Genomic DNA, 55,821 nt, shown 5'->3' with positions numbered 1-55,821 from the left:
CGGTGCCGGGCGTTGGGCGGCAGGGCGTCGAGGCCCTGGGTGGAGACCCGGTTGAGTACGGCGTAGTGGTGCTCCACCATGCGCCGCGCCGTGATGTCGGCCGCGCCGACGACGCGGGCGGCCCCCAGACGCAGACCGCCGGCAGTCAGCCTGTCCAGTACCCGGCCCAACAGGCCGGCACCGGACACGGCGGCCTCGGCGAGCAGTTCCGGTTTCAGCATCAGCAGGAACTGGCTGCCGTCGTCCGGGTCCGGCGGGGTGTAGGGGCGGACCCAGCCGCTCTCCGCGGCGGCGGGGCCGTCGGCGGTGACGGCGGCGGTCGCGGCGAGGAGGTCGGTGGCGAGCGAAGGATGTGCTGTCACCACATCGTCACCCCGGTGACGATGATCTCGCGGGTCAGCTCGGCGGTGCCGGCCAGCGCGTCGTCCACCGTCTTGCGGACGAGGTCCTCCTCGGCCGGGTCCTGCGAGAGTCCGTGGACCCGGACCACCACCTCGTCGGGCCGGTCGAGCGGGGCCTCCTTGGACGTGAAGATGTGGGTCTCGACCGGCTTGCCGAGCAGGTCGTGCAGCCGGAGGGCGAGCTTCCTGGCCAGCACCCCGTACAGCTTGCCGGTGTGGTCGAGCGGGTTCTTGCCGGCCGGCGCCTCGATGCTCATGGACCGCATCGGTGTGATCAGCCCCGTGACGCGGTTTCCCCGGCCCACCGCGCCGACGTCGCCGGTGTCCGCGACGGAACCCAGGGCGGTGAGGTAGGGCAGCCCGTTGCGGTCCGTGGGGTTGACCGTGAGCGTCGGTGTGCTGCCCACGCTCCGCGTGAGCAGCGCGAGGATCTCGGCCTGGCATGCCTTCTTGCGCTCCAGGTAGTGGGCGAAGGAGGTGATGCGGCCCGCGAGGAAGGGCATGTTCACCACGAAGTTGAACGACTCGCCGCTGCGGCTGCCGAACACCTTGACGTCCCAGCCGGTGTCCGCGTTGCGGTCCTTGAAGTCGGTCCCGTTGATGAACTGCTCCACGTCCAGTACGGCCTGTTCGAGGCGGCTGAAGGGCGCGTAGGCGTGCAGGAGGTTGGTGTCGTTGGACACCAGGCCGGGGTCGCCGATGGTGATCAGGTCGTCGGCGGAGCGCGGGCGGTAACGGGAGTTGCGGCGCCCCGCGCCCTGGTGGTCCACGATCCGGCAGTCGATGACGAGGTGGCGGTCGGCGTCGAAGCCGGTGCTCACCCGGTCGAGGACCTCGGCGGCGGCCTGCCGCAGGATCTCTTCCAGGGGGATGGGCCGGTCGCCGCACCGGTAGGCGCCCTTGCCGGCGAACAGCACGGTGTACGGGTTGGTCAGCTCGCCCCGGCCGTAGTCGAGGTGGGCCTCCCCGCCGAAGATCATCACCTTGTCGAACCAGTGGTGTGCCACCCGGCCGAAGTGGTCGAGGCAGTACTGGGAGTACAGCTGGGAGGCGCGCTCCGCGATGGCGTCGCACATCGTGTCGGGGTGCCCGACGCCCTTGCGCTCCACGAGCTCGTAGGGAAGCTCCTCGATCTGCTGAGCGTGGTCGGCGTAGACCGAGACGCTGTGCGGAGTAGTGGCTGCGGACATGGCTGCTCCTCATTCGGGTGGGCCGGACGGCCCTGTGCGGGGACGGGAACGGATCGGTGCGGGGCGCGGCGGTGGACCGGCTCGACCGTGTGCGGGTGGGGCGCGGAAGGCATGGGGGCCCGTCGCGCAGGAGGCGGGCCGCCTCAGTTCCAGAGGCTTGCCAGGCGCTCGGCTCCCGCGGTCAGGCCGGTGAAGGACTGGGTCAGCTCGAACCCTGGTACCTCGGCGGCAAGGAGCCGCCACACCTCGTCCGTCTCGGCGGGCGAGGGGCGCGGGAAGTGGGGCAGCAGGAAGTCGGCCTGCTTCACCACGCGGACGGGGTGTTCCCGCCGCAGGCGCCGCGCCGTCTGCTCGGGGGTCAGTTCCCGCAGTGCCGTGTCCGCGGCGTCAGGGACGAAGCGGGGGAAGACCAGTGCGGTGAGCGGTGCCGACGGGCGGACCCCGGGGGCGCCCAGCAGGCTCGCGAGTTCGGCGGGCAGCAGCATGACGGGGGCGGTTCTCCCGGCCGGTCCTCCCGGGCCGGGTGGGCGGGCCGGGTGGGCGGAGCCCCTGGGCGGCGCGGCCCCCAGGGCGGTGAAGGTGTCGGACCGTACCGAGACCGACCGGGGCCAGCCGTGCCCGGTCCAGCCGTTCGGGGACCGGGTGACGCTGAGGTCGTCGTTGCCGACGAAGGCGGCGCCGGCGCGCATGGCCGCCATGACGGTGGAGGTCTTCCCCGTGCGCTTGGGCCCGATCACGGCGATGCCGCGGTCGGTCCGGCCGGCGCCCCGCGCGGTCGCCGCCATCCCGGCGTGCAGGAACAACTCCTGGGCCCGTGTGGCCCGTTGCAGACGGAGCAGGATTCTCGCGTACCGGGCGGCGAGGTGGGTGGCGAACCCGATGCCGCAGGCGGGGTCGAGGAGCAGACGGCGGCGCGTGTGGTCCACGGTGAGCGTGGCCGTGGGCTCCGTCGGGGCGGTGATCGTCACGTGTTCGAGTTCGGCCGGGTCCGCCCCCGCCCCTGCCTCGGCCGGGTACCGGATCGACCAGGTGCCGTCCGGCTGGTGGTGCTCGGCCGGCTCCGAGACGGCGACGAAGGGGGCCAGCCGGTCCGCCGCGTCACCCACGAGGCGCGCGGGTCCCGTCAGGTGTACTCGTGCGCCCGGGACGGACAGGTGGACCGCCGTGTGCGCGTCGGCCCGGACCGGACCGGGCACGGCCGTCATGACGTGCCGGCGCCGGATCACCGGGTCCAGCAGGCGGCGCGCGCGCCGGGCTCCGTCGAGGGACCAGTCGACGTACCAGTCGAGGTGCCGGGGGACGGTGTGCGCCATGCGCCGCAGCCGGTCGGGAGTGGGCACGAAGTACAGCTCGAGGAGCGGGGTGAGCACGGCCGCCTCACGGTCTGCCAACGGCTGCCCGCCGGCGATGCCCGCGATCACGGTGGCGGCCCGGTCCGGATCGATGTCCAGGCTGCCACGGGCGATGCGGCCGAGGAAGAGCGCCGCCTTCGCCAGGTCGTACGCACGGGGCCGGAGCTGGACGGCGTCCCAGTCCAGGAGAGCGCGCAGTGTGCCCTCCCGGTCGAAGACCAGGTTGGAGCCGGCCACCTCGCCGTGGGTGAGGACGGCGGGCAGGGTGTCGTATCCGGCGCCGTCCAGCTCGGCGACGGCCCGCTGGTGGACGGCGCGCCAGGCGGCCACGGCGCTCGACCGCCGCTGCGCCGTGAGCACGGGCGCGAGCGCACGGTCGAGCTGGTGCCAGCCCTCCTCGCCTGCGGTGCGCCAGAACGCGGTCTCGTCGCCGGGGCTCGCCGGGGCGTGCCCGAACCCTGTCACCGGCAGCCGGTGCAGGGTGTTCAGCGCCCGTGCGGTCTGCGCGAGGTGACCGGGCGAGTCGGGGGCGAAGGGCTGTCCCTGCCGGTACGGGCGGAGCTGCCACTGCCGGCCGCCCCGGTGCGCCACCGGGGCGCCGTCGCGGGTCGGCACGGACAGCGGGACGGGGAGCCCGGCTTCGGCGGCCAGCTCACCGGCCACCCTCTGGAAGTCGAGCCAGGCGGTGGTGGCGGGCTGGCCGAGCGCCTTGAGGATGACCTCACCGCTGTCGGTACGGAACCGCCAGAGGTCGTTGATGCTTTCGCGGTACAACCGCTCGGCGCGGGAGGCCTCCAGGCCCCAGCCGGCACGCAGGACTGCCGGGCCGGGGTCGTCGGCGGCACAGGGCTGCCAGCCGGCCTTGGCCACCGGGCCGGAGGGGTCGGGCAGCGGCACCGCCGTGGCGGGCACCGCGTCGGAACCTGCCGGGGCCTTGGCGGTCATGCCGGGTCCTTCGCCGTGACGAGGTCGGCGACGGCCCTCACGGAGGAGAAGTTCTCGAACGACAGCTCGTCGTCCTCGAAGGTGATGGCGAAGGCGTCCTCCAGGTTGAGGGTGAGTTCCACGCTGAGGAGCGAGTCGAGTCCGTGGTCGACGAGCGGTTCGTCGTCACCGAACGTCGCCGCGGTCCCCAGGAGCCGCTCCAGTTCGGTGCGGATGATGTCCCGCACGATCTTCCGGTCCATGTCAGGCCGTCCTTACGAGAGAGTGGTCGTCCACCGAAGCGGTGAAGTGCGCAGGTGCGTGGGCGTCGCCGGGCTCGGCCCGCACGGCGGTGACGAAGGCACGGAAGCCAGCGAGTGCCTGTGGCTCGGACATGCCCTCGCGGGGACTCTTGAAGAGGAAGGCGCAGACCGGATCGATCACGCCGGCGAGTCCGCGGTCGGCGGCGGCCTTCGCCACCCGTACGGCGTTGGCGACCACGGCCGCCGCGTTCGGGCTGTCCTCGACCTCAAGCCGCACCTCCATGGCGACGGGCGCGCCGATGATGTTCTCGGCCTCGATGCGCAGGAAACACACCTTGCGGTCACCGAGGTGTTTCACGTAGCCGTTGGGGCCCGCGGCCACGTCGGTCGCGTCGATCCCCGCGTTGGTCAGGGCGCGGCGCTTGGAGACCTGCTTGCTGGCCGACCGCGCGGGGTCCGACAGGTTGAGGAAGTCGGTGTTGCCGCCGACGTTGAGCTGGTAGGTGTCCTTGACCGTGAGTCCGCGGCCGATGAGCAGATCGAGCAGCGCGGTGTGCAGCGTGGTCGCTCCGAGGTGGCTGCGCAGGTCGTCGCCGAGCAGCGGGACGCCGCTGTCCTCGAAGAGGGCGGCGAGGCCGTCGTCGCCCGCGACCGCCTCCGGCGTGGCGTTGACGAACGCCGTGCCGGCCGCGGCGCAGGCCCGCGCATAGGCCCGCACGGCGTCGGTGGCCCCGGTGGGCAGGAAGCACACGAGTACGTCGGCGGCTGTCCTGCGCAGTTCGGCGGTCACGTCCTCGACCGTCGTCGTCTGCGCGGCCGGTGCGACGTCGACGACACCGGCGAGCCGTCCGGCTATGCCGTCCAGCGCCGGTCCGGGACGGACCAGCACGCCGGTGTCGGGCACCTGGACGTGCTGGACGGCCACGGTGGGGCGCTGACGCAGGGCGTCCGCGAGCTCCCGTCCGATCTTGTTCGCGTCCGCCTCGAAAGCCGCGACGAAGGTCAGGTCGGACAGGTGGTATCCCCCGATCCGGTCGTACATCACCCCCGGCTGTTCCTCGTCACCGGTGAGGGCGGAGGCGGCCACCGCCTGGACGAAGCTCGACGCGCACGAGCCGGCTCCGGCGAGCGCGACCCTGATGGTGCGTGTGGTCATCAGACACCTCATGTTCCGTGCGAAAGCAGAGTTCTTGGGGTTCTTCGCTGGTGTTCGGGCCCTTGCCGGCCGTTCACCGGCCGGCCGTCGTGTCCGTCCTCGTGCCGGGTGGTCACAGCGGGACCGCACGGCGTTCCCGGCGCTCGAAGACGTGCCAGTCGCGGTAGCCGAGGGCGCGCAGGCGCCCGCGGACCTCGTGGAACTGGTCCCCGACGCGTTCGGGGTCGTGTGCGTCGGAGCCGAAGGTCAGCGGTATGTCGTGCTCCCGCAGCCGGCCGAGCAGACGGTCGCTCGGATACCAGCCGCCGCACCGCTTGGTGTTTCCCGAGGTGTTGACCTCCACCACGACACCGGATTCGGCGATGGCCTCGACCATGCGGTCCTCGGCCGGTGTCCGGATCTCGTCCAGGCGGGGACAGTTGCCCCGCAGGGCGTCGATGTGGCCGAGGATGTCGAACATGCCCGACCGGGCCGAGGCCGCGACGAGGTCGCAGTACCGCTCCTTCTCCGCGAGCAGATGGTCCTCGGTGGCGCCGGTCCACCGGTCCCGGTGGAAGATGTCCGTGTCGCCCACCACATGCACGGAGCCGATGATGTAGTCGAGTTCGAGGTCCGCGTAGGTGCGCGCGTAGAGCTCCGCGTGTTCCGGGAAGAAGTCCGACTCCACCCCGGTGAGCAGCCGGATGCGGCCGCGGTACTCCTCGCGCAGCCGGGCCGCTTCGGCAAGGTAGGACCCGAACTCCGGCCTGGCCATCGCCACCCACGGCTTGTGGTGGTCGTCCTCTTCGGCGAAGAAGGGCGAGTGGTCGGAGAATCCGAGGGTGTCCAGGCCGGCGGCGAGCGCCGCCTCGACGTAGTCCCTCAGTTCGCCGCGGGCGTGACCGCAGCGGCGGTGGTGGGTGTGCAGATCGAAAATCAAAGCATTCGCCTCACATCGCCGTGTAGCCGGCGTCGACCATCAGGTTCTCGCCGGTGATGTAACTGGCCTCTTCCGAAAGGAGGAAGGCCACGGCGGACGCGATCTCCTCGGGGTCCGCGGTGCGGCCCAGCATGTGCCGGCCACCGATCTCCGGATCCGCGTCCGCCTGGGCCCGGTCCATTCCGAGTTGCTCGCGGTGGAAGCGTTCGTTGTTCTTGTTCCAGACCGTGCCGGGGTTGACCGCGTTCACGCGGATTCGGTCGGGCGCCAGGTCCATCGCCATACAGCGGGTCATGTTGGCCACCGCCGCCTTGGTCGCGTTGTACGTGAGGTACCCGGGCTGCGCGATGTGCCCGGATATCGAGGCGATGTTGACGACCGACCCCGCGCCGCGCTTCCGCATGTACGGGGCGGCGTGCTTCACGCACAGCGCCTGGCCCATGATGTTGACGTCCATGATTCGGCGCCATTCCTCGACGGTGGCCTCCAGGCCGCGCATGATGAACACCGCGGCGCAGTTCACCAGTTGGTCGACGCCACCGAAATGCTCGGCCGCTAGTACCGTCATGCTCCGGACGGATTCCTCGTCGGACACGTCGGTGTGCACGAAAAGGGCGGCGGGCCGGCCCGCGGTCTCGTCGATTTCCTGAGCGGCCGACTTTCCGCATTCCGTATGGGAGTCGGCGATCACCACGTTTCCGCCTTCTTGGACGACCCTGTCGGCCACGGCGCGCCCGATTCCCTGCGCACCGCCGGTGACGATGACGGTCTTTCCCGCGAGCCCTCGCATTCTTCACTCCCAAGTACGGTGCCTGAGCGGCGTGATGGACGGCCCCGGTCCCGGGGCACACGCGGCGGGGCGACTGCCGGACAACACCGCGCTTCTTATGGCGAACAGCCTGTCACAGGGGGTACGGGGCCCAGAAGTGACGAAATCTCGTGACGGCTCGCAGCGCGTTCCGCTCCACATCGCCGACTAGAATCGACGGCACCGCAGATTGCACGCAAGGCGTCCGTTGCGACGTCCTGGCCCCGTCATTCCATCTCGGGGCGGACTGCCCTTCGGCAGAAGGCACGCGGACCGTCACAGCCTTTTCAGCCCACAATGCGAGGGACTTCCATGGAAAAATCCCGGCTGATTCCCGCCCGGCCCGCCGCGGCGTCCGAGCCCGGTGGCCGGCCGACCGGGACGAGCCAGACGGCCCGTGACCACCTGGTGTACCGGGACATCTGGGCCCAGGAGGGGATCCGGCCGCCCTCCGACACGGCGCGCGCGATGATCGACGCGCTGGCCGCCTCGGCGAACGGCCGGCGGCCACACCTGGCGGACCTCGGATGCGGTGCGGGGCGGCACGCCCTGCACGCCGCGCGCCAGGGCCTGCGGGTGACCGCGATCGACCACAGCGCCCATGCCGTCGCCGAGTTGCGGGGCGCGGTGGACGAGGAGCGGCTCGACGGCTGCGACATCATCCAGGGCGACGCGTTCGGCTGGCTGCGCGGGCTTGCGCCCGCGACGCTCGACGCCGTCGTCTGCTTCGACTCGGTCCACCACAGCAGCGCCGATCCCGAGCGCGTCGAGGAGACGGTCGCACTGCTCGCCGACCGGACCCGGGCGGGCGGCTCGGTGCTGGTCACGCTCCTGTGCGACATCACGTACTCCACGGGGGAACGTCCGCCGGGCCGGTTGCTCATCGGGGAGCAGGACGGCGCCGCCCTGCTGGACCGCGCGCTCGGCGGTCACCACCTGCTCACCGACCGGCGCAAGCCGGTGCGCGTGGCCCGGACCACGAGCATCTCGCCGTCGACGGGACGGCCGGTGCCCGCCAGTTACGCGGCGACGCGCGTCCTGCGCCAGTACCGGATCGGCTGAGCCTTCGCCATGGCCGTCGCAGCAGCCGGATCTCTGCCCGCCGTCCGTTACGCGGCGTTCGATCTCGACGGGACGCTGCTCGACCCGCGTGGCCGGTTACGGCCGGGCCTGGCCGACCGTCTCGCCGAACTCGCCGCGAGCGGCCTGGCGCCGCTGGTGGTCAGCGGCCGGGCCGTCCGTTCCTTCCGCGAGCTCGCGCTGGCCGGCCTGCCGTCGTCCGTACTGGCGGACGAGGTGCTGCTGGGAGACGGCGCCGTGGTGTTGCGGCGGTCGACCGGTCGCGTCACGGCGTTGCGGTGGCTGCCGGCCGACGTCCTGCGCACCCTGGCAGACGGCGGCGCACGGGACTTCGTGGCCGAGGCGGGCGGAGAGCTCGTCGCCTCGTCACGGCGTGCGGCCCTGCTGTACGCGCGCATGTACGCGTTGAGCCGCTCCGTCGTCACGGTGGACTCCCACCCCTCCCCCGCTCGCGGCCAGTTGACGGCCGTCACGGCGTTCGACGCGTCCGAGGATCTCGCCCGGCGGTGCGGGGCGCGGCACGACACCGATCGCGTCGGCCCGCTCGGCGCGTTGCAGATCCGTCCGCGGGGGACGTGCAAGGCGTCCGGGCTCGCGGCCCATCTCGCGCGCCGGGCGGAGCGGCCGGTCCTGGACGCGGTGACCGCCTTCGGTGACGCGTTCAACGACGCCTGTCTGCTGGCCGCTTGTCGTCTGGGGGTGGCAGTACAGGGGGCGGACGAGGTCTGCGCCCGCTGCGCCCACGTCAGCCTCGACCGGCCCCTCGCCGACTTCTTGTCGGGTTTCGGACCGGAACGGGCGGCCCGCCTGTCGCGGGCCGCCGTCCCCCCTGGTACGGCCCGTCGAGGGCGCGGCGGAGCCACGCCCTGCTCGGGGGCCCACCGCAGGCCGGGGCCGAAGAGCGCGCTCCCGCCGTCTCAGGACGGACGACCTGACCGTCGCTGAGGACGATGTCCCTCGTTTCCGGGACATGGCCCGCGGGACGAGGCCGTCAGGGACGGGATCGTCAGGTACGAGACCGTCAGGTTCGTGAAGGAAAGGAACTCGAGAATGCACGAGACAACGGCGCAGGAAGCACACGCGGAGCCCGCGGAGGCGGACCTCGTCCTGCGGCCCACGGTGCGGGTGCTCCTGCTCGACGAGGCCGACCGTCTGCTCCTCTTCTCCAGCCGGGACGAGAGCGACGGGCACACGTTCTGGTACCCGGTCGGGGGCGGCGTGGAGCAGGGCGAGAGCTATGAGGAGGCCGGTGCGCGAGAGGTCGCGGAGGAGACCGGGCTGACCGGGCTCGTCCTCGGGACGGAGGTGTGGCGGCGCCGCAAGACCGGAGCGATGGGGGGCGTCGCCTACCTCTTCCACGAGCGCTACTACCTGGCCCGCGTCCCCGCCTTCGACATCAGCACCGCCGGCTTCACGGAGAACGAGCGCTCCTCCATCGTCGGTCACCGCTGGTGGTCTCTGGCGGAACTCGCCGCGACGGCCGACCGGCTGGTCCCCGACGACCTCCACCCGAGACTCGTCGACCTGCTCACCGACGGCGCGCCCGCCGAGCCGATCGACCTGGCCCCCTGACCGATCCGACCCCGAACCGTACAGAAAGGAATGGTGTGATCACTCCACAGGACATCCGGCGCTCGATGATCAAGATGGTCGCGCGGGCCGAAAGCGCGCACATCGGCGGGAACCTCTCGGCGGTGGAGATCGTGCACACGCTCTACTCGAAGGTGCTCGACGTCGACCCCGCCCGGCCCGACTGGGCGGACCGGGACCGGTTCGTGTGCAAGGGCACCGCGTCGGCGGTGCTCTACACCGTCCTCGCCGACCGCGGGTTCTTCCCCGCCGAGCGGCTGTCCGCCTACAAGGCCGACGGCGGCCTGTTCCCGGTCACGGAACGCTCGGAACTGCTGCCGGGCGTCGAGGCCTCCACCACGTCCATGGGGCGCAGCCTGTCCCTGGGGATCGGCATGGCGCTGGCGGCGCAGTCGAGGGAGCGGCCGTACCAGGTGTACGTCCTGGCCGGTGACGGCGAGTGCCAGGAGGGCCAGGTGTGGGAGGCGGCGACGCTGGCCCCCGCGCTGGGGCTGGACAACCTCACGCTCATCGTCGACCACAACGGCTTCCAGGCGTTCTCGTCGTCCGACGCGCTGATGCCCCGCTCCGGCACGGGCAAGCGGTTCGCGGCCTTCGGCTGGGACGTCCACGACGTGGACGGACACGACGGCGACGCGCTCGCCGAGGTGCTGCTGCGGCCCAGGCAGGGCCCTCGCTGCGTGGTCGCTCACACGGTCAAGGGGAAAGGACTGACGTTCATGGAGAACGACGTGACCTGGCACGGTCGCAGGATCACCAGACCCGAACTCGCGCAAGCCCTGCGGGAGTTGCGATGAGCGCCCCGGCGGTGCCCGCGGCCCGCACCACGACGGTGGAGGAGGAGGGGGTCAGCGCACTCTTCGGGCGTTTCCTCACCGACCGGGCCGCGGTCGATAAGGACCTCTACTACATCACCGCGGACAGCATGTCCGAGTCGGACCCCTTCCCCCGGCGGTTTCCGGACCGTTTCGTCAACGTGGGGATGGCCGAGCAGAACGCCGTGTCCATCGGCTCCGGGCTCGCCCAGTCCGGCAAGAACGTCTACCTGTCCAACATCAGCACCTTTCTGCTGTACAGGCCGTTCGACCAGATCCGGCTGGACGCGGCCCACGCGAACGCGCGGATGCGGCTGATCGGCACCAGCGCCGGCTTCAGCCGGGCGATGTACGGCAACGCCCACATCTCCGTCGAGGACGTCGCCGTCCTGCGCGCCCTGCCGAACATGACCGTGGTCGCGCCGGGTGACCGCACCGAACTCCTCGACCTGCTGGCCGAGGTCGACCGGTTGCCGGGGCCCGCCTACATCCGCCTGCCGACGGAGAGCACGGTGCTGCCGGTCCTGCATCCGCAGGGCACCCGCATCCGGCTGGGCCGCTCCGCGGTGCTGCGTGAGGGCGACCTCGGCACCCTCATCGCCACCGGCCACGTGCTGGAACAGGCGGTCGCCTGGGTCGACGAGTGGCGCCGCAAGGGCTTCGCCGTGCGGCTGGTCAGCATGCCCTCCATCAAGCCGCTGGACACGGCCCGGGTGGCCGAACTCGTCGCGGAGGGACGCCCCGTCGCCACGTTCGAGGAGCACTCGGTCATCGGCGGCCTGGGCAGCGCCGTCGCCGAGACGGTCGCGGAGGCGGGCGGGGGTGTGCCCTTCCGCCGCATCGGGCTGCCCGACCGCTACCCCGGCAGGCCCGGGAGCGCGGAGTACCTCAAGAAGATCCTGGACGTCCCCGGTTCCGAGCAGGTGCTGGCCTGGTTCCTGTCCGCGCCGGGCGCACGGCGGCCGAGCCCCGTGCCGGCCGCCGCTCTGGTCGACAATCTGTACTACGACGGGGCGGTGTACGACCAGCGCTACGCCGACTACGCCGATGACGTGCCGTTCTGGCGCGATCTGGCCCGCAGGCACGGCCCCGACGTCCTCGAACTGGCCGCCGGTACCGGCCGGATCAGTGTCCCGCTGGCAAAGGACGGACACGACGTCACGGGCATCGACGTCGCCCCCGCCATGCTGCGCGAGGCCGAGCACAAGCGGCCCCCCGGGCTGCGCCTGAAGCTGCGCGAGGCCGACATGCGCGACTTCGACCTGGGCCGGCGTTTCGGGCTGGTCCTGCTGCCGTGCAGCTCGGTCAGTCACCTGCTGAACGACGGCGATCTCGCCGCGTGTCTGGCGCGGGTGCGCGAACACCTCACCGACGACGGCGTCTTCGCCCTCGACCTGGTGAACCCCGCGGTCGCCCTGACGACCGAGGCGGACGGCCGATGGCGCCCCGCCTACCAGTACCACGACCCGCGCGACGGCCGGACCGTCGCGGTGCGCCGGGCCCGGCACTACGACCCGGTCAGCCAGGTCCTGGTGGACGAGATGGAGTACCGCCAGGACGGCGTCGAGAACGTCGAGCGAGTGACCAGGCACAGCCGGATGCTCACCCTGGAGCAGGCCGAACGGGTGCTGACCGAGGGCGGGTTCACGGTGAGGCGACGCTACGGCGGATTCGCCGGTGAGCCGTGCACCGCCACCTCGCGGCACCTGGTTCTCGTGTGCACGATGGACAAGGAGCAGAGCCGATGACCCGTACACAGGCGGACGCCTTCCGACGGGACGGATTCGTCCGCGTCCCCGGCCTGTTCTCCCCCGCCGAGGTGGCGCCGGCCCTGTCCGCCCTGGAGGAGCTGCGGGCCACCGTCCTGGCCGGGCCCGAGAAGCACGCCGTGCGCTACAGCTCGCGCCCGCCCGGCCCGATCGACGTGTGGGGCGTCAGCAACATCATGACGCCCGAGCTGTACGACGAGAGGCTCGCGGAGGTTCTCGCCCATCCGGGCCTGCTGGGCTTCGTACAGGAGGTGCTCGGACCGCGCCTGCGGTTCTGGACGGCGCACGCGCTGTGGTCGCCCCAGACGGTGGACTACGAGCTGTGCTGGCACAAGGACAACGAGGAGCACGAGCACTACGAGGCGTCGGGCCGGCCCACCCATGTCCAGTTCAACGTCTGCCTCACCGCGGACGACGCCTTCCGGGTGGTGCCCGGCTCGCACCGCAGGCCGCTCACGGACGCCGAACGGGCGGAGATCGGCCGCCTGGGCAGCGGAGAGCTGCCGGGCGAGGTGCGAGTGCCGTGCGAAGCGGGCGACGTCCTCTTCTTCAACCACCACGCGGTACACCGGGGTTCCTGCGAGAACGGCGGCCCGCGCCGGACGCTCCACATGAACCTCCAGGCAGCGGACGAGCCCGTGGGCGGCCAGACCTCGTGGAAGTTCATGCGCGAGCCCGGCTATCTCGAAACGGTCCATCCCACGCTGCGTGAAATGATGCGCCGCACCATCGAATGGGACGACGCGCACCCCATCTCCCGGGCCGAGGCAATGCGTCGCCTGCGGTCCAAGCGGGACATTCTCGCGCGCGACGCGAAAGTCACTCGATGAGTCACGCATTCCGGGCCGCGTGTCACGAACTCGCGTGACTGCAAGGCCCGGACGCCGCGCTGATATTTTCTTCATGCGCCCCGGAATTACCGATCGGGGATTCCTTCACAACAAAGGAGTAGGCATATGGAGAACGTTTCCTTCGAGACCGTCGAAATCGATGCTCTCACGGACGAGGAGCTCGACGAGATCGTCGGCGGCACGGCGCCCGTCATCGCCGCCGGGTGCATCTGAGCTCGCTGAGCAGACCCGTTGAGTGAGCACGGTGGCCGGGGAGGGCGCGGCGCGCCCGCCCCGGCCGCCGTCGCCCGGGACACGTACGGAAAGGCAGCCCAGTGACCCAGCAGCGAACCGGCGGCGTGTCGGAGCTCTCCTACGCGCAGGAACACGAGTACGGGCGGCTGCGGGAGACGCAGCAGCCCACGAAGGTCGTTCAGCTCGCCGAGCAGATCGAGGGCCCACTGGACGTGCCGGCCCTGCATCGCGCCCTGTCGGCGCTGGTGACCATGCATGAGGCGCTGCGGCTGCGCGTGGGCACGACGCCCGACGGCCGGCCCGTGCAGTGGCTCGCCGACCCGCCCCCGCCCGATGCTCTGCTCGACGCCCGCCGGATCAAGGCCCGCTCACCGGAGCAGTTCGCGACGTACCTGGCCGGAGCCCGCGCCCGGGCGCTCGCGGAGCCCTTCGACCTGAGGAGCCGGCCTCCCTTCCGCTTCCGTCTCTTCCGCTACTCCGAGCAGCTGCACGCGCTCACCGTCGATCTGCCGACGCTCACCGCCGATCTCGCCAGCCGCTCCCTCGTCCGCGCCCGGCTGTGGGAGGCGTACGGCGCCGCGCTGGCGGACCAGGAGTACGCGAGCGACGGTGAGGGGGACGGGCTGCTCGCCGCGATCAGCCGGGCCCGCGAGAAACACGACCGGCGTTCCGCCACGGTCGAGCACCGCTACTGGTCCCGCAAATTCGAGGCCATGGCCGCGCTGTCGGACGAGCCGGAGAACGCCGCGAGCGGAGCCGACGCCCCCTCCGAGGCCCCGGCACCTGCGGCGATCACGCGTTTCTCCTTCGTTCCGGGCCCGGCCGTCGCATCCCTGCGGCGGAACTGCCGGGAGGCCAAAGTGACGCTCTTCCAGTTCGCGCTCGCCCATTTCGCCCGCATCTATTTCCTGCACACGACGCGGCCCGGTCTCGCGATGACACTTCCGCTGGACTCGCGGAGCACCGGTGAACGGACCGTCGTGGGCAAATTCTCCCGGGGCCTGCCGATTCTCGTCGAACACTCCGCCGATTTCACGACGCTGCTGCGCCGGATCGGCTCCGAACTGATGCAGACGATGCGTCATCAGCACATCGCGTACGCCGACCTGTGCCGGGCGCGCAAGGCGCCGGGCCGGGCGGACGGCGACGAACTGCGCGGCGCCATCGTCCGCTACACCCTGCACTCGGAGCGTTTCGTGGAGGCCGGTCCCGGCGGCCTGCGTGTCACGCACAACGCGTTCGCCCCGCAGGTCAACTACACCTGCGACGGCATCAGTTTCATCGTCAACGAATACAACCAGAGTGTGACGTTCGTCCTCTGTTTCGACCCCCGTGCGTTCTCGGTGGCGCAGGCGGACCGCTTCACGGCGGACCTGAACGCGGCGCTCGGCGCCGTCGCCCGCTCCGCGTCACCGTGGGCCGTCTTCCCGGGAGACCCCTCGTGACCATGTCCCCCTCCTCCCCTTCCCGCTCGTCGTCGCCCCCGAGCGGCGACGACGCCCCCGCGGCGCACGCCGAGGCACCGGCCCCGCCGTCCCGTCCCGGCCCGCTGCGCTACCGCCGGCAGGCGGTCAAGGCACGCGGCGGCTCCCGGGAGTTGGGCCCGGCCCTGGAGACCGGCCGGCTGCTGAGCCGTCCGCTCCTGTTGCGCCGGCTGACCGGCAGGTGGCTGCCCTCGCGCGACCGGCGGCGCGTGCCGGTGCGGCTCCAGGCGCAGACCAGCGACTGCGGTGCCGCCAGCCTCTCCATGGTGCTGGCCCTGCACGGCGTCGACGTGCCGGTACGGGAGCTGCGGGAGGCCACGGCCACCGGCCGGGACGGTGTCTCCGCCCGCCGGCTCCTGGACGCCGCCCGCGGGTACGGGTTCGAGGGGCGGGGCGTGCGGGTGCCGTTGCAGCGGCTGCACGATCTGCCCACCGGCGCCGTCCTGTTCTGGAACTTCGACCACTTCGTGGTCCTGGAGCGGGTCAGCGGACGGTGGGTCTACCTCGTCGACCCGCAGCACGGCCGCAGACGGCTGCCGCTCGACCAGGTCGGGGACTCGTTCACCGGGGTGGCGCTGGTCCTCACCCCGCCGCTGCGGGACCCCTCCGCGGGGCGGGGGCCGAAGCGCCCGGCGGGAACCGCCCGGCCCTGGCGCTATCTGCGGCTGTTCCTTCCCACGACACGACGCTGGACGCCCTTCGTCGTCTGCTCGCTGCTGCTGCTCGGCTTCAACCTCGCGACCCCGCTGGCCACGAACTACGTGGTGGAGAGCGTGGCGCCCGGGCACGCCTTCGGCCACCTGGAGTTCCTCGCCGTCGGGCTCGTCTGCCTCGTCGGCCTCGACTTCGTCCTTCAGTTCGTCCGCTCCGCCGCGTTCCTCGCCATCCAGACGCTGGTCGACGAGACGGTGACCCTCGGCATCGTGCACCGGCTGTTCGCGCTGCCGTACGGATTCTTCGCCAGTCGCAGTCCGGGCGATCTGCAACAGCGGGTACGGACCAGCTCGACCGTGCGGCAGACGCTCTCCGCCACCGCCTTCGCCAGTGTCTTCGACGGGCTGCTGATCCTCGTCTACATGGCCCTGCTGCTGATCGCCGATCCGCTGCTCGCCGCCTTCGTCATCGTGCTGGCGCTGCTCCAGGTCACGCTCGTGGCCCTGTTCTGGCGGCGCCAGGGGTACGCGGGCGCTGACGCTCTGGAGGCGCAGGCGCGGGCGGACGGTGAACTGACCGAACTGCTGGAGGGCATGGGCACCCTGAAGTCGGCCGGTCTGGAAGCGGTGGCCGGGCGACGGTTCAGCCAGACCCTCGCCGAGGAGCTGAACACCCGGCTGCGCAGCCGGCGCCTGGCGGCTCTGGCGTCGAGCCTGAGCATCGCCTTGCAGGTCGGTGCCCCGCTGCTCATCCTGGTCGCCGGCTCGGTCCGCATCTCGCAGGGCGGGATCTCCGAGGGCAGGGTGCTGGGCTTCAGCGTGCTGGCCATGGGGCTGCTGGTGCCGCTCGCCAACCTGGCCCAGGTCTGCCTGCAGACGTCGGCGCTCGGCGCGTCCCTCTCCCGGCTGAGCGACATCCTGGAGTCCCCGGCGGAGCGGCCGCCCGGCACGGCCGGGCCCCGCGTGGCGGGCGAACTCACCGTCGAGAACGTCTCCTTCGCCTACCAGGGCGGTCCCCCGGTGCTCGCCGACGTCTCGTTCGACGTGCCGCGCGGCAGCTTCACCACGCTCATCGGGGCGTCGGGCTCGGGCAAGTCGACCTGCGGGCTGCTGCTGGCCGGTCTGTACGGCCCGACCGCCGGGCGGGTGCTCGCCGGAGGTCAGGACCTCGCCTCGGTGGACACCGCCGGCTACCGCCGCGCCATCGCCTTCGTCGCGCAGGACGCACGGCTGTTCGGTGCCAGCATCCGCGACAACATCGCCTGGGGCGGTACCGACGTGTCGGACGCGGACGTGCAGGAAGCGGCCCGGGTGGCGGGCATCCACGAGGACGTGGCGGCCATGCCCATGGGGTACCAGACTCTGCTCGCCCCGGGAGGCGGCGGGCTCTCCGGCGGCCAGCGGCAGCGGGTGGTGCTGGCGCGTGCGCTGGTGCGCAGACCACGGCTGCTCATCCTCGACGAGGCGACCAGCGCGCTCGATCCGGTGGTGGAGCGGGAGGTGTTCCGGCGGCTGACCGCGCTGGACTGCACCCTGGTGGTGATCGCCCACCGGCTGACCGCGGTGGAGGACGCCGACCAGGTGGTGGTGCTGGAGAGGGGCCGGGTCGTGCAGCACGGCCGGCACCGCGACCTCATGGCCGCCGACGGCCCGTACCGGGAGCTGGCCTCGTGAGGGCCGCGGACGGGAGGTCCACGGCGTCGCACACCGGCGCCCGGCGCGCGTGCACGGGCACCGCGGCGGCGAGCATCGGCGAGGCGCCCGTCCCTGACGTGGTGGCGCTGCTCGACGGCGCTGCCGGGCGCTTCGGGGAGCGGCCTGGTGTCACCGACGACGCGGGCAGCTGGACCTGGCGCGGGCTCCAGGCCGCGAGCCGTCGCGTCGCCGGTGCCCTGCTGGCCCGGGGGGTCGCTCCGGGCGACCGGGTGCTGGTCGTGCTGGCGCCCGGCCGTCAGTTCACGGCGGTGCTCTTCGGCGCGCTGCGCGTCGGCGCCGTCGTCGTACCGGCGGGCGGTTCCGCCTCGCCGTTCGAACTGGGTTGGGTGCTGACCGACGCCGAGCCCCGGGTGCTCGTGTCGGACCGCGCAGAACTCACCGCCCTGGCCGAGCGCGCGGGAGCGAGAGCGGTCACCCCGGCGCAGCTGCTGGACGGACCGGTGGCCGAGCCGGTGGCCGTCCCGGCCGACGGCACGGCCCTGCTGCTGTACACCTCCGGCTCCACCGGGCGCCCGAAGGGCATCGTCTGCCCGCACCGGGCGGTCGCCTTCGCCGCCCGGGCGGTCTCCGGGCGGCTGGCCTACCGCCCGGACGACGTGGTGTTCAACCGGCTCCCGCTCTCCTTCGACTACGGGCTCTACCAGATCTTCCTCTGTGCCCTGGCGGGAGCCGAACTGGTGCTGCCGGACGGCTCCGCCTCGCCTCGCGAACTGGTGGCGCTGCGCGCGGCCGGCGCCACCGTCGTGCCGGTCGTCCCCACGTACGCGGCCATGCTGGCGCGGCTCGCGGCCCGCGACCGGCGTCCGCTGCCGGTCCGGCTGTTCACCAACACCGGTGCCGCGCTGATCGGTCAGGACGTCCACCGGCTGCGCGGCGCCTTCCCCGGAGCGGCGGTGGTCTGCATGTACGGCATGAGCGAGTGCAAGCGGATCACCGTCGCCGACCCCGACGAGGACCTGGCTCACCCGGCGACCGTGGGCCGGGCCCTGCCCGGCACCCGCGTGTGGGTGGTGGCCCCCTCCGGGAGGCCCCTGCCGCCCGGTGAGAGCGGGGAGATCGTGGCGGCGGGCCCTCACGTGATGGCCGGCTACTGGAGGGCCGAGGAGCAGAGCGCCGTGCGATTCCGTCCGGCGCCGGACGGCGCGGGTCCGGCGGTGTTCACCGGCGATCACGGCCGGCTCGACGCCGACGGACGGCTGTACTTCACGGGGCGCGCCGACGACCTGTTCAAGCGGCGCGGCTGGCGCATGGGCACTCAAGAACTGGAGCTGGCGATGCTCGACATACCCGGTGTGCGGGCCGCGGCGGCGGTCCCGCCCGCCGCGGACGGCACCCTGACCGTGTGGGCGGTCACCGACCTCGCGCCGGAGCTGGTGTTGCGGGGTCTCTGCGAGCGCCTCGGCGCCGCCCGCACCCCCGACCGGTGCGTCGTCGTCGCCGACCTGCCGCGCACCGCGCACGGCAAGGTCGACCGGGCCGCACTGCCCGCGCCGGAAGGGGCCGCGCGATGAGCTTTGACACGGCCGCCCTGACCGGCGGCGTGCCGTGCCTGGACCACGCCGGGCTGCACGCCCTGGCGCAGCGGTTCGGCACCCCCGCGTACGTCTACGACCTGGCCGCCGTGCGCGAGGCCGCCGACGCTCTGCGCGCCGATCTGCCCGCCGGGGCCGCGCTGCTGTACTCGGTGAAGGCCAATCCGCACCCGCTGGTCGTCCGGGAGCTCGCCGGGTGCGGTCTGCGCACCGAGATCAGCTCGCTGGGCGAGCTGGCGGCGGTGCGCAGCGCCGGCGCCCGGTGCGCGGACGCCCTGTACACGGGACCGGGCAAGACCCCCGGTGAGCTGCGCGGCGCGCTCGACGCGGGCGTCCGGCACTTCTCCGTCGAGTCGCTCGCCGACCGCGACCGGCTTGCCCGGGCCTGCCGGGACACCGGCACGCGGGCGGAGTACCTGGTCCGGCTAAACGGGCCGCGCGGCAGCAGTGGCGGTTCGCTGCGGATGACCGGACGCCCGACGACCTTCGGCACCGACTGGCAGGCGCGGGAGGAGCTGGCGGCGCTGTTCACGCCGGCCGGTCCCACCCGGCCGGTCGGCACCCACACCTTCTCGGCCACCAACGTGGAGGACCCGCGCGCGCTGGCCGTCGAGCTCCGGCAGGCGCTGGCCACCTCGGTCGAGGTCGCCCGGAGCGCCGGTTTCGTGCCGGAACTCCTCGACCTCGGCGGGGGCTTCCCCGCTCCGATGGCGCGGCCGGGCCCTCTTCCGCGCTTTCCCGCACTGGCGGGAACTCTCGCGGCCGCTGTCGACGCGCACTTCCCCGGTAGCGTCCTGGAGGGGCGACCGGGGGTCGCCTTCGAGACGGGCCGTCATGTGACCGCCGCCGCGGGTACGTTGCTCACCACGGTCGTCGACGTCAAGCGCTCCGGTGACCGGACCTTCGTGGTTCTCGACGCGGGCGTCAACGTCCTGGGCGGGATGTCCGGCCTGGGCCGTCTCATGGCTCCCCGGACGGTCCCGGTTCCCGTCGTGCCCGCCGAGGAGGCCGGACCGCCGACCGCGCCCGCCCCCTCACGTGCGGAGCGGGTGAGCCTCGTCGGGCCGCTCTGCACCCCTCTGGACGTGCTCAATCCGGCCGCCGACCTGGCCGATCCGCGGCCAGGCCAGGTGCTGGCCGTGCCCAACACCGGCGCCTACGGACTGACCGCGAGCCTGCTGGGCTTCCTCAGCCGTCCGACACCCGTCGAGATCACGGTGGACGGATGCGCGGTGGTGGCGGCCCGACAACTGACGCTGCAGACAACGGGAGTTGACGTCAATGCCTGAGACCGGTCTGCGCGGGGCACAGCGTCCCGCGGCACCTCGCGAGCGCCGCCCGCACCCCTCCCCACGGTCTCGCAGCGACGAGCCCGACACGCTCACCCGGCTCGTCGCGGTCCTTGCCCAGCGTGCGGACGCGGCCGACCGCGAGGCCGCGTTCCCCGAGGAGAGCGTGGACGCGTTGCGACGCGCGGGGTATCTCGGCTTTCTGGTCCCCACCGAGCACGGGGGGATGGGCGGCGACCTGGCGGGGCTGGTGGAGACCGCCCAGGCCCTCGCGGGGGGCTGCCTGTCGACCGCCATGATCTGGGTGATGCACTGCCAGCAGGTCGATGTCCTCGTCCGGCACGCCGGCTCCGGACTGCGGGACCGGCTTCTGCCCGCCGTCGCCCGCGGGGAGCTGTACCTGGCCTCCGTCACCACCGGGCCGGTGACCGGCGGGCACTTGCTGACCGCCGCCGAACCACTGCGCCGCACCGTCGACGACGCGTCGGAGGAGAGCGGTCTGTGGCTGGAGCGGACCGCCCCCGTCGTCACCGGGGGCGGCCGGGCCGACGGCTTCCTCGTCACCATGCGCGCGGCGCAGGACGCGGGCCCGCACTCCGTCTCCCTCGTCTACGCCGACCGGTCGGCCCTGACCGTCGAGTCCACCGGCGGGTGGAACACCCTGGGCATGCGCGGTACCGACAGCGGACCGCTGCGGCTGCGCGGCGAAGTCCCGGCCGATCAGGTCGTCGGCGCTCCGGGCGGGTTCCGCCGGGTGGCGACCGACAGCATGATCCCGCTCGCCCATCTCGGCTGGAGCGCGTGCTGGCTCGGCGCGGCGCGTGGTGCGCTGCGCGGACTGCTGGGGTGGCTGCGCGGCAGCTCCGCGCACGACACGACGTCCCCGCTGGTCCGCGAGCGCATCGCCCGCGTACGACTCGAACTGGAGCTGGTCAGCGCCTATCTGGAACGGATGCGGGAACGGGTCGACGAGGTGCGTGCCGCCGGTGGCAGCCTCGACACCCCCGCCCTGCAGATTCAGCTCAACACCCTGAAACTCGCCGCCTCCGAGCTGTCGTTCAGCGCGGTGGACCGCATGGTCCAGCTGGCCGGACTCTCGGCCGGCTACGGCGCCGAGAGTCCGCTGCGCCTGGAGCGTGCCTTCCGGGACCTGCGGTCGGCCGCCCTCAACTACGCCAACGACCGCCTGCTGACGGCCAACGGCTCCCTCGCGCTGCTCGACCGGAAGGTGGGTCTGCTGTGAACGTGCCGTACCCGGCGCCGGAGCGCCGCCCGTGGCCACCCGTCCCCGCCGAGGTCACCACTCCGCCTGTCACGGTGTCGTGGTTCGACCTGCGGCTGGAGGTGGTCACCGCCCTCGACGGCGTCCGCGCCGAGATCGAAGCGCAGCACGAGGTACTGGACGCGGCCCCCGGTTCTCGTACAAACCATCGCGTGACGCTGGTCATCGACCCCGGCCTCGTCGCGCGCGTCCGCTCGGCCGGCGCCGGACGACCGTCCACGTCGGTGGAGTCGTTCGCCGGGTGGTGGTACGAGACCTGGCCGGGCGAGGGAGCGGGCCGGGTGCTTGCCTCCGGCGAGGGGCAGGAGTGGGATCACGTCCTGCTCACCGAGGACTTCGTCTCCTGGACGGTGGTCGGCACGGCAGTGGCCGGAGCCGCCGTCGCCGTGGGACGGCTGCTGCGTGAGCTGATCCGCGAGGATCTGGTACGGCGGGGGGCGCTGATGTTCCACGCCGGGGCCGCGGTGCTGCCCGACGGCCGGGCCGTGATGCTGCCCGGCGACGCCGGGGCCGGGAAGACCTCGTCGGCCGTCCGGGTGGCCGAGGCGGGCGGCCGTGTCGTCGCCACCGACCGGCTGCTCCTGCTGCCGCCGGGCGGCGCGCGCGGTCCGGACGGCTGGTGGATGGTCGGCCTGCCGTCCACCACCCGCCTCGGCGCCGGGGCGGTGGCGGCGTCGGGGCTCGCCGGCCGGCTGATGGGCGGGGCGGCCATGGGCCGTTCCAGGCCGGACTGGCTGGCGGAGCTGGCTCGCTCCGGGGCGCTCAGCGAGAGCTCCCGGAGCGCCGGAAAGCTGTCGCTCAGCAACAAAGAGGTGCGCACGCTGGTGGGCGGCGGCTGCCTGAGCGCCGCTCCCCTCGACGGGATCGTCGAACTGCAGGCGCGGGACGTCGTCAGCCCGGTGCCGACCCGTCCTGCCGCACCGCTCGGTGCGGTCGAGCCCCATCTGCTCGTGCCCGACCCCGCGTACCGCACGCACTGGCTCGCCGCCCGGCCCTTCCGGGAGGATCCGTCGGCCGCGCGCCGGGCACTGGCGCGGCTCGTCGCGGACGTGCCCGTGCGGCGGCTGGGGTGGAGCCCCGCACGGCACTGTGACGGCGCGACGGCCTCGCTGCTCGGCGCGGCCCTGGAGAGCGCCTGCCGGGACGAGGCCCGTGCCTGCGGTGATCCCGCGCCGCCGTCCGCCGTCGCCGTCGCGGCCGACGGTTTTCGTCAGAGCGTCCGTCAGGGGCCCGCGGAGCATGCGCCGGCCACCCCGTCCTCGTGGAGGAACGAGTGAGCACCTCATCGACACACGCGCCGGTCCCCGCGGCCGGCGGTCCACGGCGATCGTCCGCGCTGGAAGGCGACGAGCGGACCGTCCTTTTGGCGGTGGCCGAGCGGCAGGGGCTCGCCCAGGTGCCGGACGACGTCGGCGAGCTGCTGCGCAGGCCGGACTTCGATCACGGGCGGCTGATCGAGCACGCTCTGCGGCACAAGCTCGGCGCGGCGCTCTCCGACTATGTGCACCGGCACGGGCTGCGCCGCTCGCTCCCCGTCCAGCTGCGGGTGCCGCTGTTGTCGTTCCATCAGATCGCCCGCCACCGGGCGGCCGTGCTGACGGCGGAGGCCGCCCGGGTGTCGCGGTCGGTCACCGCGGCCGGGATCGCCGCTGCCTGGACGAAGGGGGTCGTCGCCCAGGACCGGCTCTACGACGGACGCGCGGTGCGTCAGTTCAACGACATCGACCTGATGATCCGGCCCGGGGACCGGGACCGGCTGAGTGCGGCGCTGGTCGATGCCGGGTACGTGGCGGAGCAGGTCTGGGACTCGGTCTCGGGGCGCCTGCTGCCCCGGTCCCGGGCCGAGTTGCGCATCTACCAGTTGTCACCGGACCACTTGCCGCACTTCCACCGGCTCGGCCCGGACCCGGTGGTGCCGGTCGTCGTCCTGGACGTCGCCAACAGTCTGACCTGGCACGGCGCGACGTGGCAGGTGCCGATGGACGAGGTCCTGGCCGGACGGCGGAGCTTGCCCGCGGGCGGGGTGTCGCTGCCCGCGCTGTCCGGCGCGCATTCCTTCCTGTTCGTGTGCCTGCACCTGTTCCGTGAGGGGTGGGTCGACCGGTTCGCCCGGCTGAAGGGCGCCAATCTGTCCCAGGTGGCGGAGGTGCTGCGGGAGTGGCGCCGGCTCGGTGCCGGTGAGCGCGCGGCGGTCCGCGACGCGATCGCCACCCACGGCCTCGCCCGGCCGGTGGCCTGGGCCTGCGGGCACACCGACCGGGTCTTCGGGACCTCGCTCACCGAGGACGTGGGGGTGGGGAAGGAGGCCACCGCGGAGTGGCTGGGCGAGGGCCGGGGCGGCTTGCCGGGCTGACGTGTGGTGGCGCACCCGGTGACCCGCCTCGCGAGGGCGGTCACCGGCAGGCGCGCGCCGTGGGCGAGGGCGACTCGGTCCGCGCCCGGCGATTCTTGCGGAGCCGGCTCAGGACTTGTGCGCGGCCGGCGTGTTCGGCGAGCGGCAGCAGGTCCTCGATCCGCACGCTTCGCACGCCGTCGGGGGTGGGCAGGAGGACCCGGATGCCGGGGTGGTAGTCGAAGAGCACCTGGCGGTCCCTGCCGCACGGGCCGACGGGTCCCCGGCCCGCGTCGCCCACCGCGACGATCGTGGACAGCTCCCTGGCGCCGGAGGCCCGGGCGTGGCCGAGCGCGACGAGTTCCGCGCAGGGGCCGCCGGTGAAGTGGTAGACGTTGATCCCGCCGTACACCTTCCCGTCGGCGGCCCTGACGGCTGCGGCCATGGTGTGGGCGCTGACGTCGCCGTCGGAGTGCGCGTCGACGATCTTCTGGGCGAATTCGACGAGTTCGAGGTCGTCGGGGGTCAGTTCTCGGCTGGGAACAGTCATGCGGCGATGCTAGAGAGGGCCGCTTCCGGGCCACCATCACGAGTTCTCTTGACACGCGTGGCGGCACGGCTGTCGCGGTAGTGGGTGGCGTCGGCGGTGGTCCGTGTCAGAGGGCGGTGAACGTGAACTCGAACATGTCGTTCAGACCCGACCTGAGGTATTCAGCGGATTTCGCGTAGTAATTCAGGTGCCAGTCCAGTCGCCGTTCACCGACCAGGGAAAGCAGCGCGGTCCGGTTGGCGTTCAGGTTCCGGACGAACAGGTCGAGCGTGCGTGCGTAGTCGGCGGCCAGCGAGCCGGACGTGCGCACATCGAATCCCGATTCCCGGGCGCGTTCCTCGATCTCGGCCCTCGACGGCACGCGGAACATCCGGCGGTCGGCCGTCACCGTCAGCATGACCATGACGCCTCCCACCGGCAGCAGGGTGCGGCAGTGCGGAAGGAAGCCCCGCTTGTCCTCGAAGTTCTCGAAGGCGTTGACGCAGACGATGCGATCGACGGGTTCGGCGAACTCCTCCCAGCTGCTGAGCCGGAAATCCACGCGCGGGCCGCCGCTCTCCGCGTCCCGGCGGCGCGCGTAGGCCAGTTGCCCCTCGTCCAAGGTGATGCCGATGCAGTGCGCTCCGTACCGCTGCGCCGCGGCTCTGGCGGTCGCGCCCCAGCCGCAGCCGACGTCGAGGACCCGCATGGCCGGCTCGATCCGGCAGCGGGACAAGATCGCGTCGGTCTTGGCGCGCTGGGCCTGTTCCAAGGACAGGGTGTCATTCCTGAAATAGCCGGAGCTGTGGTTCAGTTCGGGATCGAGGTGGAGCTGGGCATAGCTGGTGTCCATGGCTGCGGTCCTTTCCCCTTCCGGCGCCCCCGCTCTCTCCGCGGTGACCCGCCGCCGGATCTTTTGCGCCGCTCTCATCCTGGCACCGGCTCCACCGTTTCATTGCTCCGGTCGGCAAGAGCGGCCGTCACGAGTATTCGGTACTTATGGCGCGTGCCGGACTCCGGAAAAATGCGTCTCGCAGACATCGCCCGTACCGCCGGAACCCACCCTTGACTAAGGAATCAGCGTGATGGAACTTTCGCTGGACACGATCAAGTCAGCGGCCACGGCGAAGGGGCACCGGCACGGGACGGACCGTCTGGTGCCGCCGCGGGAGACCTTCGAGAGGGTCCGCCCCCATTTCGCCGAGATCGGTCTGACCCGGGTCGCCAACGTGACGGGGCTCGACGTGCTCGGCATACCCGTGGTGCTGTCGGTCCGCCCCAACTCGCGTTCCCTCGCCGTCCACCAGGGCAAGGGCCTCACCCTCGACGCGGCGCGGGCGTCCTGTGTGATGGAGAGCCTGGAGCGGTGGCATGCGGAGAACGTGACCCTGCCCCTGCGTCTGGGCACCCCTCGAGAGATGGCGCGGCTGGGGCGGGTGCTGGACCTGGAGCGGCACGAACTCTTCCAGAGCGAGGACGTCCGGGACCGCAGGCGGCTGTGGCTGGAGGGACGCGACTTGACGGGCGGCGGCGCCGTCTGGGTCCCCCACGACCTCGTCACCATGGACTTCCGCTGTGACGGCTTCGACCTGCTCGGACATGCCACCGTACCGCCGTGGGGGAACTCCAACGGGCTGGCCTCCGGCAACCACCCCATGGAGGCCCTGGCCCACGCCCTGTGCGAACTGGTCGAGCGCGACACGTTCATCAGGGACTCCGTGCGGCCCGCCGCCCCGCGGAACACGGTGGACCTCGCCACGGTGGACGATCCCGCCTGCCGACAGGTCCTCGACGTCTTCCTGTCCGCGGGCCTTCGGGTCGCGGTCCGGGACCTGACACCCGACCTGGGCATCCCCACGTTCGAGTGCGGGATCGGTGAGGACCCCGGGACCTCGCTCAGTCCGCTGCCGATCAACACCGGCTGGGGTACGCACCTGCGCCGCGAGATCGCCCTTCTGCGTGCCCTCACGGAGGCCGCTCAGACCCGGCTCACCTTCATCTCCGGCGCCCGCGACGACCTGCCCCGCAACGTGTACGACTCGCAGCGCGACAGGCTGCGGCTCACGGCCAGGTGGAAGGAGATGTGCGGGACCGGCGGCACGCGCGCCTTCCACGAGACGCCGAGCCACCTGCACGACACGTTCGAGCAGGACGTGCTCACGATCGTGGACGCGCTGCACGAGAGGGGGCAGTCGCAGATCGTCGTGGTCGACCTGACCAGGACGCACATCGGGATCCCGGTGATGAAGGTGCTCGTCCCGGGCCTGCTGGCCCCCATGGAGTGAGCGGCGGCAAGCACGGTGACCGACCAAGGAGCCAGACAATGACAGCGTACGTCTTCGTGGGTCCGACCCTGGCCGAGGAGGACCGCCCGCGGGACTGGGACGTGGTGTACCTGCCGCCGGTCGAGCAGGGCCACATCACCGCACTGGTGCAGGAGGCGCCGACGGCGATCGGCGTCATCGACGGGAGGTTCCACGACGTGCCCGCGGTCTGGCACAAGGAGATCCTGGAGGCGCTGCACGTCGGTGTCCCCGTCTACGGAAGCGCCAGCATGGGAGCGCTGCGCGCCGTCGAACTCGCCCCGTTCGGCATGCGCGGCATCGGCCGGGTCTTCGAGCAGTACCTGGGCGGTGTCCTCGAGGACGACGACGAGGTCACCGTCGCGCACGCCGGCCGGGAGGACGACCACGTACAACTCTCCGACGCGATGGTGAACATTCGGGCCACGCTCCGCGAGGCGCGTGCCCGGGACGTCATCGGCGACGCCACCGAGCAGCGCCTCCTGGACCTCGCCAAGGCGACGTACTACTCGCGGCGCAACCTGCGCCTGACCCTCGCGGAAGGCCGCGCCGCCGGGCTGCCGGCGCACGAGATCGACGCGCTCTCGGCGTTCGTCGCGGAGCACTCGGTCGACCAGAAGAAGTGCGACGCCCTCGCCATGCTCGCCGTCATGCGTGACGAGCACGGCACGTTCCCCGGGGCCGAGGCACGCTTCCCCCTCCAGCGCAACGCGTTCGTCGAGCGCTCGCACAGCAACGGTCTGATCCACGACGGGGCCGGCGACTTCCTGCGGGTCGACGCGATCCTCAACGAGGTCAGGCTGCGCCCCGCCCGCTATCTCCGCCTGCGCCGCGGCGCGCTCGGCACCGTCGTGTCCCGCCTGGGCACACCGCCCGGCGACGCGCGGACCAGGACGTCGGCAGCGCTGGCCCGGTTCCGCACGATCCACCACCTGACTGCAGATGCCTCATGGCGGAGCTGGCTGGCCGAACGCGAGTACACGCAGGACGGCTTCACCTCCCTGGTCGAGGACGAGGTCCTCGCACGCGGCCACCGCCCCTACGGGGGCGCCCTGAACCTGCCGTTGCTCCGCGCGCTGCGCTCGGACGCCGACTACGCGCGCGTCGTGCGCCGCGCCCGCGCGAAGAAGCACTTCCTTGCGGCCCACGGACTCGCGGACCCGTCCGGCCCCGGCCAGGCGGCGGACAAGGAAGTCCTGCGCTGGTACTTCGCCTCGACCGGCACGCCGTTCCCCGGTGACATCCACCGGTACGCCACCAGTCTCGACTTCCTGGACGGCTACGAGTTCCTGAAGGCGGTCAGGGACGAGTTCCACTACGTGAGCGGGGATCCGACGACGCCGTCCGCGGTCCCCGAGATGGCCTGCGAGACGCGGGAGACCGACGAGGACGACCTCAAGAGCCACATCTCGGCCGCTGTCTGGCAGGCCGAGTGGCCGACCCGCTGAAACCGTCCGACCCTCGGGACCGTCAGGCACCCGGGCAGTCAGGCACCCGGGAAGTCAGACACCCGGACGCCCGGACACCTGGCGGTCGCGTCGGCGGAAGTCCGGCCGAGGAGAACCCTTTTGTTCAACCTTCGCCCATTTTGCGGGCCGTTCGTTTTGCTGCCGGGCAGGTTGGTGAGCACCTGATCCCATGGCGAGCGGGGCCCGCACCGGAGAACCTTGAGTCAGCGGGGGCCGCGGACCGAAAGCCCGCCCGCCGCGATTCCGCACCACCTCACGACAGGAGTCCCAGTGAACGTCAGACGCCCCGTCACCGCAGTGATCACAGCCGCACTGCTCGCCCTCGGCGCCGTGTCCGTCGCGGACGGCACGGCCCTGCACGCGGTCACCGTCGCGGCGACCACCGACGACAGCGGCTGGGGCAGTGTCGAGCCCCCCGTGGCTTCGGGCGAACTGCGTACGGCCGTCGCGCCGGCCGACAGTGGCTGGGGCAGCGTCGAACCCCCGAAGGCGTCCAGCTGAGGGGACACCGCCACCGCGGGCGGCTGACTCTTTCCGCTCCGGCCCCGTTGCGCGACCGCGAGTGCGCGCCCACCGCCCGCGGATGACCGCGATGCCAATCGAGAAGAACCACGCCCGGCGAGGCCGACCGTCGGCCTCGCCGGGCGGCCGGACCGGTGGCAGCGCATCCGCGCGGTGTCACGGAAACTCGTGACTACGCGGACGGACGCGCGAACGTCACAATGCCTGTCACACCGCCGTCGGCCGGTGCCGGGACCGGTGGAAACCCTACGCAGTGCGATGGAAGCGGCAGCCGACTCGACGGAGCCCGCGTTTTCCCGGCCTGGGACGGGCCGACGCGAGATCGGAGAGTTGTGCCGGAGCCCCGACGGCTGGATCAGCCGCTCGATTCGTTCGTGCGGGAGATCGCGCTGTGCGTCGCGACGAACGGGGACAAGGGCCCGGCGCTGTTCTGGCCCGAGGATCTGCGCACGTTGCCCGCACTGCAACGACTCGCGCGGTCCGGTCGGCCGGCCGGTGACGGGTTCCGCGCGCCCGGACCGCGGCTCTCCCCCGCGACCGGGCCGCCGCGACAACCCGGGGCCGTCGGCCCGCAGGCCGAACTGCTGGCAGCCGCGCTCGGCGAGCTGCTGGGCCTTCGGGTCCGTCCGTCCTACCGGTTCCTTTCCTGCGGGGCGGTCGCCGCCCGGCGGGCGTCGTGCGCGGCCGAGTACATGGTGACGGTGCTCGACGGCGCGTGCCGGTGCCGGGTCACGCGCGACGCCGATGCCGCGGGAGGGCCTCCGAAGGATGCCGTGGACCTGCGCCTACGTGCGGGCGGGACACTCTTCGTGCCCCGCGGCCACGCCTACGACCTCCTCGATGTGCACACCCCGACGGTCCTGATGGAGCTGGTCCTGAACCGACCCGATTGAGGGGCAGGGTTCTTGACGTGGCATCGGTTCACGTGTCGGAGTTCTGGAGTTCCTCACCCTCGGCGGCCGGGTCCTCGTCGCTGAGCAACCCCCGTGTGGCGACGGCGAATCCGGCCTGGAAGCGGCTTTCCGCACCGAGCGTCTGCATGATGTCCGCGATGTGCTTGCGGGTCGTCCGCAGTGACATGCCGAGGCGGCGGGCGATCGTCTCGTCCTTCCTTCCGGTGGCCAGCAGCCGGAGGATGGTGCGGTCCAGGTCCTTGGCCACGGCCTCCAGTCCGTCGGCGGCCGCGTCGGAGAAAGGCTGCGCCTCCGTCCACGCCTGCTCGAAGAGTTCACACAGGAAGTGCACGACGGACGGCTCACGGATGGCGACGGCCCCCCACGTTCCCCGGTGGTCGGGGAGGAACGCCAGGGTGCGGTCGAAGACGATCATCCGTCCGCAGAGCTGGTGAGCGGTGCGGTACTCGGCGCCGAGGGCGCTGGCCAGCGCCACGTAGGCCTGGCTCGGGCTGTTGAAGCGCGCGGTGTGGTGGTACAGGGTGCGGATCCGTACGCCGCGCGCGAGCACCTCGCTGTCTCTGGCCAGCGCGTCCTTGAGCACTTCGGGGGCGCGTGTGCCGCCGGGCTGGACGGTGATCATCTCCTCGCGGCACATCTCGGCGGCCCGGTCCAGGGCGGCCCGTACCTCGCTCAGAGCGGGGATGGTCTCCAGGGTGGCGGGGGTGCCGCGCAGCCCTTCCTCGTAGTGCGCGGAGAGCTGGACGAACTGGTCGCGCAGGGCCCGTAAGGATATCTCCTGCTCGCGGATGGCCCGCTCCACCGGCGCCGAGGCCACCGCGGCCGCCAGGTGCGGGTCGACCGCTCTGAGCACTCCGTGGCCCACCGTGTCCCGCTGGAGCAGGCCCAGTTGGAGGAGGGAGTCGACGGCGCCGGTCACCTGCCCCTCGCTCAGGGCCAGTTCCGCTGCCAGCCCCGCCGGGTCGAACTGCCGGTGGAGCGCGATCTGCCGGTAGACGGCCTCCTCCTCGGCCCCGAGTTTGTGGTCGACACCCACCGTGGGATCTTCAGCCCGCTGCCGCACAGTCATCCCCTGTCCATGCCGGACGACGTGGGAACACAGGAAACTCGCTTGGCCCCGTCCGATGCGGGCGATCGACTCTTCACAGACCTGAGGGTCCTCTCTTCTGTGGATACGCACCGGGTTGGAGAGTGGGCGCGACGAGGGCGCCCACCGTGCCGGGACCGCGAGGATCTCTCGCGTCTCCCCGTCAACCAGCCGTTGCGACGCTGCGACGGACGCTCCCCCGAACCCGCCCGGCCGCCGTTCACGCGCCGCCGATTCATGCTGATGGTGCCCCCAAAAAAATGCCCGGTGCGTAGCTGGGCGGGAAATACCATAGCGCCCGAATCGCAACGGAGGCACGGCGGACATGCGGGGCGCCGGCAAACGGACACACGCGGGCGCACGCAGGCGGACCTCGGGCGCGGGGCGGTCGGCCCGGGCGGCAATGACCAGCCGTGGAGCCGGGGCCGTGGGCTCGTTCCCGCCGTAGAGACCGCCGGTAGCGGTGCCCTGTCCATCTGTCCCCGGAAGCCCTACTATCCGGTGGCTCCGCGTCGTCTCAGCGTCCCCCACCTCACGCCGGAGGTTCAGATGCGCCGTCCCCTCACCGTTCTGCTGGCCCTGTTCGGCGCGTTGAGCGGTCTGCTCTGCGCGGCACCCTCGGCCTCACCGGCCGCCGCGCACCGGCCCGTCATCCTCGTCCACGGTTACAACGCCGACCCCGGGGTCTGGGGCTCACTGGCGGACGACCTCAAGGCATCGGGTTACGGCGACGGGGAGGTCTTCCGCTGGTCCTATGACACGCACGCCTCCGTCAACGAGACGCTGGCCGGCCAGTTCGCCGCGTACGTGGACGGTGTCCGGGCCCGTTCGGGCGCGGACCAGGTCGACGTCGTCGCGCACTCCTTCGGCAGTCTGCCGGCCCGCTGGTACCTCGCCTTCGGCGGTGGAAGCCGGCACGTCGCTCACATGGTCTCGCTCGGCGGCCCCAACCACGGCACGTATACGGCGTGGGCCTGCGCCGCCTGGGACCAGGCGTGCCGGGACATGTCCCCCGGCAGCTATGTCCAGAAGCACCTGGCAGCGGCGGACGAGACCCCAGGTGCCACCCGGTACGCGACCTTCTGGTCGAACTGTGACGAGGTGATCAACCCCGACAGCAGCGTGCTGCTCGCCGGGGCCGCCAACACCGCGGCCGGCTGCCTCGACCACAACGCCCTGCTCGGCGACGACGGCGTCTCCTCGGGCGTACGCGCGTTCCTCGCGACGCCCTGACGGCATGACCGCATGACGGCATGACGGCATGACGGCATGACGGCATGACGGCATGACGCCGCTACCGGGCTCTCGCCGGGGCGTGTGGTGGCGTTCCAGCTCTGGGACCTGGTGGTCAAGGTGCGGCGCCATGCCTCGGCGCGATCCGGAGCGCCGGCGTCCCCCGTGGTCAGCGCGCGCGGCGCCGGCCCGTGAAGCGGGTCCGTCCCGGCAGGAGCAGCAGCAGAAGGCTGTAGTACTGCAGCGCCGGTACGGCGAGCGCGAGGGCGAACGCGACGACTATGGCGATGACATTGCCGAAACCGTCGGTGTACAGGTGCGCGATCCTCCGGCGGGTCTCTTCGCCATCGCCCTCGATCATCCCCGGCTTGCTCTTCAGGAGCTGCAACATGGCGAGCCTGCACACCATGCCGACCAGGAGCACCGCGTAGTAGAACGCCGCCACGAACCGGTCGCTGCCGAAGGCGCCGATCATCTCCGTCGGGAGTGGGAGCACGACGACCGACAGCAGCCAGCCCATGTTCCACGCCGTCAGGGAGCGGGTGGCCGTACTGACCGTCGAGAAGGTCCGGTGGTGCTCCTGCCAGATGTTCGCGATGACCGCGAAGCTGAGCAGGAAGCTCCAGATCTGGTCGAGATGACCGGTGATCACCTCACTGGCGCCCTCGTGGGCGGACGCGACCTCGGGGACGAGGTCCACCAGCGGCAGGATCAGCAGCGTGATGGAGATCGCGGTCACCGCGTCGGTGAACAGCACCAGCCGCTCCCCCGAGACACCTCCTTCGATCCTGTCCGGCCCGTCCGGCCCGTCCGGCCTGTCCGGCGCGGGAACCGACGGCTCTCCCGGGCCGCCTCGCCCCGTTCCGGTCGCGTCGATGACGCCCTTGCCACCCATGTGTGTGCACCTTTCCTCGTCATACCCGCCGCCGCGCCTGCCTGCGCCGGCCCCGCGCGCGGGGCCGTCCCGTCGTGGCGCGGGTCAACAGGGCGTTCGGACCGTCGATGGGTTCTTCCGTCGCCGTGACGTACCGCACAGCCACGAACTCGTTGCGGATCGATGTGGCGATCGCGTCAGGGGCGAGCAGTGTCAGCGGCGGTTCCTCGAACCACGAGTCGTGGCACACCGACCGGCCCGACGGGCCGACGCACCGGCCGATCGTCATGTCCGTCGCCCCGCGCCGCCTCCCCCGGAGGCGGATCAGCGTCCGATCATGATGGCCGGCTCCGGACGCCGGTCCCTTGTACCGGTCGGCCTCGTGCGTGGTACTTCCCTGCCACCCGGGGCCCGCACGGTGAACCCGGCCCGGGCGGTGGCCAGGTGCCGGAGTAGCTTGATCCGGATGAGGACCGAAGTCAGCGTGGCTCCCTGGCGGATCGGAAACCCCTCCACTCCGCTGATCGACGTCACCGTGCCGTACGCGAACGAGAACCGGAACCGTGTCCTGCTCAGGGAGTGGCAGCGTCAGGGGGGCGAGTCGGTCCCGGCACCGCCCATGCAGCTGCCACGGCACGGCGAAGGGACGTACCGCGCCCGCATCTGGAAGCAGGACCTGCTCGACCTCTTCCTGGAGGACCAGTACAGCGACGCGCTCGCAGGGGACACCGGAGGCCCGGGCGGGCACCTCGAGGACCGGATCGTGACGAGCGTGACGCTCAGCGGTGAGTGGCGCTTCGCCACGAAGGGCCAGCGGGCCACGGCGGCGGCCGGGACGGTGTGCGTACGAAGGAACGAGGGGCTCTGGGACTTCGAGATCGACCGGGGCACCCGGGCCGTCACCCTGGTCCTGCCCGCGAGCGAGATCCGCTTCCCGGCGAACACGCGGGCGGTCATCGCGGAACAGGCCTCCCCCGCCGCGGCCCTTCTGCTCGCCCACCTCCGACTCTGGGCCGAACTGGGGGACGGGCTCGGCTCCGCCGCGGCGAGGGCGGCCCGCAACGCGACCCTGGAGTTGTTCAGAGGACTGATGAACGACCAGGTCATGGACGACGCGGAGTTCGCACCCGCGCTCCTCAGGGCGGCGACGGACCACATAGAGGCCCGGCTGCTCGCCGAACCCGACCTCGACCCCACAGGGATCGCGGCGGCCCTCAACGTCTCCGTCCGCACCCTCTACCGCGCGTTCGGTCGCGCGGGCACGTCGTCGGTCATGGGCCATGTGCGCGAACGCCGGCTCGAACGAGCCAGGGCCGATCTCCTCTCGACGCACCTCACCGTGTCCGAGATCGCCGCCCGCTGGCACTTCGCCGACAGCAGCCATTTCGTCAAGGCGTACAAGAAGCGGTTCGCCGAGACTCCCACCGCGGCCCGACGGCCCGCAGCGGATGAGTGATCCGGGCTGAACAACCTCGTTCGCGACCCGGGGCGGGGGTCGTCACGCGGAGGTTCGGCGTGGCCAGAACGACTTCATTCGTGCCGCGTCTGACTGCCGCGCGGGGCCGCCTCCCGCCGCCGTGGCGCAGGACCGCCCGGCGTACTGGTCGGGGTGGAGGAGGAGTACCTCGTCGTGGACCCGGTGTCGCGGCAGCTCAGCACGCGTGCGGACAAGGTCGTCGCCGAGGCGGCGGCGGACCTCGGGGCGCGGGTCGGTACCGACCTGATTGGCTATCAGGTCGAGGTCCGTACCCACCCCCACGCCACCCTGGCCGCCCTCGGCGAGGACCTGCGGCACCTGCGACACGTCGCCGCACGGGCCGCGTCCCGGCTGGGCGTTCGGCTCATCTCCAGCGGGACACCCGTCCTGGGCCAGCACACTCCCCCGCCCCTGTCGGCGGGCGGGCGGTACGCGCAGAGCCTGGCCACCTTCCGCGCGCTGGACCATGAACAGACGGTGTGCGCCTGCCACATCCACGTGGAGATGCCCGACCTGGACACCGCGCTCGCCGTCAGCAATCACCTGCGGCCCTGGCTGCCCGAACTCCTCGCCCTCGGCGGCAACTCGCCGTACTGGCACGGACAGGACACCGGCTACGACAGCTGGCCAGCTTGGCCTGGACACGCTGGCAGGTGGCCGGGCCGCCGCCCTACTTCGAGTCCGCGGCCCACTTCGAGGACCTGGTCGGCCGGCTCATCACCTGCGAGACGCTCCTGGGCCGCTCGGGCGTCCACTGGGACATCCGGCCCTCCCACCACGTGCCGACGCTGGAAGTCCGGGTCGTCGACGCAGCGTCCCGCCCCGACGACACACTGCTGCTGGCCGCCGCCGTCAAGGGCCTGGCTCTCGCGGCCCTGACAGCGGTACGGCAGGGGCAGGCCGCGCCGCGCCCGGAGCCGGAGATGCCGCGGGCCGGATACTGGCGCGCCGCCTGCGACGGCGTACGCGGGCAGAGCGTCGACCTGCGATCCGGCCGCCTCCGTCCCACCACCCAGGCACTCGTGCGGCTGTGGGAGACGGCCCTGCCCGCCCTCGCCACTCAGGACCTCGCCCTCGCCGACGCGGCGCGCCATCGCCTGACCCGGGAAGGCAACGGAGCCGACCGTCAACGCGCCGCCTACCGCCGGCGCCATCGCCTGAACGATGTCGTCGACCACCTCGTCCACCAGGTCACCGGCTGAACCGCCCCCGCACGCACCTGGGCATCCGGGATGCTCGGCAGTGCCACCAACGCGTCGACCGCTCGGCCTCCACGACGTGGGACCACTCCCCGCTGCGGCCGAAGGGGCCACACCGTGCGCCGCCGCGACACTGACGTCAGCGAGCGCACCGCTGCATCGGTGCTCACCCGTCCGCGCCGGGGGACGCCACCCTCCTGCGGCGTGCCTCCGGCGCCGGCTCCTGCCAGGCGAAGAAGACCACCGCCGTGACGACCGTCGCCAGGCCGGACAGGATGAACAGCACGAGCGTCTCGGGCTCGGCGGTCGCCAGGGTGCCGGCGGACGCGAGGGCCAGGACCGAGCTGGCCGGGAAGACCGCCCGCAGGGACCAGTACGAGGCACGCCCCGGCCGCAAGGGCGTGCGCTGCACGAAATGTTCCCAGCCCAGGGTCCGCAGGCCGACCTTCTGCTCGACCTCCGTTCTGATGTAGGCGGCTATCCGGTGGATGCGGAAGGTGTGGTGGAGCCAAGTGAGCCCCAGGATGAGGGAGACCAGCGGGTGCACAAGGACGATGGGTGCCTGCTGGGTCTGGAAGCCGATCGAAAGCACCGTGCCGAACGCGATCACTGTGAGGGACACCAGTTGGTACTGGAGGTCCGTCAGCTTGATGATCTCCTCGCGGAGCTTGGTGTACTCCGCGACAAGTAGCTGGGAAGCATCCCAGTCAGGTGTGTTCTGCTCAGTCATGGCCCGTACATGACCCACAAGAGGGGACGGCCAAACCCGGCCCCGGCGTATCCCCGTGAGAGCCGGCCCGTACCCGCGCTGACCTCACCGCGGACCCGGGGTGACCGGGTCGGACGTCCTCGTCAGGTCACGACAGGGCCATGCCGCTGGTGAAGCCGCCTGCGAGGCAGATCGCCCATGCCGTGGGTGAACTCCACAGCCTGGTGGCGGCCAGGGCGGCCGCCGCCGGAACGATGACGCCGGTGAACAGGGCGCCCACGACCGAACCCCAGCTTGCGTCCTTCCCGGCAAGTGCCCATCCGGTGGCCGCCGCTGCCAGGGCCGCGGCGGCGTGACCGTATCGGTAGTCCGCCGGGGAGGGCCAGGCGGACGGCCGTTCCTGGCGGCGTCGTACCAAGCGGTAGCGGATCAGGACGCCCAGCTCTGCCAGCAGGACGGCTGTTGCGATGATGTCGAGCAACGTGGTCTCCGGGGGTCAGAACCTGCAGTGGCGCTTGATGCCGTCGATGCCGATGAGCGTCCCGACCATCTTGCGGAGCGAGAGCTTCATCTTGCGGCGCTTGGAGTAGTTGTAGATCAGCTTGGCGACCTTCTTGAAACCGATCTTCTTGGCCAGGCGGACCGCGGTGATCACCCGGTACGTCGATCCCGCCGGAGCGAAGGAGAGGACGATCGGGGCGACGCCGCGCACCGCGCAGTTGAAGATCTTTTTGGTGGTGGACCACCAGGAGGGGTCGATGACGAGGGGGTAGGCGCTGTTGCTCCCGAACTCGACGTGCTGCACCAGCTTGTTGCCCACCACCTTGTAGCTCGTGGGTACGTCCTTGCCGCCCGCGTCCTTGGCCCAGGGGGCTTCGAAGAAGCCGGCCGGCTCGTTGGTGGGCGTCTTGGAGGTGTCTTCGTCGCCCGGGGAGTACAGCGAGACGGATCCGTCCTCGTCATGGACGACGGCCTTCATCCCGGCCGGGAGGGTGTAGCCGGTCTCGTAGTCGTGGGGCGCGGAGCTGCTCTTGATGATGTTCAGGGTGCGCGAACCGCCGTCGACGGTCGGCTGGACCACGGTGTCGACGGGGCCGTTGGACGCGTACACCACATTGCCGCCCACCGGCGTGCCCCTGGCCGTGGCCCCGGGGATGCTGAGCTTGGTGGGCATCTGCTCGTTCTGGATGTCCACGGGCTTGCTCTGGCCGTCCCACGGCACCCTCACGGTGTTCTCCTCGGTGGCGGCGATGGAGGCGTAGGTGTCGTCCGAGGAGGTGGCCGCTGTGACATCCGCGGCCTCGGAATACAGGTTCGCCAGGCCCAGCGCGTTCTCCGCGGTCGTGGGTCTCCACGCGGTGTCGACGTAGAACTTCACCGACGGCGACCAGCCGGTGGCGTAGTGGGTGCCGTCGAAGGCGGTGGTGCGGAAGCTGTAGGTCTTGCCGGAGGCGAGCTTGCCGGCGGGCACCTTGATGGACGCGGTCGTGTTGGAGGGCACCGTGTCGGAGTTGACGGTGGCGACCACCTGGCCGGTGGCGTCGTCGGTGATCTGGAAGGTGCCCTGGACCGTGTCGTCGGCGTTGCTGTCGTTCATCGAGGCGCGCAGCGTGGGGGTGGTGGAGTTCACCTTGTATATGCCGCCGCTGGAGATGAACGGGGTGCCGGCCTGGAGGTTGCTCCCGGCGCCGGGCCGGTAGTTGTGGGTCACCTCCAGGGTGGGGATCTTGTCCTGATCGGTGGAGTTGGCGGAGTAGAAACGTTTCCAGCCGTAGGTGTCGGCTTCGTCGGCGGCCCGGAGGGCGAGCGATCCGGTTTCGGCCTTCGCTGATGCCCAGGTCTGAGCGAGCTTGGTGACGTCCGCGTTCACCCATCCGGGACTGGTCGCGGGTTTGGTCTCGGTGGAGGTGGCGATCTTCTCATTCAGGGCCGGCTGCTTGGTCCAGCGGGTGTTCTTGTCCGCGGGACCGGCGGCCCAGACCTCCCAGGCTCGCGCCTCAGCGGACCATGAGTGGTAGTTCCACAGCTTCAGATTCGCTTTGGTCACCAACGCGTCCGCGAAGGGCGAGGTCCGGAAGGTGAGGAAGGACCGCGCGGTGCGTTTGGTACTGCCTTGGTAGTCGCCCGGCCAGCCGAGCTTGAGGTCCGTGCTCGCGGACTGGTCGGTGGTGTCGCCACCTTGGACGAAGGTGTCGAACAGGACGTCCAGTGCGTCCGCGGCCGGGTCGATGGTCACCGGGTACTGCGTCTCGGGGTCCCTCAGCCAGGCGGCGTCCGGGGTCAGGGTGAGAGTGACGGTGCTGCCGTCCTGGTGCAGCCGCAGGTCGACCCGGCGGCTGTTGGTGCGCTCCAAGGAGCGGGGGTCGCGCCGGCTGTCCCACATCGACGGGGCGGGCATGACCGCTGTCTTCTCTCCGGAGGAGTCGGTGAAGGTGACCGAGCCGTCGGCGTTCTGCTGAGCCTTGGTGCCGTCGGGGACGGTCATCGGGACGACCATCGGTGCGCCGTTCCGCGGGGCTTTGTTCAGGCGCAGGTACTGCTCGAATCCGGTACGGGTGGCCTCCACGATCAAATCGCCCTCGGGGACGGCGTGTTCGTAGGTGGCCCGGTTCCCGTCCAGCTGAGGGGACGGCAGACCTCCCTTCCACTGAAGAGTGAGCTTGTCCTGACCCTGACCGATGGACACGAGATCGTTCGCTCGCGCCGGGTCGGCCTGTGCCACGGCCGCCAGCGACGTGGGGAGGCTGCCCTCCTTGCCTGCCAGCTGCAGGTGCTCGGGGTGCGCCGCGGCCTCGACGTGGCCGCCGTTGGAGCGCTTCAGGCCGAGATCGACGTCGACCCAGGTGCCGTCGCGGACCATACGGACGGGGCCGGCGGCCACGACGGTCGTCAGCGTGCCGTCGGGGTTCGCGTACACGGTGTCGGTTTCGGTCCGCATCTGCAGGACCTCCACCCGGCGCTCCTGCACCTTGGCGGCCTCCAGGGCCGCCTCCACCGTCTCGGCCTCGTCTATGGGGTGGGCAGCCAGTTCCGTTGCCGCTCGCTTCAACTCCTCGGCGACAGTGTCGATTTCTCGCTCCGCCACGTCGGGCTTCTCCATGGCCGTGGCGACGTGGGGGGTGGAGACAAACACCGCCCCGGCGGTCAACGCGGCCACGCCGGCGGCGCCCAGAGGCCAGGCACGCCAAGTGCTCTTCATTCGTGCTGCTTTCCGATGTACCGCCCCATGACGCCCCGAAGAGCGCCGCATGGGCGTTTTTGTTCTTTACGGCGCTCATACAATCACAAGATCGGCATCGGTCCGTAACTACCGCTATTCATGGGCAAACCACCAGCGAGGAGGGGCATCGGTACGGAACCGGACACTCCGACATGAGCGCGCCGCGCAAGGTCTGCCGAAAGGTGGTGCCGCCGGCTGGTGCTGCGCCGTCACGAACGACCCTGTTTTAAGGGCGAGTTGTGTGACGCGTGCTGCCCTCACCATTGCAAGAAGCCATGAGTCCTACCCGCCGTGCCGCCGCCGAAGTCACACCGCCCAGAGCGCGATGCCATCTCATGAAGGCGCGCGTCCGGACGACGCTTTGCGCTGGTGCTGGCCGTGCGTCGCCGTCACGGGTCCGGGCATGACGCTCATGGCCCGCGGCGGCCGCACACCGGCGTCGGGGGTGCCGGTGATCGGCCACGGGCTGGACGGACTGGCCGACCGGCCGGCCCTGGAAACGTGCAGGTCAACCTGCACCCACCGCAACCGCAGGGCCGTTCGATCCCCGAGCCGCTTCCTGCATCCGTCCGAACACGCGAATCGACGGCACACCGTGGACGCGTCGACACATCTGGGCACACCTCTTGTCATACAGTGCGCCTGTTTCAGTGTTTTCGTCACGGAAGGCTCCTCATGCATCCTGTCTGCATCCGCATCGCCTCGGTAGGCGCCGGTCTGCTGCTGTCCGCCGCTCCCCTGGCCGCGGCCCCCGCCGTCGCCAGCCCCTCCGCCGCCCCAACGGCTGCCGCTGCCGCCGTAGAGCAGTCGGCGCCGCGGCCCACCCTGTCGGCCAAGGCCACCGTGAAGTCCATCGGGGCCTGGCAGCAGTTCCGCGTCTACGGCTCCTCCACCCGTCTTCCGGCGGGGACCCGCGTCACCCTGCAGCAGATGCAGAAGAAGAAGTGGGTGAGCCTGCCCATCCACATGAACACCACCCGCAGCCACACCTACAACCTGCGTGTGAAGCTCGGCCTGAAGGGCCTCAACAAGATCCGCATCGTCGGCGGCGGCGCCGTCTCCAACACCGTCCAGGTCACCATCCGCTAGACCCACCGCCGGTCCGCACCAGCCCTGCGCCGCGTCTTCGACCACGTCCTCAAGGGTGAGAAAAGTGGCGGGTCGGATGAGACGCCGACTGAATGCCGCGGCTGGGATCGTCTCGTGCTGTGCGCGGGGCGTGCTTGCGGGGTCGGCGGAGCGGGTCGGCGGAACGCGGTGCCCAACCGCCGTCCTCGGCCGAGGGCTGCGATGCCGGGTCCTGGAAGCCGTCCGCAACGGGCAGCGAGCAGCCGCGGACGCCGGGCGCTCCCCCAGCCGGGGAAGCGCCTGGCGCAAGGGCTCATCCCTGGCCGCCGGGGGCCGGAGAGGAGCCCGGGGAGACGTATCCGCCCCCTACTCGCCCGGCCTTGTCGGTGCCGGGCTCGACGGTGCCCGTTCCGCCTCCCGTCTCCCCGGTCCGCATCCCCGTCCCTGTCTCCCGCTCAGTCACACCCGAGGTCCGGCCACCCCCGCGGTGCCCCTCTCGCCACGGACGCGTCCGCTTTCGTCTCATGGCCGGCCCCGAGCCTTCCGGGGCCCTGCCGGCGTGGTCGGCGGCGCACAGCGACTCTCCAGTTTTCGCAGAGAAAGGAACGCTGCCGCCCGTGTCGCTGTGGTGGGTCAGCGGCCTGGACTGCCACCTGATCCTGGACGGTCACGCGCGGCTCGCGGCGGCGGTCGCCGAGTCCGTCGAGCCTCCGCTGCTGCAGTTGCACCGCACGGTGCCGGGCGACGACCTGGCCACGCGCATCAGTGAGGCCGCGGGGTCTTACGACCACGAATTGGCGCGATTCGCCGGCCTCGGCGCCGTCCACGGCCCCGCGGTCCCGGACGGCGCCGCCACGGCCGGCCCACAGCTCGTCCGTCGCCTTCACGACCTGCACACCGCGGAACAGCTGACCTGGGCCTGGCCTCTCCCCGGCGGAGCGGCACGGTGGCACCGCATCGCCAGCGAGGTGACTTCCCGTCAGGACTGGCCACACTAGGCCTTCTTAGCCAGCGGCGGCGATCGGCCGGAGCGGCGGTGCCACCAGGCGACGCGCAGCGGGCCCGCGGTGCACGCTTGGAGTCTGGATGTCTGGAGCGGCGTAACTGCACAACAGAAGCCAACGCTTGTGTGAACTCGGGCAGCGACGTGGGGGGGGTCCTGCCCGTAGATCCCCAGCCACGGTGGAACCCCATCCGCCCCGCCTGCCCTCAAGACGACAGTCCGGTGTTCGTGCTGTTCGGTGGAGTGAATACACAGAACTCATTGCCCTCGGGGTCCGCGACCACGATCCAGCGGAAACCGTGCTCGGTGCGAGCTTCGGAGAGCCGCGTAGCGCCGAGCCGTTCGAGGCGAGAGACCTCAGACGCCAGATCCGCGGTGCCGAAGTCGAGATCGAGATGCATGCGGTTCTTGCCCTGTTTCGGTTCCGGAACGTGCTGCAGGAGAAGGGTCGGTGCGGGAGCAGGCCCCACCAGGCTCACGTACGGAGGTCCGTCGAAGCCGCGCCGGTAGTTCAGCGGGGCAAGGGCGGCGAGCCAGAAGGCGGCTTGCGCTTCGGTGTCACCACAGTCCAGTGTCACGACGATCTGCATGGTCGAACGGTAGGCGGCACAACCCACCTCGACGATCCATTTTCCCGGCCTCCCCGAGCGGCGCTTCTACCCGTGTCGGCCGGAGGTCGCCTACGCGCGACGGCGCGTCGCCGGGGTTCCTGGTGCGGAACGACGCACGACAGATCGGCCCGCGGCGGAGTTACGGCGAGACGGTCGCCGGTGCGCGCGCCCCGAACGCACGAGGTCCTCCGGGGCGCGCGGCTCGGGCCGGGTCAGGCGTTGTAGCCGCCGTGAGCGTCCAGCACCGCGCCCGTCACGTACGACGCGGCGGGGCTCGCCAGAAAGGCGATCGCCGCGGCGATCTCGTCGGGGTGCCCCATGCGCTGCAGGGACAGCGAGCTGACCAGGGCCTTGAGGGTCTCCTGGTCCGGCGGTTGCATGCCGCCCTCCATCAGTCCGGCCTCCACGACGTTGGCCGTGATGTTCCGCGGTCCGAGGTCGCGTGCGACGCCCAGGGTGTATCGCTCGATCCCGGATTTGGTGGCCGCGTAATCGGCTAGGCCCGGGGCACCGACCCGGGAGCCCAGTCCGGAGCTCACCGTGATGATGCGGCCGCCCGTGCGCAGCACGCGGGAGGCGGCCCGGATGACGGCGATCACGCCGAGGTAGTTCGTGGCGTGCATCCGGTCCAGTGCGGCGATGTCGGCGTCCGGATCGTCCACCGTGCCTGCCACGGAGATCGCTGCGTTGTTGACGAGGATGTCCAGGGCGCCGAAGCGCGCGACGACGTCGTCGATCAGCGGTGATGCCTGATTGGTGTCCGCCTGATCGGACCGGAAGGGGACGGCCTCGGCTCCCTTGCGGTGCACCTCGTCGACGACGGCCTGCGCCTGCTCCTCGGAACTGACATAGGTGAACGCGACGTCGGCGCCCTGCTCGGCCAGCAGTCGCACGGTCGCGGCTCCCAGTCCGCGCGACCCCCCGGTGACCAGGGCCACCTTGCCCACGAGTGGCTTGCTCATTCTTCCCACCTCGTTGCTCGATCTCTTCCAGCTGTCGAAACATTAATTGTTACGACAGCCGGTTGCAACCTTTCTTGTTACGACAGTGCCGTCGTAACATGAGGTGTTGCGGCCGAGAGGAGCATGTTCATGAGCGCCAACAGCAGGCTGACCATCGCCGCCCACGCGCTGGCATGGATCGGCCTCTACCAGCGCCAAGGTCATGAGGTCGCCACCTCCGAGCAGATCGCGAGCAGCGCGAACACCAACCCTGTGGTGATCAGGCGGTTGCTGGGCGATCTGCGCAGGGCCGGGCTCGTGGAGTCCCGGAGGGGCGTGGGCGCGGGCTGGTCACTCGCACGCGACCTGGAGTCGATGACCTTGCTCGACGTGTACGACGCGGTGGAACCCGGCCCTCTGTTCGCCATGCACCGCACCACGCCTGACCAGGGATGCGTGGTGGGTCACGGCATTCAGCCGGCGATGCAGTGCATTTACGAGGGTGTCGAGAAGACCCTGAGAGACGAGCTGGGTCGCGTCACGCTCGAGAACGTGCTGCGGGACGTTCTCGCGGCACCTCGCTGATCTCCTTGTCGCCTGCCGGCCGGACGGCTCGGGGGCCGACCGGGGCGTAGGCGCGGGTGCCGTCGGTGGCGGTGTGGGCGTCGGCGGTGCGTGTGCGGGAGCCGGCGTGGTCGCGGTGGCCGCTGCGGCCGGCGTGTTCGTCGCGGTGGCTCCGGCTCGCGCGGTGCTGCTCGGGAACTGGCGGCAGGGGCGGCGCCCCGCGCTGTCCGAGGTCGTACGGACCTGGGCGCACCGCCAGTCCGAATCGTTCCGACGGATCAGTTGCTGACCGTCAGGCTCGTGAAGTGGATCGTGACGCTCTCCGCGGCGCCGGTCTCGACCTTGACCACCCTGGGCTCTTGCAGGGTGAACTGTTTCGTCGTGTTGCCCGCATAGTCCAACTGGTCGAGGGACGCCGTCGCGGGCTGGGTATTGCCGTCGATCAGGTCGGTGAACTGCTGGGACTGCTCGGAGCCACGGATCACGATCACCGTGCCCGACTGCGGTTGCTCTCCGGGGACGAGTCGGTGGCCGTCGGAAGGCGACTGCTGGGTCGGTTGGTCCATCGTCAGTCCGGACACCTCGGTGAGGGACTCCGTCCCGCCGTCGACGCTCAACCGGAACTGTGTCGATGCCAGCGAATCCCCCTCCTGGAGCTTCAGCACGCCGCCTTCGGCCTGCGACGGCTTCGAGGAGCCCTTCGCGCCGGCATCGGGCGAGCCGGCAGGCGCCGTCTTGGCCCTCCCGGTCGAACTGGGACTCGGTGCGGCGGTGTCCGACCCCTCGGAGCCGCACGCAGTCAGAAGTCCCAGGGACAGTAAGGCGGCGACGGCCACGCCTGCTGTGCGACGGCGCGTGTCGGTGATGGTTCGAGACATGAAGAGGCTCCCTGAGATGCCGATGCTGGGGTGAGTTGACGCCCTCGACACATGTCGTGTGTAGGGACGACCCGAGCATGCCGGGCACCTCGCCGGCGCAGCGACCAATCCGAGGCAACTTGGGACACTGGAACGCCGAAAGCCCCTCTGAGCTGGGCAGATACGAACAACATGGAATGCGGACCTGGGATGCCTCTCCGCCCCTGGAACGGACTCATGAGCATGGCCCTCGTCCGGCTCAGCCGGATGCCAGCTCTCGGTCGGAGGCGCTGCGCAGGACACAGAACTCGTTGCCTTCGGGGTCGCCCAGGACGGCCCAGCCCGTGCCGTCGGCGTTTCGGTGATCCGCGACCAGGACAGCGCCAAGACCCAGCAACCGCTGGACCTCCTCCTCGCGCGAGGTCTCCGGACGCAGGCACAGGTGGATCCGGTTCTTGGCCGTCTTCGGTTCCGGTACCTGATTGAAGTGCAGCAGCGGCCCGAGCGGCAGCATCACGTCGATCTCGGGATCGCCCGCCCTGTCGTCCGGATGCAGTGGGCAGCCCGTCACCGCGCTCCAGAACCGCGCCAGTTCATAGGCATCCGCACAATCGATCGCCACGTTCTGCACCACCGAGACCATGAGAGTGAGGCTGCCTCAGCACGCATCCGTCGTGCAAGCGTCGGCGCGCCTCGGAGTCAGCGAGCGCCCCCTTCGCAAGATCGGAAGCCGAACGGCTCGTGCAGCGACTCCCCACCTGAGTCGTGCGTCGTATGGGTATGCCCTGCCCCCGGGAGGTGTGCCCTGCCCCCCAACATGTGCGGGACACACCCACACACCCAGCGTCAGAGGATGTGGTGGACAGTGACAGTGACGTCGCCGTGGGGGCCCGGAATCGTATAGGCATCGGGGCCGTGGAAGGGCACGCAGCCGTCGGCGAGGACGTCGTCGACGTTGTAACCGGTGTCGTCCTCCCCTACGTAGGCGCACACCTCGTCGAGAGGGTGTCCGACGTACCGCAGGGCAGCCCCGACCCACGGGTAGCGCGGCAGGGTGGGGGTTTGCAGGCCGCGGTCCGGGCGTTCCCACAAGGTCGTGTGGTGAGAGTCGTCCTGGACCAGGATGCGCCCGTAGGGTTCGGGGAGCTTGTTGTCGTCGTTCTCCTGCGGATTGGAGAACTCGACCGAGTAGGTGATCAGCCCTCCGAGATGCAGGACGTCGGCGGCGGACCGTGGGTGTGCCTGTGCCGATCCCGCGGCCGATCCCGCGCTCAGCACGCCGGCCAGCACGACGGCCGTCGACGCGACAGCCGCTGATCGAGCCATGAACGATGGACGCATCCTCGTCTTCCTCTCGCTCGGGTGCGGTCGACCGACCGCAGGCGTGAGGCTATGGCCCGGGCCCGGGCAGACGGGTGAGAGTTCCGGGCAAACCACCCGGGCGTATGGTGCTGATGCACTTCGCCTGACGAGCGTGCGCGGGTGGTACGCCTCCGGACCAGGATGCGCCAGGGACGACCGGTCCGTCGTGGCGCACCGCTCAGTCCAGAGCCAGGTGCATCCGTACGATCAGGCCCGACGGCGGGGTGCGCATCTCGACGAGGTCGCACAGCTGGTGCATCATCCATACGCCACGGCCACCGGACGCGGAGAGCGGATCGGGACGGCGCCGGCCGACAAGCGCGTCCGTGAGCCTTCCGCGGTCCTTCACCTCGGCGATCAGCGTGTCCGCCGTGCGCCACAGCCGCAGAACGCCCTGTCCTCCGCCGTGTCGCACCGAGTTGCCGGTCGCTTCGTTGACGGCCAGCAGCCAGTCGGTACGGCGACGCGGGGACAGGCCGGCCGTCTGTGCCCAGTGCCCCGCGGCGTCGCGGACAGCGGCGAGATCCTGTTCCGTGAAGGGCAGGACGAGCGGATCAGACGGCTCCTCCAGGGGCTGGTCGCAGTCGCCGCACACCGTTTGCGGATCCTCGTAGCGAGAGCTGGGCCGGTAGCCGTCCGAGCCTGCGAGGACCGGGTGCGTGCGGTAGGCCTCCGCCAGCACCCGCTCGGGCAGCGCCGTGTCGTAGAGGCACAGGATCGAGACAGGGCGGCCGTCGAACGCCAGGTTCATCAGCGCCTCGTGGCGGGTCGCTTCCCGTGCTTCCGCCGCGGTACGCCCGACCCAGATCGGCTCGCCCACGATGGACGGCCGATCTTGGGGGTGCCGGTCGGCGAAGTCCTGGAGCAGCGACAGGATGCGCCCGGGGTTGCGTCCGGCCTGCCGCATGTCGATGAAGGTGACGTTCTCGCTCTCGGCACCGACGGCTTCCTGGAGCAGCTGCAGTCGTGGACCGGGAACAGCGACCAGGACAGGGCGTCCGCCCGTCGCCTCGACCCGTATGAACTCGCCTGCGCCTTGCAGGTAGTCCTGCTCCGCTGTGTAGAAAAGGGCGGGGTGGTGGAAGGGCGAATCGATCTCGCCCGCCGTCGATGTCGGTGTGTAGGTCGTCACTGGCGGCCGACCTTCTGCAGGTCGGTCCCCAGCTCGGGGAAGAGGTCCAGCATGCGGTGGAGCGCGGGCGGCGCGCCGACGACGCGCAGCGGTGTCCCGAAGGGGCGCCGCCGTGCGGCGTGGGCGATGTCGGTCAGTGCGGCGACGTCGAGGTGGTCGAGGGAGGAAAGGTCCAGCGTCAGGTCCTGCGCCGGCGAGGCCGCGAGAGCCGCTGACGCCGCGGCGGTCACCCGGCGACTCTCGTAACCTGCCGATCCGGACAGCCGGAAGCCGGGGCGGCCGGCGAGCGGCGTGACCGCGAGTTCGGGGCGGGCGTGGGGGCGGGGTGCGGCGCCCGCGCGCGTCAGGTGGGCGTCCGTCAGCACGTCGAGGGCTTCGGGTGCCAGCAGGCGGCGGTCGTAGAAGCACCAGGCCGTCAGGGGCAACGGCTCGAAGACCTCGTGGTGGATCCGCAGCTCGTACTCCAGCAGGCGCTCCGCGCCGGTTATCTGCCGGGTGCCCCAGGACATCTCGCCGATCACGCGGAGGTTGCCGTACCCCTGAGCATGGGCGTCCTCGACCGCCCGGCCCCACAGGCCGATCATGGCGTCCGGGTCGAAGCGGCTCCCGCTCAGGTAGGTCTCGTCCGCGGTCGTCACCACGAGCTGTCCGCGGCGGACCGCGGAGTCGACGTCCAGGCCCGCGTCGGCGAGCGTACGCACCACGCGACCGGGTTCGGTGGCGTCCGCGAAGTACTGGACCTGCTCGCCCCGGTCGAAACCCGCGCGGACGAAGGGCACGAGGTGAGCGGCCCACTCGGCGTCGGTGGAGTACTCCACCGCCACATGACGGTCTTCCGCGGCTCCGCCGCCGTACGTCCGGCATACGTCGTCGTGCACCGGCCTGCCCCCCCCTCCCGCCTGATCGTGTGGCCAACCTGGGCGCTCATCACCTTAACGCAGGTGCCGGAAGGCCTGGAGAGCCCTCAGTCCTCCTGATGCAGATTCCTTGAGCGTCGTTGTTGAGCGCGTGGGCCGCGGCCTGCTCTTGCGGGTGCGTGGGCGGCGGCCTGCTCTTGCGGGCGCCTGAGCCGCGACGGCACCTGCCAGAACGGTCGGGCCTCCGGCAGGGGCTCCCGGAGGGATACGACAAGCTTGGTGGGCGCTACGCCACCGTCTTCTGTCTCCTCTACGCCGCCCGGAGGGGCCTCACGCCAGGTACTCAGCGAGCTCCCTTTCGAGGGCGGCCTTCGGCCTGGCGCCGGTGATGGACTTGACCATCTCGCCGCCCTTGTAGACGTTCACGGTCGGGATCGAGACGACGTTGTACGCGGCGGCGGTCTCCTGGTTCGCGTCGACGTCCAGCTTCACCACCGCGATCTCGCTGTGTTCAGCGGCGATCTGCTCCAAGACCGGCTTGAGCTGCCGGCACGGGCCGCACCAGGTGGCCCAGAAGTCGACGACGACAGGCTTGTCGCTCTTAAGGACGACCTCATCGAAGTCGGCGTCGGTCACCTGCGTCAGTTCCATGGGCGGGCCCTCCTCAGCGTGGGCGACAGATGTTTCGCTATGCCCACATATGCCAGGTATTGCACTGTTACGCACATCATGCCCTGTACACCCGGCACCTCGTTCGGGCCACGCTGGACGGAATCCTGCCCGCGCGGCCTGGCGGCGCGTTAGCGTCAGGCCCAGGCGCGAGGGGGAGGTCCGGGGTGGGTTATCCGAGCGTGAACATACCGCTGCTCCAGCGGGTCGAGGATTCCCAGGGCGGCCAGGGCGGCTGGGTCACGGTGGCGGTGGGCCTGGACGCACGTTCCGCGGGCCCGCTGGTCAAGCACGGGCTGCTGCGCGAGGCCTCCACCGAGGACCGCGCGGAACTCTCCGCGCGGGCCGGCCGGCCCGTGCGCTGGGCGGTGCAGGTGACCGCCGACGGCAGGGACGTGCTGGCGTACGCGCGGCAGTGCGCTGTCGTACCGGTTCATGAACCGCCCGAGCCCGGGCTGCAGAAGGTCGCCCTGCGCCGCGGTGACCTGGACATCCTGAAGCGGTTCGTGGCCTTGGGCGGACAACTGACGGAAGAGCCTTCTCTTGGTCTGGCCTCAGCGGTCGAGACGGCACGCTTTGACGCCGCCTCGAACCGGTGGATTGTGTATGTGGACGGCGGCCAGATGAAGTCCATGGCCCGCGCCTTCTTCCTGGAGCGCCATGGCGGGGCCTCCGGCAGCGGTCCCGCGAACCGGTTCGCCCGCGTGTATGGGGTCATCTACCCGCCGCAAGGGATGGAGTTCACGGCGCAGGCGCAGTACAGAAGGGCGCCTTGGCTGTAGGGAGCCGCATGGATCGATCTCGTTCGCGTCCAGGGGCTTGTGTTCGACTAGGTCACATGCCTTCACGGCTCCTGCCGAGGTTCTGTGACGTCGGCAATCACGCAGCTGACGTTGTCGGGGCCGCCGGCGCCGTTGGCGAGAGCGATGAGTTCGCGGACGGCCTGCTCAGGCTCGCCGATCTCCGCGAGCACGCGGCGGATGTTCTGGGCCGGCACGACGCTCGACAGGCCGTCGGAGCAGAGCAGGTATCGGTCGTCCCGCTGGGCGTCGTGAAGGCGCATGTCGTGTGTCGTGTCGGCCCCGCTACCCAGAGCGCGTACCAGCAAGGACCGCTGGGGGTGGGAGGCGGCTTCTTCTGGGCTGAGGCGCCCTTCGTCGACCATCGACTGGACCATGGTGTGGTCCTGGGTGATTTGGAACAGTTGTCCGGCGCGCAGGAGGTAGACACGAGAATCGCCGACATGGACAAGGGCGAGCTGTGATCCGGTCCAGAACATCGCGGTGAGTGTAGTGCCGACTTCCTCGGACGAAGGGCCGGTTCCGGCGAGCCCGTGGACGGCCTGCTCGGCCTGTTCTATCGCCTCTGCGAGGACGTCGAGGAGGCCACCCGCCGGTACGTGGTCGGTTTCGAGTCGCTTGAGCGCATTGACAGCGGCCGCGCTGGCAGGGGCTCCTTGCGGGCCGAAGCCGTCGGCCACGGCAAGCAGGCGGGCGCCGGCGTGGACGGTGTCCTGATTGTTCTCGCGCACGAGGCCCGTGTCGGACAGAGCGGCGTAACGGATTTCCAGAGGTATGGCGGTCGGAGACATCGCGGAGTCCTTCCAGGACAGGTGGTCGATGAGGAAGGTGGCCAGGTCCCGCCGCGCAGCGGTGTCGGCCTCGACCTGGGCCCAGTACACGCGGACCTCACGGGCTGCCGCGACCGTACTCAGCGTGAGGATGTGCTCGATACGGGCCAGTGGCATCCCCAGCCTGCGGAGCCAGGCGACCAGTCTGGCCTGGTCCAGTTGCTCCGGTGCGTAGAGGCGGTAACTGGAGACCGGGTCGACGCGGGCGGGGGACAGCAGGCCGAGCTCGTCGTACAGACGCAGTGCCTTCGGCGACAGCCGGGACGCCTTCGCGAACGCCCCGATGGTCAGCAACCCCATGCTCTCGTTCCTCCTCATGCCGGGCCCGTTGCCCGGCCCCACTGATGCTGGGGGCTCCCCCGAGGTCAAAGTCAAGGTCGGGAGCAACTCGGGTTCGCGGTCGGCTGCGTCCGGTGGTCGCCTGCCTCCGAGAACCCAACTGGCCGACGTCCGTCATGGTCTGGCGAGCGGCCTGCTGCGACGGCGCTGCGTCCGGCCTCCGCCAGCGCGGCGAAAGCCTGAGCGGCGAGTGCAGCATCGAGGCCGGGCGAGTCCCGAGGGCACCCGGGCGCTAATGCGGTTGGCAGCATCGATACATAGATGAGTCGACTGTCCGGGCTTTCGCTTCGCGGCACCGGCTGGACGACTGGTTACTCGCGGGGCTTACGTCGGGTCCGCTGTGTCCGATTGGAGATCAGAACGCATGCGAACACGAAGGGGGTGCAACCGGAGAGGAGGACTGCGCCTGCCCCGTCACCATGGTGAATCCTCATGATCAGGAAGCCGAGGCTCAGGAGGAACAGCGGGCCGCACACCCAAGGCACCCAGGGGGCTCCCGGCCTGCTCCATGCGGGTGCCTCATGATCTGGTAGCTGCGGCATACGCGCCTCCCTCATCCTCTCCTCGCGTGCCCGCTTCCCCTTCACACACGCCCCGGTCAGGGGCTGAAGGCTTTTGGGGGCCGCTTGGGCCAGTTGTGCCCCCGGAGGCATCAGACTCTGGACTCCGGGGGCACAGCAGCCGTCGGTGACCGGTCAGGCGGCAGGGAACAACTGCGGGACGGCCAGGGACGAGTCAGGGAGCGGTCAGGAGTGCGACCCGGTGGCGTTGCCGGTCGCGCCGGTGGCGGTGGCCGTCTTCGACGCCTTCACGAAGTAGGCCTTGCCGTCCTTGAAACCGCTGAGCGTCTTCGACGTCGAACCGCCGTAGACGGTCGCCGAGTTGTCGGACTTGCCGTAGCCGGGGCCCGGTTCGGCCGCGGCGAGACCGGCGCCGGCCATGACCATCGGAGTGACGAGGGCGCCGACGACGGCGTACTTGGCGATGCTGCGCATGAGATGCGGTCCTTTCAGATGCACTGGCCCGGATCGGAACCCGGCGAAGACCCACCGCGTTCCGGTGGAGACGGCCACCGCTCCACACGCCACGAGCCTGCCCCGACACCGCGCCCACCGCATGCCCAGCACGATGAAGGGGTGAACTGCCTCCTCCGCGGACCGTCAGCGCGACGACATCGAGAACATCGACGGGTGCGCCGGATGCACCGGAAGGATCGACATCCACCTGCGGCCGCGACGGCTTCAGGTCTCCGGCGGCGGGTGATGGTGCCTGCCATCAACCGTCGGCGCTAACGAGGCCCCTCCTCTAGTCTTCTGCGGTAACTGCAGCTGGAGTTGGGGGCTCGCATGTACTCTGCCGAGGTCGACAGGTCCGTCGGGAGTTTTCTCTGCCTGCCGTTCAGGACCTTGAGCGGGGGTGGTTTCGCCGGGCTGGTCTTTCTGTTGAGCCGTTCCGCCGATGCCCCGAATCTGCAACGCGGGTTCTTCGAGCACTGGAGCGACATCGATGACCTGACCGGCCGCTACGTGGCGGTCTTCTCTCCCTCGCCCGAAAAACTGACGGTCTCGGTCGAGCACCCCCACTCCTTCTACGGTCCCGAGACCATCTGGGTACGCGGTCTGGAGGAGGCCGGGGGTGCAAGCAGCCGGCTGTATCTGTCGACCCGCGCCTCGGCCGGTGCGGTGCGCATGGGCCAGGAGCTGCCGTTCGGATCAGTGCCGCAGGGAGTACAGGAACCTCCGGCGGCGGCGGAGCGGGCCCGGTTGGTGGCTCAGGCCTCGGACCACCGGCCGCACGGTCTGGAGCAGCACCAGCGAGCGCTCACCCGCACCGTCTCCGACATGCAGCGGTTCTTCGGCGTCCCGAGTTCCCTCGTGCCGTGCGCTGTCATCGTCGATCTGGAGCAGCGGCGCACGTTCGTCGTCGCCCTGCACGACGGTCTGAGCGTGTATGACCTGTTGAAGCGGGTCATGGGGCGGATCGAGCGGGCCGTTCCCCGGATCGACGAGGCGGAGGCGGCGCGGGTGGCCGCGCTCGATGACCGCTGCCGGGCCCGCAACCGGCTGGGACAGCTGCGCGTGTCCGCCGATCACGCGCGGCAGGACTGGGACGCACACAAGCGGCGCCTCATCGACGATCTCCACGACCTCTCCGGGCGTGTGGGGTCCGAAGCGGCCGGCCTGTGCTGCTGGATGGCTGAGCGGCTGCACCGCGACGAACCCCTCACGGACGACGAGTGGGCGTCGGCGCGTGCGCTCCTGCGCGCCCTGCACGCGGCACGGCTGCCGGGCAGATTGCCGCGACGGCTGCGCCGGACGCTGGCGGGGCTGAACAGCGGCCGGCCGGAGAGCGACGCGGCACCGCGGCGACTGGCGCAGGCCCTGGCCGACGCAGAGGACACTGAACTGCGGATCGGCCGGGCCAAGGCCCGACTCGACGCACTCGGCCCGGAGTTGAGGCTCGGCCAGGCGGTCGTCGACGCCGCCGGCGAACTCGGTCTGACTCCCCTGCCGCAGCCCGACCTGCTCACCCCGCGGGGCCTGCTCTGGACACCGACGGTGCTGGCCCGCCAGGCACCCGGGAGCGTAGGCCGGCTAGAAGGGTGGAGCTGAAAGCCACCACCGCCATCAACACCCCGCTTGCGCGGCACGGCGCTCAGTGGTTCCGGAGAGGCCACTGCCGCGACACGAACTCGCTGCCCCGAGGATTGGCGGAAGCCACGTCATGAACGACGACGCGCACCGTGCGCCTCTCGCCACCTTCATCGCCGGTCAACTGGCCGAGGAGCGGGCCAAGAAGGCTTCCTTCGAGACTCGGGGCATGGCCGTCATCTCCGCCGCGGGCACGCTCATCAGTATCGCCACCGGCTTTCTCGCACTGGCCGCGAGCAGTGACTCCCTCACGCTCCCCCACAGTGCCCAGGCGGCGCTCCTCACGTCCCTAGCCTTGCTGGTACTCGCCGCTGTCCTGGGAGTACTCGTCAATCTTCCGGTGCGACTGCCGCACGCCGACGCCGACGGTCTCCTGCGGCTCCTGGCACCCGCGGCCCGCTTCGACCCGGCCGAGGCAGACCTGACGCACATCGAGACGATCAAGGCCTTGCGGCGGGTCAACCGTCAGCGTGGCCGCCTCCTCGCCGTCGCCCTTCTGCTCGTCGTCCTCGCCCTGGCCCTGATGATGGCCGGTGCCGCGTTCACTCTGTGACCTGGCGTCCCCGGGCTCGGCTGCGCAGCGCGGAGACCCAGGTCCGTCCCACGGCCGGGGCTGCCGTACTGGTGCGGTGGCATCCGCCGCGGCGGGCGATACGACGGTTCAGCCGGGTGACGGTCCGGTGATACGGAAGGTGCTCCCGTTCGTCGGTCCGAGTCGTGCGGCCATGTCGATCCTCTGGTCGGTGGGGGCGACGGTGAACTCGACACCGGCCTCACCGAACCGAGCGGAACGCTGACCTCGGTAGCGGAAGTACACCCGCAGCCGATGCCGCCCTTGGGCGACCCACACCTCCCTGGTGCCCCAGCCGCCCTCATACTCCTTGCCGTCGACCTCCACGGTCGGTCGGGTGAGGAGGCTGTGGAAGGGCGCGGCAAAGGCCGCCGGCCTGAGACTGATGACGACAACTGCCCCGCGCGCAATCATGAGTTGCCCCCTTCCCGGTATGCGCCACCATGTTTCCTGTTTGCGCCATCGTGCCGTTCGGTGCGGCTGGCGAGGCACTGCGGGCAGGTGGTGACCGGTCACTTGCGCACCGGGTTGCCCTGAGCGAGGCGAGAGATGTGGTCCCACTCCTCAAGGCCTGCGAGCCGGCCGGCGTACTCCGTGCGGAGCGCGTCGAGGCCGCCTGTGCCGAACAGCACCCGCGGGGGTGGGTTCGGGGCGTCGGCCACGGCCAGCAGGGCTGCCGAGGTCGCGGCTGGATCGCCCGGGACGAACCCGCTCTCGCTGGCCCCCGTGTACAGGGCCTGCCGGGCGTGGTCGTAGGCCGGGTCCGGCTGAGACCGCGGGGAGCCTTCGGCCAGGCCGGTGGGGAACATGATGGGCTCGATCAACGTGACGTGGATGCCGTAGGCCCCGACCTCTGCGGCCAGGGACTGGCTCATCGCTTCCAGTGCCCACTTCGAGGCCTGGTAGATGCCCAGCGCCGGGTAGGCGACCAGCCCGCCGAACGAGGAGACCTGCAGGATCCGCCCGGAGCGGCGCTCGCGCATCCCCGGCAGCACGGCGCGGGTGGTCCACAGGGAACCGAAGTAGTTGACGTCCATCTGCGCCCGGGCCTGTTCGGCGCTGACCTCTTCGACCGCCCCGACGAGCATGTGCCCGGCGTTGTTGACCAGGACGTCGATGCCGCCGAGCTGCTGCTCGGCGGAGTGGACCGCGGTGTCGACGGCGGTCCGGTCGGTGACGTCGAGCGCCAGCGGCAGCAGCCGACTGCCGAAGCGGTCGGCGAGCGGCTTGAGTACCGCCGCGTCGCGGGCGGTGGCCGCGACCTGGTCGCCGCGCTCGAGCACCGCCTCGGTCCAGAGCGCGCCGAACCCTCGGGAGGCGCCGGTGATGAACCAGGTGCGGGTGGCAGACATGTGGGTTCTCCGTACGTGAGTAGGTATGACCCAGCGTCGGTGTTCGGGCAGCCGGTAGGCAGAGTAAGTCTCGCTCTGCCTACCGCGCCGCTGGGCGTGCAGACTTTCGTCGTGGACACTCAGCAGATCGCCCAGTTCCTTCGCGTCCGGCGCGAGGCGCTCAGCCCCGCCGACGTCGGCCTGGCCGCGGGCGGGCGGCGGCGCACTCCGGGGCTGCGCCGGGAGGAGGTGGCCGCTCTGGCCGGCATCTCCACGGACTACTACAGCCGCCTCGAACAGCAGCGGGCGACGGCGACCCCATCGGAGTCGGTGCTGCGTGCGCTGACCCGTGCGCTGCGGCTGAGCCTGGACGAACGTGATCACCTCTACCGGCTGACCGGGCTGACGGCCCCCGACCGCCGCCGCGGCGACCGGCACGTCGCCCCCACCCTCCTGACCGTCCTCGACCGGCTCCACGACGTGCCCGCCCAGGTGATGACCGATCTGGGCGACACGCTGGCCCAGAACCATCTCGCCCGTGCCGTCTTCGGTGACCTCACCGGCCGCAGTGGTCCCGAGGCGAGTGTCATCTACCGCTGGTTCACCGACCCAGAGGCTCGCCGCGGGACCCCGGCCGAGGACCGCGCCGGTGAGTCCCGGGCACTCGTCGCCGACCTGCGGGCCGCCATGGTCCGCCGCGCCGACGAGGCCGCCCGTGTCCTGGTCGAGCAATTGCACCTCGCGAGCACCGAGTTCTCCGCGCTGTGGGAGCTGCATGACGTCGCTGTGATGCGGTACCGCCGCAAACGAATCCTGCACCCGGAAGTCGGCCTGCTGGAGCTGGACTGCCAGTCCATGATCGACGAGGACCGCACCCAGATCCTCGCCCTGTTCTCCCCCGTCGTCGGCACCCCGGCCGCGGAGCGTCTCACGCTGCTCGGCCTCGCCAACAGGTCCCACCATCCCTAGGGAGTGTCTTTCCGATCATCGGATCGTTGGTCCGGTCGTGAGGGATAGGGAGATTTCTGATGCTGCCTGGGCGGTGATGGGGCCGTTGTT

Annotated in this window: 54 protein-coding genes and 1 pseudogene (1 of these 55 only partly in view); 28 read left to right on the top strand and 27 right to left on the bottom strand. The window is 71.0% G+C overall.

Annotated features, from left to right (window positions below; translation table 11 throughout):
• The 7 genes from ACIBW6_RS32625 to ACIBW6_RS32595 form a co-directional block, all read right to left on the bottom strand.
• Positions 1-362, bottom strand: partial view of a hypothetical protein gene (locus tag ACIBW6_RS32625; RefSeq protein ID WP_399066101.1) — the beginning only. 724 nt of this gene lie to the left of the window's left edge; the window shows 362 of its 1,086 coding nt (coding positions 1-362); the start codon lies at positions 360-362; its stop codon lies off the left edge, out of view.
• On the bottom strand, positions 359-1,591 hold the full coding sequence (locus tag ACIBW6_RS32620) for a methionine adenosyltransferase (RefSeq protein WP_399066099.1): 1,233 nt from the start codon (positions 1,589-1,591) through the stop codon (positions 359-361). Before ACIBW6_RS32620 ends, ACIBW6_RS32625 begins: the two co-directional genes overlap by 4 nt.
• 143 nt (positions 1,592-1,734) lie before the next feature.
• The gene (locus tag ACIBW6_RS32615; protein ID WP_399066097.1) at positions 1,735-3,888 is read right to left on the bottom strand and encodes a phosphotransferase; all 2,154 of its coding nucleotides are present in this window, start codon (positions 3,886-3,888) and stop codon (positions 1,735-1,737) included.
• Complete coding sequence (locus tag ACIBW6_RS32610) at positions 3,885-4,130, bottom strand: phosphopantetheine-binding protein (RefSeq protein WP_399066095.1); 246 nt, start codon at positions 4,128-4,130, stop codon at positions 3,885-3,887. The genes ACIBW6_RS32615 and ACIBW6_RS32610 overlap by 4 nt, the downstream gene beginning before the upstream one ends.
• Position 4,131: 1 nt before the next feature.
• The gene (locus tag ACIBW6_RS32605) at positions 4,132-5,286 is read right to left on the bottom strand and encodes an inositol-3-phosphate synthase (protein WP_399066093.1); all 1,155 of its coding nucleotides are present in this window, start codon (positions 5,284-5,286) and stop codon (positions 4,132-4,134) included.
• Between the two features lie 112 nt (positions 5,287-5,398).
• Positions 5,399-6,205: a histidinol-phosphatase gene (locus ACIBW6_RS32600; protein ID WP_399066091.1), complete on the bottom strand. Its 807-nt coding sequence runs from the start codon at positions 6,203-6,205 to the stop codon at positions 5,399-5,401.
• 10 nt (positions 6,206-6,215) lie between these two features.
• Positions 6,216-6,995 carry an SDR family NAD(P)-dependent oxidoreductase gene (locus ACIBW6_RS32595; RefSeq protein WP_399066089.1) on the bottom strand — a complete coding sequence of 260 codons (780 nt, stop codon included), beginning with the start codon at positions 6,993-6,995 and terminating at the stop codon, positions 6,216-6,218.
• A gap of 330 nt (positions 6,996-7,325) precedes the next feature.
• On the opposite strand from ACIBW6_RS32595, the gene ACIBW6_RS32590 reads away from it, so the two are divergent.
• The 13 genes from ACIBW6_RS32590 to ACIBW6_RS32530 all read left to right on the top strand — a co-directional run bounded on the left by ACIBW6_RS32590 (position 7,326) and on the right by ACIBW6_RS32530 (position 23,661).
• Positions 7,326-8,075, top strand: a complete 750-nt coding sequence (locus ACIBW6_RS32590; protein WP_399066086.1) for a class I SAM-dependent methyltransferase — start codon at positions 7,326-7,328, stop codon at positions 8,073-8,075.
• Between the two features lie 9 nt (positions 8,076-8,084).
• Complete coding sequence (locus ACIBW6_RS32585) at positions 8,085-9,038, top strand: HAD family hydrolase (protein WP_399066085.1); 954 nt, start codon at positions 8,085-8,087, stop codon at positions 9,036-9,038.
• A gap of 105 nt (positions 9,039-9,143) precedes the next feature.
• Positions 9,144-9,665: an NUDIX hydrolase gene (locus ACIBW6_RS32580; RefSeq protein ID WP_399066083.1), complete on the top strand. Its 522-nt coding sequence runs from the start codon at positions 9,144-9,146 to the stop codon at positions 9,663-9,665.
• A gap of 35 nt (positions 9,666-9,700) precedes the next feature.
• Complete coding sequence (locus ACIBW6_RS32575; RefSeq protein WP_399066080.1) at positions 9,701-10,480, top strand: transketolase; 780 nt, start codon at positions 9,701-9,703, stop codon at positions 10,478-10,480.
• On the top strand, positions 10,477-12,246 hold the full coding sequence (locus tag ACIBW6_RS32570; protein WP_399066078.1) for a transketolase C-terminal domain-containing protein: 1,770 nt from the start codon (positions 10,477-10,479) through the stop codon (positions 12,244-12,246). Before ACIBW6_RS32575 ends, ACIBW6_RS32570 begins: the two co-directional genes overlap by 4 nt.
• On the top strand, positions 12,243-13,097 hold the full coding sequence (locus tag ACIBW6_RS32565; RefSeq protein WP_399066076.1) for a phytanoyl-CoA dioxygenase family protein: 855 nt from the start codon (positions 12,243-12,245) through the stop codon (positions 13,095-13,097). Before ACIBW6_RS32570 ends, ACIBW6_RS32565 begins: the two co-directional genes overlap by 4 nt.
• 335 nt (positions 13,098-13,432) lie before the next feature.
• On the top strand, positions 13,433-14,797 hold the full coding sequence (locus tag ACIBW6_RS32560) for a condensation domain-containing protein (RefSeq protein WP_399066074.1): 1,365 nt from the start codon (positions 13,433-13,435) through the stop codon (positions 14,795-14,797).
• A gap of 2 nt (positions 14,798-14,799) precedes the next feature.
• The gene (locus ACIBW6_RS32555) at positions 14,800-17,163 is read left to right on the top strand and encodes a peptidase domain-containing ABC transporter (protein WP_399066220.1); all 2,364 of its coding nucleotides are present in this window, start codon (positions 14,800-14,802) and stop codon (positions 17,161-17,163) included.
• The gene (locus tag ACIBW6_RS32550; RefSeq protein ID WP_399066072.1) at positions 17,160-18,716 is read left to right on the top strand and encodes a class I adenylate-forming enzyme family protein; all 1,557 of its coding nucleotides are present in this window, start codon (positions 17,160-17,162) and stop codon (positions 18,714-18,716) included. The genes ACIBW6_RS32555 and ACIBW6_RS32550 overlap by 4 nt, the downstream gene beginning before the upstream one ends.
• Positions 18,713-20,026 carry a type III PLP-dependent enzyme gene (locus ACIBW6_RS32545; protein WP_399066070.1) on the top strand — a complete coding sequence of 438 codons (1,314 nt, stop codon included), beginning with the start codon at positions 18,713-18,715 and terminating at the stop codon, positions 20,024-20,026. The genes ACIBW6_RS32550 and ACIBW6_RS32545 overlap by 4 nt, the downstream gene beginning before the upstream one ends.
• Positions 20,019-21,269, top strand: a complete 1,251-nt coding sequence (locus ACIBW6_RS32540) for an acyl-CoA dehydrogenase family protein (protein WP_399066068.1) — start codon at positions 20,019-20,021, stop codon at positions 21,267-21,269. Before ACIBW6_RS32545 ends, ACIBW6_RS32540 begins: the two co-directional genes overlap by 8 nt.
• Positions 21,266-22,585: a hypothetical protein gene (locus ACIBW6_RS32535; protein WP_399066065.1), complete on the top strand. Its 1,320-nt coding sequence runs from the start codon at positions 21,266-21,268 to the stop codon at positions 22,583-22,585. Before ACIBW6_RS32540 ends, ACIBW6_RS32535 begins: the two co-directional genes overlap by 4 nt.
• A complete protein-coding gene (locus ACIBW6_RS32530) occupies positions 22,582-23,661 on the top strand; it encodes a nucleotidyltransferase family protein (RefSeq protein WP_399066063.1) in 1,080 nt (359 codons plus the stop codon). Before ACIBW6_RS32535 ends, ACIBW6_RS32530 begins: the two co-directional genes overlap by 4 nt.
• Before the next feature lie 40 nt (positions 23,662-23,701).
• Here ACIBW6_RS32530 and ACIBW6_RS32525 read toward each other — a convergent pair whose 3' ends face one another.
• Together ACIBW6_RS32525 and ACIBW6_RS32520 are read right to left on the bottom strand one after the other, a co-directional pair.
• Positions 23,702-24,190, bottom strand: coding sequence for a cytidine deaminase family protein (locus ACIBW6_RS32525; RefSeq protein ID WP_399066061.1), 489 nt, complete (start codon positions 24,188-24,190; stop codon positions 23,702-23,704).
• 106 nt (positions 24,191-24,296) lie between these two features.
• Positions 24,297-25,022: a class I SAM-dependent methyltransferase gene (locus ACIBW6_RS32520; RefSeq protein WP_399066059.1), complete on the bottom strand. Its 726-nt coding sequence runs from the start codon at positions 25,020-25,022 to the stop codon at positions 24,297-24,299.
• Between the two features lie 232 nt (positions 25,023-25,254).
• Between ACIBW6_RS32520 and ACIBW6_RS32515 the strand changes: the two genes are divergently transcribed.
• The 4 genes from ACIBW6_RS32515 to ACIBW6_RS32500 all read left to right on the top strand — a co-directional run bounded on the left by ACIBW6_RS32515 (position 25,255) and on the right by ACIBW6_RS32500 (position 29,356).
• A complete protein-coding gene (locus tag ACIBW6_RS32515; protein ID WP_399066056.1) occupies positions 25,255-26,454 on the top strand; it encodes a YcaO-like family protein in 1,200 nt (399 codons plus the stop codon).
• Between the two features lie 38 nt (positions 26,455-26,492).
• On the top strand, positions 26,493-27,920 hold the full coding sequence (locus ACIBW6_RS32510) for a TfuA-like protein (protein ID WP_399066054.1): 1,428 nt from the start codon (positions 26,493-26,495) through the stop codon (positions 27,918-27,920).
• A gap of 291 nt (positions 27,921-28,211) precedes the next feature.
• On the top strand, positions 28,212-28,442 hold the full coding sequence (locus tag ACIBW6_RS32505) for a hypothetical protein (RefSeq protein WP_399066052.1): 231 nt from the start codon (positions 28,212-28,214) through the stop codon (positions 28,440-28,442).
• Between the two features lie 395 nt (positions 28,443-28,837).
• The gene (locus ACIBW6_RS32500) at positions 28,838-29,356 is read left to right on the top strand and encodes a hypothetical protein (RefSeq protein WP_399066050.1); all 519 of its coding nucleotides are present in this window, start codon (positions 28,838-28,840) and stop codon (positions 29,354-29,356) included.
• A gap of 28 nt (positions 29,357-29,384) precedes the next feature.
• Here the strand turns inward: ACIBW6_RS32500 and ACIBW6_RS32495 are convergent, their stop codons facing one another.
• A complete protein-coding gene (locus ACIBW6_RS32495; protein ID WP_399066048.1) occupies positions 29,385-30,413 on the bottom strand; it encodes a LuxR C-terminal-related transcriptional regulator in 1,029 nt (342 codons plus the stop codon).
• Between the two features lie 600 nt (positions 30,414-31,013).
• Here ACIBW6_RS32495 and ACIBW6_RS32490 point away from each other — a divergent pair.
• Positions 31,014-31,697, top strand: coding sequence for an esterase/lipase family protein (locus ACIBW6_RS32490; protein WP_399066046.1), 684 nt, complete (start codon positions 31,014-31,016; stop codon positions 31,695-31,697).
• Positions 31,698-31,866: 169 nt separating this feature from the next.
• Here ACIBW6_RS32490 and ACIBW6_RS32485 read toward each other — a convergent pair whose 3' ends face one another.
• Both ACIBW6_RS32485 and ACIBW6_RS32480 read right to left on the bottom strand, forming a co-directional pair.
• Positions 31,867-32,592 carry a TMEM175 family protein gene (locus tag ACIBW6_RS32485; protein WP_399066044.1) on the bottom strand — a complete coding sequence of 242 codons (726 nt, stop codon included), beginning with the start codon at positions 32,590-32,592 and terminating at the stop codon, positions 31,867-31,869.
• A gap of 19 nt (positions 32,593-32,611) precedes the next feature.
• On the bottom strand, positions 32,612-32,860 hold the full coding sequence (locus ACIBW6_RS32480) for a hypothetical protein (protein WP_399066041.1): 249 nt from the start codon (positions 32,858-32,860) through the stop codon (positions 32,612-32,614).
• A gap of 177 nt (positions 32,861-33,037) precedes the next feature.
• Here ACIBW6_RS32480 and ACIBW6_RS32475 point away from each other — a divergent pair, with 177 nt between their 5' ends.
• From ACIBW6_RS32475 to ACIBW6_RS32465, 3 genes and pseudogenes are all read left to right on the top strand, one after another.
• A complete protein-coding gene (locus ACIBW6_RS32475) occupies positions 33,038-34,027 on the top strand; it encodes a helix-turn-helix transcriptional regulator (protein WP_399066039.1) in 990 nt (329 codons plus the stop codon).
• 153 nt (positions 34,028-34,180) lie between these two features.
• Positions 34,181-34,612, top strand: a pseudogene (locus tag ACIBW6_RS32470) (glutamate-cysteine ligase family protein); the annotation flags it as partial.
• 68 nt (positions 34,613-34,680) lie between these two features.
• Positions 34,681-35,250: a glutamate-cysteine ligase family protein gene (locus ACIBW6_RS32465; protein ID WP_399066037.1), complete on the top strand. Its 570-nt coding sequence runs from the start codon at positions 34,681-34,683 to the stop codon at positions 35,248-35,250.
• A gap of 163 nt (positions 35,251-35,413) precedes the next feature.
• Here the strand turns inward: ACIBW6_RS32465 and ACIBW6_RS32460 are convergent, their stop codons facing one another.
• The 3 genes from ACIBW6_RS32460 to ACIBW6_RS32450 form a co-directional block, all read right to left on the bottom strand.
• Positions 35,414-35,977 carry a hypothetical protein gene (locus ACIBW6_RS32460; RefSeq protein WP_399066035.1) on the bottom strand — a complete coding sequence of 188 codons (564 nt, stop codon included), beginning with the start codon at positions 35,975-35,977 and terminating at the stop codon, positions 35,414-35,416.
• A 127-nt stretch (positions 35,978-36,104) separates the two neighbouring features.
• Positions 36,105-36,437 carry a hypothetical protein gene (locus ACIBW6_RS32455; RefSeq protein ID WP_399066033.1) on the bottom strand — a complete coding sequence of 111 codons (333 nt, stop codon included), beginning with the start codon at positions 36,435-36,437 and terminating at the stop codon, positions 36,105-36,107.
• 15 nt (positions 36,438-36,452) lie between these two features.
• Positions 36,453-39,041 (bottom strand): DNRLRE domain-containing protein, encoded by a 2,589-nt coding sequence (locus ACIBW6_RS32450; protein ID WP_399066031.1) that lies wholly within the window; start codon positions 39,039-39,041, stop codon positions 36,453-36,455.
• Between the two features lie 810 nt (positions 39,042-39,851).
• Here ACIBW6_RS32450 and ACIBW6_RS32445 point away from each other — a divergent pair.
• Both ACIBW6_RS32445 and ACIBW6_RS32440 read left to right on the top strand, forming a co-directional pair.
• A complete protein-coding gene (locus tag ACIBW6_RS32445) occupies positions 39,852-40,265 on the top strand; it encodes a hypothetical protein (RefSeq protein WP_399066029.1) in 414 nt (137 codons plus the stop codon).
• A 596-nt stretch (positions 40,266-40,861) separates the two neighbouring features.
• Positions 40,862-41,242 carry a hypothetical protein gene (locus ACIBW6_RS32440; protein ID WP_399066027.1) on the top strand — a complete coding sequence of 127 codons (381 nt, stop codon included), beginning with the start codon at positions 40,862-40,864 and terminating at the stop codon, positions 41,240-41,242.
• 211 nt (positions 41,243-41,453) lie between these two features.
• On the opposite strand, the gene ACIBW6_RS32435 is transcribed toward ACIBW6_RS32440, so the two are convergent.
• Both ACIBW6_RS32435 and ACIBW6_RS32430 read right to left on the bottom strand, forming a co-directional pair.
• Entirely contained in the window at positions 41,454-41,837 is a 384-nt protein-coding gene (locus ACIBW6_RS32435; RefSeq protein WP_399066025.1) for a VOC family protein, read from the bottom strand.
• 233 nt (positions 41,838-42,070) lie between these two features.
• Entirely contained in the window at positions 42,071-42,820 is a 750-nt protein-coding gene (locus ACIBW6_RS32430; RefSeq protein ID WP_399066023.1) for an SDR family NAD(P)-dependent oxidoreductase, read from the bottom strand.
• 129 nt (positions 42,821-42,949) lie between these two features.
• On the opposite strand from ACIBW6_RS32430, the gene ACIBW6_RS32425 reads away from it, so the two are divergent.
• Complete coding sequence (locus tag ACIBW6_RS32425) at positions 42,950-43,384, top strand: Rrf2 family transcriptional regulator (RefSeq protein ID WP_399066021.1); 435 nt, start codon at positions 42,950-42,952, stop codon at positions 43,382-43,384.
• Between the two features lie 257 nt (positions 43,385-43,641).
• On the opposite strand, the gene ACIBW6_RS32420 is transcribed toward ACIBW6_RS32425, so the two are convergent.
• The 6 genes from ACIBW6_RS32420 to trxA all read right to left on the bottom strand — a co-directional run bounded on the left by ACIBW6_RS32420 (position 43,642) and on the right by trxA (position 48,222).
• A complete protein-coding gene (locus ACIBW6_RS32420; RefSeq protein ID WP_399066019.1) occupies positions 43,642-44,241 on the bottom strand; it encodes a hypothetical protein in 600 nt (199 codons plus the stop codon).
• A 238-nt stretch (positions 44,242-44,479) separates the two neighbouring features.
• The gene (locus ACIBW6_RS32415; protein WP_399066017.1) at positions 44,480-44,863 is read right to left on the bottom strand and encodes a VOC family protein; all 384 of its coding nucleotides are present in this window, start codon (positions 44,861-44,863) and stop codon (positions 44,480-44,482) included.
• A gap of 203 nt (positions 44,864-45,066) precedes the next feature.
• Positions 45,067-45,546 carry a hypothetical protein gene (locus ACIBW6_RS32410; RefSeq protein ID WP_399066015.1) on the bottom strand — a complete coding sequence of 160 codons (480 nt, stop codon included), beginning with the start codon at positions 45,544-45,546 and terminating at the stop codon, positions 45,067-45,069.
• A gap of 214 nt (positions 45,547-45,760) precedes the next feature.
• Entirely contained in the window at positions 45,761-46,714 is a 954-nt protein-coding gene (locus ACIBW6_RS32405; protein WP_399066012.1) for an anti-sigma factor RsbA family regulatory protein, read from the bottom strand.
• Positions 46,711-47,592, bottom strand: a complete 882-nt coding sequence (locus tag ACIBW6_RS32400; RefSeq protein ID WP_399066010.1) for an MEDS domain-containing protein — start codon at positions 47,590-47,592, stop codon at positions 46,711-46,713. Before ACIBW6_RS32400 ends, ACIBW6_RS32405 begins: the two co-directional genes overlap by 4 nt.
• 309 nt (positions 47,593-47,901) lie before the next feature.
• Positions 47,902-48,222: a thioredoxin gene (gene trxA / locus ACIBW6_RS32395; protein WP_399066008.1), complete on the bottom strand. Its 321-nt coding sequence runs from the start codon at positions 48,220-48,222 to the stop codon at positions 47,902-47,904.
• A 200-nt stretch (positions 48,223-48,422) separates the two neighbouring features.
• On the opposite strand from trxA, the gene ACIBW6_RS32390 reads away from it, so the two are divergent.
• Positions 48,423-49,022, top strand: coding sequence for a DUF6417 family protein (locus ACIBW6_RS32390; RefSeq protein WP_399066006.1), 600 nt, complete (start codon positions 48,423-48,425; stop codon positions 49,020-49,022).
• Positions 49,023-49,084: 62 nt separating this feature from the next.
• Here ACIBW6_RS32390 and ACIBW6_RS32385 read toward each other — a convergent pair whose 3' ends face one another.
• The gene (locus ACIBW6_RS32385; protein ID WP_399066004.1) at positions 49,085-50,170 is read right to left on the bottom strand and encodes a MerR family transcriptional regulator; all 1,086 of its coding nucleotides are present in this window, start codon (positions 50,168-50,170) and stop codon (positions 49,085-49,087) included.
• A 785-nt stretch (positions 50,171-50,955) separates the two neighbouring features.
• Positions 50,956-51,204: a hypothetical protein gene (locus ACIBW6_RS32380; protein WP_399066002.1), complete on the bottom strand. Its 249-nt coding sequence runs from the start codon at positions 51,202-51,204 to the stop codon at positions 50,956-50,958.
• Between the two features lie 447 nt (positions 51,205-51,651).
• Between ACIBW6_RS32380 and ACIBW6_RS32375 the strand changes: the two genes are divergently transcribed.
• Together ACIBW6_RS32375 and ACIBW6_RS32370 are read left to right on the top strand one after the other, a co-directional pair.
• On the top strand, positions 51,652-52,821 hold the full coding sequence (locus ACIBW6_RS32375) for a hypothetical protein (RefSeq protein ID WP_399066000.1): 1,170 nt from the start codon (positions 51,652-51,654) through the stop codon (positions 52,819-52,821).
• A gap of 112 nt (positions 52,822-52,933) precedes the next feature.
• On the top strand, positions 52,934-53,413 hold the full coding sequence (locus ACIBW6_RS32370; RefSeq protein WP_399065999.1) for a hypothetical protein: 480 nt from the start codon (positions 52,934-52,936) through the stop codon (positions 53,411-53,413).
• A gap of 108 nt (positions 53,414-53,521) precedes the next feature.
• On the opposite strand, the gene ACIBW6_RS32365 is transcribed toward ACIBW6_RS32370, so the two are convergent.
• Complete coding sequence (locus ACIBW6_RS32365) at positions 53,522-53,845, bottom strand: hypothetical protein (RefSeq protein WP_399065997.1); 324 nt, start codon at positions 53,843-53,845, stop codon at positions 53,522-53,524.
• Between the two features lie 98 nt (positions 53,846-53,943).
• On the bottom strand, positions 53,944-54,783 hold the full coding sequence (locus ACIBW6_RS32360; protein WP_399065995.1) for an SDR family NAD(P)-dependent oxidoreductase: 840 nt from the start codon (positions 54,781-54,783) through the stop codon (positions 53,944-53,946).
• A 111-nt stretch (positions 54,784-54,894) separates the two neighbouring features.
• Here ACIBW6_RS32360 and ACIBW6_RS32355 point away from each other — a divergent pair, with 111 nt between their 5' ends.
• Positions 54,895-55,731 (top strand): helix-turn-helix domain-containing protein, encoded by an 837-nt coding sequence (locus tag ACIBW6_RS32355; RefSeq protein WP_399065993.1) that lies wholly within the window; start codon positions 54,895-54,897, stop codon positions 55,729-55,731.
• Positions 55,732-55,821 lie beyond the last annotated feature (90 nt).

Origin of the sequence: Streptomyces sp. NPDC049813 (genome assembly GCF_044465085.1) — a bacterium.
In the GTDB taxonomy this organism is placed as follows: Bacteria; Actinomycetota; Actinomycetes; order Streptomycetales; family Streptomycetaceae; genus Streptomyces.
The sequence above is the reverse complement of the archived record's forward strand: the minus strand, read 5'-3'. Positions and strand labels throughout refer to the sequence as shown.

Excerpts from the sequence above, each read along its gene's own strand:
- ACIBW6_RS32585 (WP_399066085.1), top strand. The coding sequence starts at position 8,085 with ATGGCCGTCGCAGCAGCCGGATCTCTGCCCGCCGTCCGTTACGCGGCG.
- ACIBW6_RS32490 (WP_399066046.1), top strand. The coding sequence starts at position 31,014 with ATGCGCCGTCCCCTCACCGTTCTGCTGGCCCTGTTCGGCGCGTTGAGC.
- ACIBW6_RS32370 (WP_399065999.1), top strand. The coding sequence starts at position 52,934 with ATGAACGACGACGCGCACCGTGCGCCTCTCGCCACCTTCATCGCCGGT.
- ACIBW6_RS32485 (WP_399066044.1), bottom strand. The coding sequence starts at position 32,592 with ATGGGTGGCAAGGGCGTCATCGACGCGACCGGAACGGGGCGAGGCGGC.
- ACIBW6_RS32545 (WP_399066070.1), top strand. The coding sequence starts at position 18,713 with ATGAGCTTTGACACGGCCGCCCTGACCGGCGGCGTGCCGTGCCTGGAC.
- ACIBW6_RS32570 (WP_399066078.1), top strand. The coding sequence starts at position 10,477 with ATGAGCGCCCCGGCGGTGCCCGCGGCCCGCACCACGACGGTGGAGGAG.
- ACIBW6_RS32385 (WP_399066004.1), bottom strand. The coding sequence starts at position 50,170 with ATGGGGTTGCTGACCATCGGGGCGTTCGCGAAGGCGTCCCGGCTGTCG.
- ACIBW6_RS32525 (WP_399066061.1), bottom strand. The coding sequence starts at position 24,190 with ATGACTGTTCCCAGCCGAGAACTGACCCCCGACGACCTCGAACTCGTC.
- ACIBW6_RS32555 (WP_399066220.1), top strand. The coding sequence starts at position 14,800 with ATGTCCCCCTCCTCCCCTTCCCGCTCGTCGTCGCCCCCGAGCGGCGAC.
- ACIBW6_RS32460 (WP_399066035.1), bottom strand. The coding sequence starts at position 35,977 with ATGACTGAGCAGAACACACCTGACTGGGATGCTTCCCAGCTACTTGTC.
- ACIBW6_RS32515 (WP_399066056.1), top strand. The coding sequence starts at position 25,255 with ATGGAACTTTCGCTGGACACGATCAAGTCAGCGGCCACGGCGAAGGGG.
- trxA (WP_399066008.1), bottom strand. The coding sequence starts at position 48,222 with ATGGAACTGACGCAGGTGACCGACGCCGACTTCGATGAGGTCGTCCTT.
- ACIBW6_RS32615 (WP_399066097.1), bottom strand. The coding sequence starts at position 3,888 with ATGACCGCCAAGGCCCCGGCAGGTTCCGACGCGGTGCCCGCCACGGCG.
- ACIBW6_RS32425 (WP_399066021.1), top strand. The coding sequence starts at position 42,950 with ATGAGCGCCAACAGCAGGCTGACCATCGCCGCCCACGCGCTGGCATGG.
- ACIBW6_RS32620 (WP_399066099.1), bottom strand. The coding sequence starts at position 1,591 with ATGTCCGCAGCCACTACTCCGCACAGCGTCTCGGTCTACGCCGACCAC.
- ACIBW6_RS32605 (WP_399066093.1), bottom strand. The coding sequence starts at position 5,286 with ATGACCACACGCACCATCAGGGTCGCGCTCGCCGGAGCCGGCTCGTGC.
- ACIBW6_RS32435 (WP_399066025.1), bottom strand. The coding sequence starts at position 41,837 with ATGCAGATCGTCGTGACACTGGACTGTGGTGACACCGAAGCGCAAGCC.
- ACIBW6_RS32430 (WP_399066023.1), bottom strand. The coding sequence starts at position 42,820 with ATGAGCAAGCCACTCGTGGGCAAGGTGGCCCTGGTCACCGGGGGGTCG.
- ACIBW6_RS32610 (WP_399066095.1), bottom strand. The coding sequence starts at position 4,130 with ATGGACCGGAAGATCGTGCGGGACATCATCCGCACCGAACTGGAGCGG.
- ACIBW6_RS32475 (WP_399066039.1), top strand. The coding sequence starts at position 33,038 with ATGAGGACCGAAGTCAGCGTGGCTCCCTGGCGGATCGGAAACCCCTCC.
- ACIBW6_RS32380 (WP_399066002.1), bottom strand. The coding sequence starts at position 51,204 with ATGCGCAGCATCGCCAAGTACGCCGTCGTCGGCGCCCTCGTCACTCCG.
- ACIBW6_RS32445 (WP_399066029.1), top strand. The coding sequence starts at position 39,852 with ATGCATCCTGTCTGCATCCGCATCGCCTCGGTAGGCGCCGGTCTGCTG.
- ACIBW6_RS32510 (WP_399066054.1), top strand. The coding sequence starts at position 26,493 with ATGACAGCGTACGTCTTCGTGGGTCCGACCCTGGCCGAGGAGGACCGC.
- ACIBW6_RS32590 (WP_399066086.1), top strand. The coding sequence starts at position 7,326 with ATGGAAAAATCCCGGCTGATTCCCGCCCGGCCCGCCGCGGCGTCCGAG.
- ACIBW6_RS32540 (WP_399066068.1), top strand. The coding sequence starts at position 20,019 with ATGCCTGAGACCGGTCTGCGCGGGGCACAGCGTCCCGCGGCACCTCGC.
- ACIBW6_RS32365 (WP_399065997.1), bottom strand. The coding sequence starts at position 53,845 with ATGATTGCGCGCGGGGCAGTTGTCGTCATCAGTCTCAGGCCGGCGGCC.
- ACIBW6_RS32580 (WP_399066083.1), top strand. The coding sequence starts at position 9,144 with ATGCACGAGACAACGGCGCAGGAAGCACACGCGGAGCCCGCGGAGGCG.
- ACIBW6_RS32415 (WP_399066017.1), bottom strand. The coding sequence starts at position 44,863 with ATGGTCTCGGTGGTGCAGAACGTGGCGATCGATTGTGCGGATGCCTAT.
- ACIBW6_RS32565 (WP_399066076.1), top strand. The coding sequence starts at position 12,243 with ATGACCCGTACACAGGCGGACGCCTTCCGACGGGACGGATTCGTCCGC.
- ACIBW6_RS32595 (WP_399066089.1), bottom strand. The coding sequence starts at position 6,995 with ATGCGAGGGCTCGCGGGAAAGACCGTCATCGTCACCGGCGGTGCGCAG.
- ACIBW6_RS32410 (WP_399066015.1), bottom strand. The coding sequence starts at position 45,546 with ATGGCTCGATCAGCGGCTGTCGCGTCGACGGCCGTCGTGCTGGCCGGC.
- ACIBW6_RS32360 (WP_399065995.1), bottom strand. The coding sequence starts at position 54,783 with ATGTCTGCCACCCGCACCTGGTTCATCACCGGCGCCTCCCGAGGGTTC.
- ACIBW6_RS32480 (WP_399066041.1), bottom strand. The coding sequence starts at position 32,860 with ATGACGATCGGCCGGTGCGTCGGCCCGTCGGGCCGGTCGGTGTGCCAC.
- ACIBW6_RS32420 (WP_399066019.1), bottom strand. The coding sequence starts at position 44,241 with ATGTCTCGAACCATCACCGACACGCGCCGTCGCACAGCAGGCGTGGCC.
- ACIBW6_RS32520 (WP_399066059.1), bottom strand. The coding sequence starts at position 25,022 with ATGGACACCAGCTATGCCCAGCTCCACCTCGATCCCGAACTGAACCAC.